Origin of the sequence: Streptomyces sp. NPDC048420, assembly GCF_040651535.1 — a bacterium.
Taxonomy (GTDB): Bacteria; Actinomycetota; Actinomycetes; order Streptomycetales; family Streptomycetaceae; genus Streptomyces.
The window spans coordinates 1-55,150 of sequence record NZ_JBEZKG010000034.1 but is presented as its reverse complement, the minus strand read 5'-3'; the positions used below and the strand labels follow the sequence as shown (position 1 = coordinate 55,150).

Below are 55,150 nucleotides of genomic sequence, written 5' to 3'. Positions count from 1 at the left end.
CCGTCCGGTCTTCGCCTCCGAGGTCGTACGCCATCACGGCGAGCCCATCGCCGCCGTCGCCGCCGACCACCCCGACACCGCGCGCATGGCCGCGGCCGCCGTCATCGTCGAGTACGAGGTGCTCGACCCGGTCACCGACCCCGAGCAGTCCTTCGAGGCGGAGCCCCTGCACCCCGACGGCAACCTGGTGCGGCACATCCCGCTGCACCACGGCGACCCGGACGCGGTGGGCGAGATCATCGTCGAGGGCCAGTACCGCATCGGCCGCCAGGACCCCGCTCCCATCGGCGCCGAGGCCGGTCTCGCCGTGCCCCGCCCCGACGGCGGCGTCGAGCTCTACCTGGCCTCCACCGACCCGCACACCGACCGCGACACCGCCGCCGCCTGCTACGGCCTGGAGCCCGAGCGCGTCAAGGTCGTCGTCACCGGCGTCCCCGGGGCCACCGCCGACCGCGAGGACCAGGGCTTCCAGCTCCCGCTCGGCCTTCTGGCGCTCAAGACGGGCTGCCCGGTGAAACTGACGGCCACGCGCGAGGAGTCCTTCCTGGGCCATGTGCACCGTCATCCCACGCTCCTGAGATACCGCCACCACGCCGACGCCGAGGGCAAGCTGGTCAAGGTCGAGGCGCAGATCCTGCTCGACGGGGGCGCCTACGCCGACACCTCCGCGGAGGCCCTGGCGGCCGCCGTGGGCTTCGCCTGCGGGCCGTACGTCGTCCCGAACGCCTTCATCGAGGGCTGGGCCGTCCGCACCAACAACCCCCCGTCCGGCCATGTCCGCGGCGAGGGCGCGATGCAGGTCTGCGCCGCCTACGAGGCGCAGATGGACAAGCTGGCCAAGAAGCTGGGCATCGACCCGGCGGAGCTGCGGCTGCGCAACGTACTGGCCACGGGGGACGTTCTCCCGACGGGCCAGACGGTGACCTGCCCGGCGCCGGTGGCCGAACTGCTGCAGGCCGTACGCGACTTCCCCCTGCCGGCGCTCCCCAAGGACACCCCTGAGGACGAGTGGCTGCTGCCCGGCGGTCCCGAGGGCGCGGGCGAACCGGGCGCGATCCGCCGGGGCGTCGGCTACGGCCTCGGCATGGTGCACATGCTCGGCGCGGAGGGCGCGGACGAGGTCTCCACGGCGACCGTGCGCGTCCAGGACGGCGTCGCCACGGTGCTCTGCGCGGCCGTCGAGACCGGCCAGGGCTTCACCACGCTGGCCCGTCAGATCGTCCAGGAGACCCTCGGCATCGACGAGGTGCACGTCGCTCCCGTCGACACGGACCAGCCTCCCGCGGGCGCGGGCGCGCGTGGCCGTCACACCTGGGTGTCGGGCGGTGCGGTGGAACGCGCGGCCAAGATGGTCCGCACGCAACTCCTCCAGCCCCTGGCGCACAAGTTCGGCATGTCCACCGAGCTGCTCCAGATCACCGACGGCAAGATCACCTCGTACGACGGCGTCCTGTCGACGACCGTCACCGAGGCCATGGACGGCAAGGAGCTCTGGGCGACCGCCCAGTGCCGCCCGCACCCGACGGAGCCGTTGAACGAGGCCGGGCAGGGTGACGCGTTCGTCGGCATGGCCTTCTGCGCGATCCGCGCGGTGGTCGACGTCGACATCGAGCTCGGCTCGGTCCGCGTGGTCGAGCTGGCGCTCGCCCAGGACGTCGGCCGGATCCTCAACCCGGCCCAGCTGGAGGCCCGTATCGAAGCGGGCGTCACCCAGGGCGTCGGGATAGCGCTGACGGAGAACCTGCGCACCGCGCGCGGGCTGATCCGCCACCCCGACCTCACCGGGTACGCCCTGCCGACGGCCCTGGACGCGCCGGACATCCGGATCGTCAAGCTCGTCGAGGAGCGGGACGTGGTCGCGCCGTTCGGTGCGAAGGCGGCCAGCGCGGTGCCGGTGGTCACCTCACCGGCGGCCGTCGCCTCCGCCGTACGGGCCGCCACGGGCCGCCCGGTGAACCGGCTGCCGATCCGCCCGCAGGCCGCGGTGGTGGTGGACCGATGAGTACGCCCGGGCAGGAGCCCCGCGAGTACGAACCCCCGCCCGGACTGGGCAAGTTGGCACTGTGGATCCTGCTGTTCGTGGTGGCGGCGATCGTCGTCGTGGTGGGCGGGGTCTACTTCGCGTGACCGGGGTCGTCCTCGTCACCGGCGTGATGGCGGCCGGGAAGTCGACGGTCGCGCAGGCGCTGGCGGAGCGGTTGCCGCGGGCGGCCCATGTCCGCGGTGACGTCTTCCGGCGGATGATCGTGTCGGGGCGCGCGGAGTACGTACCCGGGGCCTCGGCGGACGCCTTCGCTCAACTGCGCCTGCGCCACCGGCTGTCGGCGGCGACCGCGGACGCGTACGCGGAGGCCGGCTTCACGGCCGTCGTACAGGACGTCGTGCTGGGCGAGGACCTGACGGCGTACGTCGCGATGGTCCGGACCCGGCCCCTGTACGTCGTGGTCCTGGCGCCGGACGCGGAGACGGTCGCAGCCCGGGAGGCGGGCCGGGCGAAGACGGGCTACGGCGACGCGGCCTGGACGGTCGCGGCGCTGGACGAGGCGCTGCGGGAGTCGACTCCGCGGATCGGCCTGTGGCTGGACACCTCCCGACTGACGCCCGCACAGACGGTGGAGGCGATTCTCGCGGGGCGGGAACGCGCGAGGGTGCTCTGACGTCTCCTTGGTACGGGGGCGTTGTCAGTGGTGGCGCGTAGTGTTTCGAGCAGTGGGGGACGAGCGCAGACCCGGCGGATTCGCCGTGCCGTGCCCGGCCAGGGGACTGCGAACGAAGCACACGGGGGAGCCATGAGCACGACCGAAACCGCCGTCACGGCGATCAGACTGACCGAGGACGAACTGCACCCGTACATCACGCATGCCTTGACCCGCCGCTGGCTCAGCGGCCCCGGACTGCCCGCCGCCGGCGACCTGTTCACCTTCGAGGAGCTGCGCCGTGCGGGTCTGCGGACGGTGGCGGACTCCACGGCCGACCCGGGCGGACGCCTCAGCGAGGAGCTGCGCGACCAGCTGGTGATAGGCGGACTCACGGACCTGCGGGGCAGGGAGCGGGAGTCGGTGCTGCTCGACGGGGCCACCGGCGAGGTCTCCACGACGGCGTTCTTCCACGCCCGCCCCGACCTGATGGACCGCACCCCGCTGGCCCCCTCCCTCCCCACCCTGGTGCGCTTCGCGACGGCCACGGACGAACTGACCGAGGTACGCGGCCAGTTCGCCGCCTACGCCGGCCGCTTCGGCCCTACGGCGGTGGAGGAGGCGACCCGCCAGCTGCTGACGGTGTTCGAGGAGGGCACGGGAGGCGATGTGCCGACGTTCTGGAAGATCGCGGCCCTGATCCGCCCCCTGGCCCTGGTCGCGGGCCCTGGCACGGACTCCGGCCTGGCCCTGGACCTGCCGCCGCGCCTGCTGGACCACGAGTTCGGCCGCAACCGGGTCGCCCGCTTCGAGGACATCGACTTCCCGTCCACCCTCACCCATGCCCCGACCCGCCGTTTCCTGGCCGAGACGGGACTGCCGGAGGACGGCGTCCTCTTCCACACCGACCCCGACGCACCGCTTCCCACCCTCACGGAGCACCAGACCGACCGGCTGGTCGCACTCCCGCCCCGGGCCGACCACTTGATCGTCCTGGGCCACCTGATCGAGGACAACACCCTGGTGGTCGACGGCGCGACGGGCGCGGTCCTGAACTGGAGCGAGCGCGAGGCGACGCTCCACCCCTTGAACACGGACATCTCCACGCTGGCCTTCACCCTCTGGCTCCTGCACCGGGAACGCAAGATCGACGAGTCCCTCGCCCACGAGCTGACCAACACCCTGTACGTCCAGGTCGCCAAGACGATGGTCCGCGCCCTCTCCACCATCGACCCGACGGGCACGACGACGGACGCCGACTGGCACTACTGGACGGAGCTGTTCCAGGACGAGGCGGGCGGGGTGCTCTGACCGGCTGCGCGTCGCAGGGTCGCGGAGAGGTGGTGCTGCAGGGGTTGGCCGACCGCCGCGAGGTCGTGGACGAAGGTCAGAGCGTCCTCACCGGCCAGGGTGTAGCGGCGGCGGGTGGCGGTCACTTCCTTGGCGGTGGGGGTCAGCGCCACAGCGTGCGTGGAGAGATCGACCGCACCCTCTCCGGCCTGCCCGACCAGGATCTCGGTGATGCCGGTGGGCTGAGTGACCAGCGCCTCCACCCGGCCGTCCGGCTGCAACCGCCACCACCCGCTCTCCCGCGCGGCGGGCCGCAACGGCGCCCCGTCACCGTCGAGCAGCCAGGCCCGCGCCTCGTACCGCAGGAAGGGGCGACCGTCGTGGCTGAACGTGACTTCCTGCGCGTACGAGAACTCGTCGTCGAGCGTCGGATACCCACCTCGGCCCCGACCCCGCCACACCCCCAGAAACCCGAGCACCGGCTCGAGCAACGCGTGCGGAGCGGGCACCTGATCGGCCCCGAGGACGTCAGGAAAGGGAGTTCCCGCCACACTGTCGACCACGCCCGCACTCCTCACTCACGGCCACTACCGCCGCCAGCCTAGGACCCCGCACAGCGAAAGGGGCGGCACCTCGAACGAGATGCCGCCCCTGCACTCCACTACGGAGGCCGTGGCGGGAATCGAACCCGCGTAACTCGCTTTGCAGGTTTGTCCGGGCTGGTCAGCGCATGATCCGGGCTCGTTCAGCAGTGTTCAGACCCGTACGGATGCCTGGCCCAAAGGGGCACGGCGAACGGCTTTGAACGGCCGCGAACGGCTACGAACGAGACGGAAACTGAGACGGAGCGGGCGCGGATCGTGCCTGCTCAGGGGCGGAGTGCAGGGCCGGAAGACTCAGCCCTCGGGGCGCTCCGTCCGGACGCTCAGCATGGCAGGCTAGACCCTGACGGCGGGAGACGCGGACAGGGAGGGTGAGTGTCGCAGCAAGCAAGCCCGCGCGGGACTTTTCAGAAGATCGCGCGTCTACTCAAGGCGCAGATCGACGCGGACCCAGAGATGGCAGAAGTGCCATCGGTCGCGGCGGTCATGAATGATCACGGAGTCTCGCGAGGGGTGGTTCTCCGGGCGTTCGCGGTGCTTCAGCAGGAAGGCGCTGCGGAGCCAGTGCCGGGCGGACGCTGGCGTGTGGTCAGGGAAGGACAGCGAACCGACCGCCGACCCCTCGCGGAACGGCTCACTGACGTTTTCGAGGATGACGGCCTTGAGGTCGGGGCAACCTTCCCCAGCGCTTCCGCACTGTGCGAGAGGTTCGACGTCTCGCGTCCGACGGTGACCAAGGCGCTGGAGAAGCTGGAAGCCGCAGGGTGGCTGTCCGGAGGGGGGCAGGGCAAGGCACGGACCGTGCGGGCCCTGCCGAATCGAGAGGAGAGTTCCGCACTGTGACGGGACTGACGGAGTGGGCCTACCCGCTCGCCGAATCGCTGCTTGCCGACCCGTTGCCGCGTCGTTGGAAGCACTCGGTCGGAGTCGCTGAGCGCGCACGCACGCTGGCGCCGATCCTTGGCGCGGACGCGGAGCTGTTGGAGGCGGCTGCGGTCCTGCACGACATCGGTTACGCACCGGACCTCGCCAAGACGGGATTCCACCCGCTTGACGGGGCCCGCTACCTCCGGGATGTCGCGGACGCTGATGCGCGGGTCGTGCACCTCGTCGCCCACCACTCCTGTTCGTGGATGGAAGCGGACGCCCGGGGGCTGCGCGAGGAACTTGAGGGCGAGTTCCCGAGAGAGAGCGCTGAACTCAATGACGCTCTCTGCTACTGCGACATGAACACGACTCCGGACGGGACGCCCACGAATCCCGTGGACCGCGTCAACGAGATCGCTGGCCGCTACGGGCCAGACAGCCTGATCGGTACGTTCATCCGTCGCGCCGAACCGGAGATCCTCGCGAGTACCTCGCGTGTGCTCGAACGAGTCGCCGCCGCGAAGCGTCAGCCGATGTAGGGAACGGGGCGGGTCCGGTCCATGGCGTGCTCGATCCTGAGGCGCATGGTGGGGTGGACGTCCAACTTCGACAGGTCCGCTGGGTCGACCCAGCGGACCTGCGTTGTTTCGCTGCTCGTACGCACCTCGCCGCCGATCGGTCGCGCGCGGAAACAGATGCTGAATTGCTGCCGGACCTCGCCGTCGTCGTACTTCATCACGTGGCCGGGGTCGGTGTAGATCCCGGACATGTCGACGACTTCCGCCTTGATGCCGGTCTCTTCCCACACCTCCCGCACCACCGTGTCACTGATCGACTCGCCCACGTCGTGGCCGCCACCAGGTAGTGCCCACCGACCGTTGTCGGAGCGCTGGATCATCAGCACCTGGCCCGCGTCGTTCTGCACGAACGCGACGACGGAGGGAACGACCGAGTTGGCCGGCGGGGCGTCCGGGTCGTGCAAGTAGTCGATGCGTCCCATGCTCAAGCTCCCATGATGTCGAGTTCGGTTACTGGCCTGGCACCTTCCCAGGTCTGTTGAACGCTGTTGGCGAAGGTGTCGAACAGACTGCCTCCGGGGAGTCGCCGCAGGTGGAGGACGGGCGCCATGTAGGCACCGATGCCGTACACGTGGGTGTTGGCCAACATCTCGTCATCGGCGCGGTAAATCGAGTTGTAGAGCACTGTGTCGTGCAGGCGAAAGGCTATTTCGGGGTGGCTCGTGAACAGCGGACGATAGTTGACCAGCGCATTCCGAATCTTGCCGCCCATGATGCGGTGCCCTTCGTCGATCCCGCGTCGGATGACGGCTTCGCACTCCGGATCGCCCATGAGTACTCGGATGCGGACTCCGCTCTTGGCCTTCTCCTTCAAGGTCGAGAAGAAGAGAGGGTCCTCCGCCAGGTAGATACCGGCGTACACAAGAATGTCGATGCGCTCGGTGGCCCGCTCGCACATCTCGCGCCAGAGGCTTGACGGCACGACGTGCCGATGCGGGTAGACAGCCGTGATCTCGGCTTTGCTCAGGTCAGCCGCTGACTCCTGAGTCCGGGAGTCCTCCCACAGCGTCGTGACGTCGACCTTGAGCGCTGCGGCCGTCGCGTACTGGTGTCGCCGGTACGGAACCTTCCCCTTGGTGATCCACCGTTCGACGGTCTTCGGGTTCACGTCGATCTCTTCGGCCAGCGCCTGAATCGTCATGCCGCTCGCCAACAAGGCAGACCGCAAACGCTCGTTGGACATCTGCACCCCCGGTGGGACGTCTTGGGACCTCTTGAAGGTATCCGGACGTCCTTGAGGTGTCCACGTAGGGGGTGACCAAGTCCCCTGACCTGGGGCGATTCTGATTGTGCGCCAAGAAGTCCCGGCGCGAAGCACAAGACGTTCCGTCGAGGTACTTGACGGATCCCTATGCAGTACCTGTAAAACAGGTACTGCAACGTCCGGAGGAAAGCCCGCAGGGGTGAGTACGAAGGCAGCGTCTGTTCTTTGAGAACTCAACAGCGTGCTTGAGATTGGCGGGGCTCGACCCCGCCCCCGTGACGGCCGGGTGAGGTCCGTCGGCCCCGGTATCCAGCCGTGAGGGCGCGAGATCGGATCTCGCCCGGGGTACTTGGCCCGCCGCTTCTTGCGGCGTTGGCCTGCTTACCGAGCACGGCGGCACTCCCGGACAGGACAGCCCGCCGTGCTCGGTCTCCTATCCCGACGCAGTCAGGAGCAGTAGCCCATGACCGAGCGCATCATCCCCGTGGACGTCGTCGGCCCGATCGCCCTGGATCTGACGATGAGCACCGGCAGTATCCGCGTCGTCGTCGACCCGACGCTGAAGCAGGCGCGCATGGTGCTGACGACGGAGGCGACCTCCGGCCCGTCCGCCGACGCGATCCGCGACACCACCGTCAGCCTCACCGGGCAGAACCTCAGGGTCCGCGTCCCCGACATGGCCGGTGGGATCGGCGGGAGCACCACGATCCGCATGGGCAACAGCACCATGACGTTCTCCGGCGGCAACGGCGTGCAGATCGTGAACGGCAACCTCCACATCACCGGCCACGGCGGCGGCAAGGTGTTCATCAACGGCCGCGAGGTCACCGCCACCGGCCCGGCCGGGGACGCGGTCACCCCGATCACCGCCACGATCCACCTGCCCGCCAAGTCGGTTGCCGCGATCAGCACCAACAGCGCGAAAACCGTCGTCACCGGCACGCTGGCCCGGCTGGAGTACGACGGCACCTCCGGCATGCTGACCGCTGACCGCGTCGGCGACCTGGAAGCCACGGTCACCAGCGGCAGCGTCATCGTCGGCGAGGTGAGCGGTCCGCTGGACCTCAACCTCACGTCCGGCAGCGTCAACGTCGGCGCCTACAGCGGTCACTGCGCCCGGTTGAACCTCACCTCCGGCAACGTCCGCATGGCCGCGACCTCGCAGGCCAGCGGCCGTCTGTCCGTGAACGCCACCTCCGGCAGCGTCCGCGTCACCGGCGCCGGTCACCTGAACGTCCGCCGCCGTGTGACCAGCGGCCACGTGCAGATCAGCTAGTCCCCTCACCCCCGTTCTTCGCGGGGCGGTCGCACTCCCGGACAGGACAGCCGACCGCCCCGCGCATCCCGACGTATCCAAGGAGAGACCCACCATGAGCATGCGCACTTTCGTCGCCGGTCAGAAGGCGTTCGGCGACCTGGAGTTCGCGGAACTGGCGCTCGGTATCGACATCGACCTGTTCCGGGGCCCGCTGGAGTTCGAGACGGACAGCGAGCGGGCCGCCCGTGAGGACGCGGCCCGTGACGTCCTCGCCGACCTGCGAGCGGAGGCGGAGGCCGGTGACGAGATCGCCGGTTGGGACGCCCTGTACGCCGACGCGCTCACCCGCACGGTGCCCTTCCTGCGTGCCGCTCGCGGCCTGCGGTCCGGGACGGGGGAAGCGGCATGAAGGCCAAGACCGTACTGCCCGCCGTCGCCATGACGGCGGTGTCCATGGTGCTCACCCTGGCCGTGGTCATGATGTGGCTGGGCACGGCCGTGCCGTGGCCGGTCGCCCTGGTCGTCGGACTCGGCATCGACGGGGGATGGCTGGCCACCCTCGCCTACGAACGCCGCCTCGCCGCGCAGGGCGACCACAGCCGCGTCGTCACCGGCGTCGGCTGGTTCTTCGGTCTGATCGCGGCCGGTGTCCTGGTCGCCCACGCCCTGACCGCCGAACAGTCGGCCGGCGCGTGGCTGGCCGTGGCGTGGCTGCCGATCGCGGCCAAAGCGCTGTGGCTGGTTCACGGGCTGTGGGAGCGCACCGCGCTGACCCCGGTCGCGTTGGACGCGATCCGGGGCATTCAGCAGGAAGCGCGGGATGAGGCGGCCGTGGCGCGTGCCCGGCTGCGGGCGGACGCGGCGACCGAGGAGACCCGGCTGACCGCTGTGACGGGGGCCGGTGCCCGCGTCGCACGCGTACAGGCCAAGACCGCAAAGACCCTCTCAAGGGCGTGGTCGACGCTGGAAGAGACGCGGCAGGGCGAGGACACCGGCAGGGCCCTGACCAGCGTGACGAGCCGCGTCACACCCGACGTCACACCCCGCTGGGAGCTCCCCGTGTGGGGCCCTGTCGAGCCCGTTGCCGCGCTCTCCTTGGAGCCGGGCCCGGCGCTCACCGACGCGGCGCTTGACGCACTGGTCGACGAGATCACGCACAGCGAGACGCCCGCCCTGTCGTATCGCGAGATGGCTGCCCGGTTTCGCCAGGCCGGTCATTCCGCCTCCGAGGTCCGGTTGCGGGCCGCGTGGAAGCGCGTGGCGTGAGCGTGCGGTTCTGGGACCCGGACGGCACCAAGTTCGGTATCCCCACCTACCCCTGGCGCCTGGCCCCGGACGGCCTGGCCACCCGCCGTCAACTCCGCATCCGTGGACTGCGCCCGGGTGGTCAGAACATCGCGGCGCAGATCCTGCGCCCGCGTCGCCGTCGGGGACCGCTGACCGCGTACCTGTACCGGGTCGACCTCGCGTTGCCGGTGCGGCCGATGACCCCGGCACGGTGGGCGGCCCTCGCCAAGGCCAATGCCGCCCGCCGCCGCTGCCCCGAGTGCCACCGGGACGCCGGATACGTCATCCCGCCCACGCTCGGCATGTGCGTGACCTGCGCCTACCCCGAGGAACAGCGCGCCGCGTGAACCACCTTGCATCCCGGGTCCGGCCGCCCACCTTCCACAGCAAGACGGCCGGACCCTTCGACTCCCGAAGGAGTGCGTACATCGTGACGGAAAACCCCGAGTTCCCGCCCTCGGACAACCCGGAGAGCACCGACGAACGGACGGCCGAAGTGCTGCCGTTCCCGCTGAAGAAGACCGCCCCCGCCGACTCGCCCACGTCCACCGGCGAGGGTGTGGTGAAGCCGGGGGAGTGGGAGGCCGAACTCCCCGACACCGACGACCCGGAGGCCGAAGGGCTGACCGACGGGGCGCCGGTGGACCCGCCGCGCGAGGTCTACCCGCCCTCGGTCGCGGAGTGGATGGAGGCCAAGGACAAGGCCCGTCTGCCGGTCCTGCCGGACTGGGTCAAGCTGCCTGACCAGCGAACGGCCGTGCGCAAGTGGGCGGTGCGGCACTACTCGGCTGTGGTCGGCTACCACGCCGTTCGCCTGCCCTGCATCTACACCCCGAAGATCCTGTGGTACTCGCCGCGCGGGGCGTGGCGCTGGTCGACGGCGGTCGGCCGGTGGGTGTTCGACGCGGAGGGCAAGTCGCTCCGGCTCGCGTCGGTGGCGAACGAGGACGCGGCGGAGTACCTGAAGCTGTCGCGGCAGCGTAACGACCGCGTACGCCTGCGGGGCATTGTGGCCGCGATCGCCTCCCTGGTCGGCCTCGCCGCCGCGCTGACCCTGTACGTCATGGCCCCGTCCTGGCTGCTGTTGCTGGCCATGGCCGCGCTGACCACCACGTTCGGGGCGGTCGGCGCGCCGGCCGATCGGCCGCTGATCGACATGGCCAAGGTGACGTTCCGCAAGCGGCGGCTGTCCAGTGACATCGTCATCCGCGCGCATGAGGCGTCCGGGCTGACCACCAAAGACCAGACCATCGCCTTCCCCCGGCCGATCGGCCGGGACGGTGACGGCTGGCGTGTGGTGGTGGATCTGCCGTACGGCAAGACGTTCGAGGACGCGGTGAAGGCTCACGCCCGGCTCGCTTCCGGTATGGACATCGCGCCGACCCAGCTCTTCCTGGACAAGGACGAGACGAGCGGGCGGCGAGTGTCGTACTGGATCGCCGACCGTGACCCTCTCGCCGTCCCGTCGGGCAAGTCCCCGCTGTTGGGCGCGACCAGGGTGGACTTCTGGAAGCCGTTCCCGTGGGGTGTCGACGAGCGCGGCAACCCGGTTATGGCCACGATGCTGTGGCTGTCGCTGCTGGTCGGCGCCGTGCCGCGTCAGGGCAAGACGTTCTCAGCCCGCACGATCGCGCTCGCCGCCGCGCTGGATCCGTACGTCAGGCTGTACGTGTTCGACGGCAAGGCGTCGCCGGACTGGCGCAAGTTCGCGCTGGTCGCGCACCGCATCGGGTTCGGCATCGTGCCCAAGAACGGGTTCGACCCGGTTCAGCACCTGCTCACCTCGCTGCGGGAACTCAAGGCGGACGTCGAGGACCGCTACCACCGGCTCTCCGAACTCCCCTTGCACGTCTGCCCGGAGGGCAAACTCACCCCGGAGATCAGCCGGGACAAGAAGCTGAACATGCCGCTCACCCTGTTCGTGGTGGATGAGGTGCAGGAGTACCTGACCCACCCCGAGCACGGCAAGGAGATCCTGTCGCTCATGGTCTACCTCGCCCGGGTCGCCCCCGCGGTGGGTGTCTCCGTGATGACGGCGACGCAGAAGCCGGACGACAAGGCATGCCCCTCCGAGCTGCGTGACCAGCATCAGGCCCGGTTCGCGCTGCGGGTCGGCGCCTACCAGGTGTCCGACACGATCCTCGGTGCGGGCTCGTACTCGGAGGGCTTGGACGCGTCCAAGCTGCTCAAGTCCCACAAAGGCGTCGGTCTGCTCAAGGGCATGTCCGACGATGCCGGGATCGTGCGCACCTACCTCGCCGACGGCCGCGACGCGGACCGCATCCTGACCCGCGCCGCCGCGCTGCGAGAGGCGGAAGGCACGCTGACCGGCGACGCGGCCGGTGAGGCCCCGGCGCCCGAGGTGTCCGCCACGATCCTTGACGACGTCGCGGCCGTGCTCGGCAAGGGCGAGGCCAAGGCGTGGTCCGAGACCATCGTCGACCGCCTCGCCGACCTGCGCCCCGACGTCTACGGCCCGTGGGCCGAACTGGAGCCCAAGCCCAAGGCCGAAGCGCTCACCGCCGCCCTCAAGCCGTTCGGCATCGGCACCATGCAGATCAGCCGACGCATCGACGGCGAACAGGTCAACAAGCGCGGCATCAAGCGCGACGACATCGCCACCGCGATTACGCAGCGCAACGAAAAGCGGGACGCCGGATAGGTCTCACAGCCTGCTACCGGTAGCGGCATGCGTCGCTACCGGTAGCAACCCTGCTAGCGACCAAAACCGCCCCTGATCAGGCCGCTAGCAGATAGCGGCCCACCTGCGGAAACCCCCGAAAACCCGCCTGAGAGGCCCCTGATGAGCCTTCCCCTCCTTGCTATCGCCTGCCTGCTCGCCGTCACGTTCGGTTACAGCGTCAAGTGCTGGCTGAGCCCGTTTGGCGACTGCCGCCGCTGCCACGGCATGGGCCACGGCTTCAAGACCGACCGCAAGGGCCGGACCAAGCGCGGCAAGGACTGCCGCCGCTGTGACGCCACCGGCAAGCGCATACGCGTCGGCCGCTGGATCTACAACCGCGCCGCGCGCACCTACCGCGCCGGCACCCGCTGACCCCTTCCCGGAGGACCCGTGGTCATCACCATCCCCCTCGTGCTGCTGCTCGCCGCCGCACTCGCCGCGTTGCTGCGCTTCCGCGCGCTCGGTGCCGGTGCGGCCGTCGTCGCCGCGCTCTTCGGCTTCTACCTCGCCGCCACCGACGCGAGCGACACCGTCAACCAGCTCGTCACGGCCGTCACCGGCGCCCTCGCCGACATCGGCCGCTAGAAGGGAGACCAGCACCGTGAACGAACCCACCGCGTACGGCCGTCCGGCCGGACACGAGCGGGCGGCTGTGGAAGTCCACCACCCCACACCGCTTGCCCCGGTACTGCCCGCCGCGCCGCTCGTTCCCGTACAACCCGGCACCATCCCGGCCGTGACGAGCATCGTTCTGCCCGACGGCCGCGTCGTCACCGGCTACGCCCTCGAACCCGCCAAGCCCGAACCGGTGGTCGCCAAGCCGGTCGTGTCGCGGGTGGCGGTGAACATCGCCCTCGGGGGCATCGGGTTCGGCGCCGTGTGCGGCGGTCTCGTGCTGCTGACCACGTTCATCGCCGCACTCGCCGCGCTCATTCACCAGCTCATCATCCTCGCCGCCGTCATCTTTGGCGGCTGGGTCGCCGTGCAGGTGTTCAGCGCGAGCGGCCACCGGGGCGGGACCACGGTCAACATTCGCAAGGCCGTGATCAAGCGGAACAAGTTCTACGGCTGACCGAAGGAGATCAACACCCGTGATCCGACTGCGCATTCAGGTCGCCCACTGGCCTCGCCGGGCCCTGATCCTGACCGACACACCCCGCCCCGACTGCCGCGACTGCGAGGGCGAGGGCGGCTTCGAGTACGACTACGGCGACCACACCGGCGAGTACGCCGGTACCGACTGGGAGCCCTGCGGGTGCTGGAACGAGTCCCGGCGTTGGGCCTTGCTCCCCCTGCCGCGTCGGCCCCAGTGGCTGCGTCGCCGCGACGGCGGCCGTGACCCGTGGGCGCGGGACGGCTACAGCAACGAACCGCCCTTCTAGCTCTGCCCGTGGGCGGCGGCACTCCCGGACAGGACAGCCCGCCGCCCACGGTCTCCGTATCCCGACGTAGCAGAACAGGAGACCAACAGCATGACACCTGACGGCACGACCCGGCGCCCCGTCGACGGGAATCACCCGGACGGGAGTCACCTGCACACCGCCCTCGCCCTCGCGGCGGCCGGGGTCCCGGTCCTGCCCCTGCGGGCAGGGAAGGTCCCGTTCGGCAACTGCCGCACCTGCAAGGACAACGCGTGCGGCGGACGCCCCCACATGAAGGCGGCCGGGCCCTGCCGGTGCCCCGCGCCATGCCACGCGTGGGCCGCCGCCACCACCGACCCGCACGTGATCACCTCGCCCGCGTGGGCGACGGTGTGGCGTGAGGCGGTCGCGATCGCCTACCACCCCGGAGGGGCCGGGCTGACGGTTGTGGACCTGGACAACACGGGAGCCGTCGACTGGGCCCGCGAGACCCTGCCTGCCACCCGGATCGTGCCGACCACGCGCGGCGAGCACTGGCTCTACCTGGGCACCATGCCGTCATCGAACGCGGTCCGCCCGGGCGTTGACGTCAAGTCGCTTGCCCAGTACGCCCGTTGGCTCGGACCCGGGACCGGCCGTATGGTGCCCCTCGCGGAGGCCGTGCGCACCCTGGTCGTGAAGGAAGACACCACCCCCGCCCGGCGCGGGGTGGCCTCTTCTCTCCCCTCCCGCGCCCCCTGGTCGCGAGAGGTTGCCACCGGGTGCCGCCACACCGGCGCCTATGTCCGCACCGGACTGGAACGCGGCCTCGCCCTCGTACGGGCCCGCACCGAATCCGGCGCCGGATCGCAGGCGTTCGGTGTCGCCCGGTTCCTTGCCGCACAGCACACCGCATGCCCGGGACCGTGCGGCCTCGCGGCGATCGGCGAGGAGATCGTGACCGCCGCCGTCTCCGTCGGCGTCCCCGAGGCATACGCGCGCCGCGCGGTCGCCAACGGCCTTGAGACGGCTGTGGAGCGCGCAGCATGAACAAAGCATCCCGAACCCCCACGAACGGCCCTCAGGGCGCCATACAGCCCCCGCCACGGCCGCGCGTGGGCGAACCGAAGGTCGCCGCCCGCAAGGGCGTCCTTTCTGCCGTTGGTTCTGACCCGCACAGGGTCACCGTCACCGGCATCACCCCAGGGCTCCAAGTCCAGTGCGAGGGCATCCCCGTTGCGGACTGGTTGTGCGCCTGCGGACACCACGAACGCACCCGGGGCCGTGCCGCTGTCACCCGGCTGACCGCTCGCGTCATCGTCGGCATTTGCCCCCACACCACCACCGCCGAAGGGAGGGCCGTCTCATGACTCCACAGCCTGTGGACAGCCCCGACCTATGGGGCGGACTGCCCACCCTGGAAGACCCGCCCGGCGAGGACGACACGGCACCGGAGGTGTGGGAGGACCCCATTCCCCTCACCGGCCGCCGCGAGCGTCCCCCGTTCCCAGCCCGTGTCTTCCCTACCTGGCTGGGGGAGTTCGTGACGGCCGTCGCGGAAGAGACGCAGACCCCCGTGGACCTCGCAGGATCGATTGCGCTGGCCGTGCTCGCCACGGCGGCCGGTGGCCGGTCGGTGGTCCACGTACGCGGGAACTGGCGCGAGCCGACCAACCTCTACACGGTGGTCGCGCTCCCGCCCGGCAACCGCAAGTCCGCCGTCTTCTCCCTGCTGACCAACCCGCTCTATGAGGCGGAAAAGCAGCTCAAAGCCGCTATGAAGCCGGTCATCGTCGAGGCGGAGCTGACGGCGCGGTTGGCGAAAGAGGCGGCGGACAAGGCGACCGCCAAGGCCGCGTCCGCCGACGGCGACAAGCGCGACGAGATGGTGAAGACCGCCATAGGTCTTGCGCAGACCGCCGACACGCTCACCGTGCCGGCCGAACCCCTGTTGCTCGCCGACGACTCCACACCGGAGACGGTCACCTCGCTGATCGCGGAACAAGGCGGGCGGCTGTCGGTGATGAGCGATGAGGGCGGCATCTTCGACATCATCGCGGGCCGCTACTCGGGAGCTCCCAACATGGAGGTCTTCCTCAAGGGTCACGCCGGGGGCCGGTTGAGGGTGAACCGGCAGACCCGCCGCGAGTACGTGGACGCCCCCGCCCTGACCATGGGACTGGCCGTTCAGCCCGATGTGCTGGTCGACATGGGGAAGATCAAGGGCGGGAAGGGGCGCGGCCTGTTGGGCCGCTTCCTGTACTCGCTGCCGGTGTCGACGGTCGGTGAACGGAAGGTCATCACCGACCCGGTCCCTGAGCAGACGGCCGCCACCTACGCCGCGAGGGTCATCGACCTCACCCTGTCCCTCGCGGACTGGACGGACCCGGCCGTCATCCAGCTCACCCCCGAGGCGGACGCGGCCCTGATCGCCTATCAGCAACGGGTCGAACCGCGGCTCAAGGAGCGCGGCGGGACGCTGGGCCACATCAACGACTGGGCCGGGAAGCTCGTAGGAGCGACCGCCCGCATGGCCGCGTTGCTGCACCTCGCCGAACACGGCGGCAACGGCTACGCCCACCCGGTGACCGAGGCGACCATGAACGCGGCAATCGAGCTGGGGGAGTACTACACCGCCCATGCCCTCGCCGTGTTCGACGCCATGGGCGCCGACCCGGTACAGGGCCGGGCCCGCAGCGTCCTGGAAGCGCTCAGGGACAACCGGTGGGAGGACGTCAGCCGACGGGACCTCTTCACCGTCCTGTCCCGCAGCGAGGTCCCCACCGTCGCTGACCTGGAACCCGCCCTCGCCCTGTTGGAAGACCACGGCTATCTGCGGTCCTACCAGCCCGAACGCACCGGCAAGCGCGGACGTCCCCCGGCGCCCCGCATCCTGGTCCACCCCGCCCTACGACAGAGCGGTCGCTGACCCTGTCGGCGCGCACAGCCCCTCTCGCACAAACCGCAAAATCCGCAGAAAAGCCCGGACACCCCGCTGACCTGCAACGGGACTCCCGCCCGCACCGGCGAGGGGGCCCGTCGCACAATCCCGCGATATTCCGCAAAAAACCGAGCACCACCCCACCCCGGGGACCGGCCTGACGGACGCCCCTGATTTTTGCGGAATATCGCGGGTTTCTGCGGAGCACCACCCACCGCCACCCACACACCACAACACCGCAGGTCAACGGCCATCCCCGGTATTTCTGCGGATTTTGCGGTTTGTGCGGCGGCACCTGTCCCTGAAACCAGCCTCACAGGAGTGAGCCGTGGACGAACACGAGACCCCCGAGATCCCCGCCGACGACGACCAGACCCTCGTCTTCCTCACCGTCAAAGAGGCCGCCCGTCGCCTCCGCATCGGCCGGACCACGTGCTTCGGGCTCATCCGCACCGGCGAACTGGAGTCCGTCATGGTCGGTGGACTTCGCCGGGTTCCGGTCGACGCGCCGGCCGCGTACGCGGCCCGTCTCCGTACCGCCCAACGCGCCGCTTGACGACGCCCGGGGCGGCGGCACTCCCGGACAGGACAGCCCGCCGTCCCGGTCTTCAATCCCGACACCAAGAAGCAGGAGCCTGCCTGTGGCAGAGGACAAGAAGAAGCGCACTCGACAGCCCAACGGCCGAAGCTCGATCTACCTCGGCAAGGACGGCAAATGGCACGGCCGCGTCACCGTGGGTGTCCGCGACGACGGCACGCCGGACCGCCGCCACGTCGAACGCAAGACCAAGACCGAGGTAGCCGAGGCCGTCCGGGAGCTGGAGAAGCAGCGAGACGCCAAGACCGTACGGAAGCCCGGCAAGGCATGGACGGTCAAGGCGTGGCTGACGCACTGGATTGAGAACGTCGCGCCCCTCGCCGTGAACGACAACACGATGGTCGGGTACGGCGTGGCGGTGCGGAAGCACCTGATTCCCGGCTTGGGCGCTCACCGTCTCGACAGGCTGAAGCCCGAGCACATCGAGGTGTTCTACGCCAAGATGCAGGCCAACGGCAGCAAGCCCGCGACCGCTCACCAGGTACACCGCACCTTCCGCGCGGCGCTCAACGAGGCTGTACGGCGGGGGCATCTCGGCAAGAACCCGGTGCTGTTGGCCAAGGCGCCTAAGACGGGGGACCACGAGGTAGAGCCCTACACCGTCCAAGAGGTACAGCGGCTGTTGAAGGCCGCTGACCAGCACCGCAACTCGGCACGATGGGCTGTCGCCCTCGCGCTCGGTCTGCGTCAAGGGGAGGTGCTGGGGTTGCAGTGGGCGGACGTGGACCTTGACGGCGGGTTCCTCATGGTCCGCCGTAGTCGCCACCGACCGCAGTACGCCCACGGGTGCTCTGAGCCCTGCGGACGCAAAGCCGCTGGGTACTGCCCGCAGAAGCGGCGGACCAACCCGGAGTTGACCGTCACCAAGTCGCGCGCCGGCCGCCGCGCGGTCGGTCTCCCCGAACAGCTCGTTGACCTGCTCCGTGCGCACCTCAAGGCGCAGGAAGCGGAGAGGGAGGCGGCCGGGAAACGCTGGGAGGACAACGGCCTGGTCTTCCCGGATGAGCACGGCCGGAGCCCGTCCCACCGCCGCGACTGGACTGAGTGGAAGGACCTCTTGGCTGAGGCGAAGGTGCGGGACGGTCGGCTGCACGACGCGCGCCACACGGCCGCCACGGTCCTACTCATCCTCGGGGTTCCCGAGCGGGCCGTCATGGGCCTCATGGGGTGGTCCACCACAGCCATGGCCGCGAGGTATCAGCACATGGTCGATGCCGTGCGGACGGACGTCGCGAAGCAGGTGGACGGCCTGATCTGGAAGCCCGAGACGGCCCGGCCGGACGATGGCGACGACGGGGCCGCTGGCGCCCTCGTACCGGCCAACTGAGACGGCAACTGAGACGGAGGACCAAAAGGGCGGCACCCTTCCGGGGCGCCGCCCTTTCCTTTTGCCTGGTCAGGCAGTGGAGGCCGTGGCGGGAATCGAACCCGCGTAACTCGCTTTGCAGGCGAGTCCCTGAACCACTCGGGCACACGGCCGGGTAACTCGGTGACTTGAACGTACGGGCGGGGTGGGAGGGGGAGCAAGGGGATCGGTGGGGCTGCAACGGGACTGCCATACGGCGTTCATGAACGGGTGGGGACCGGCTGGGGGCGTACGTCCAAGGTCTCAGGGCGGGGAGGACCTCGGACAGGGGTCAAAGTGGGTTGTGGGCCTTACGCTGGCGGGCATGGCTGCCCTGGAACCGCGTGACGCCGGTGTCACCGGCCAACTTGGAGTCCCGTCCGTCAGCGATGCCGAGGAAGGGGTGCTGGGGCGTTCCTACCGGGCGTTGAGCGTCGGGATCGTGTCCGTCGTGGTGCTGATCGCCTTTGAGGCGACCGCAGTGGGGACGGCCATGCCTGTCGCCGCGCGGGAGTTGGACGGGGTCGCCCTCTACGCGTTCGCCTTCTCCGGGTACTTCACCACCAGTCTGTTCGGGATGGTGCTGTCCGGGCAGTGGGCGGACCGGCGGGGGCCGCTCGGGGCGTTGACGGCCGGGATCGGGGCGTTCGCCGCCGGGTTGGTGGTGTCGGGGACCGCCGGTGCGATGTGGCTGTTCATTCTCGGGCGGGCCGTGCAGGGGCTCGGGGGCGGACTCGTCATCGTTGCCCTGTATGTCGTGGTCGGGCGGGCCTACCCGGAGCGGTTGCGGCCCGCGATCATGGCGGCGTTCGCGGCGGGGTGGGTGGTGCCGTCCATCGTGGGACCGCTCGCGGCCGGCGCGGTGACCGAGCACCTCGGGTGGCGCTGGGTGTTCGTCGGGATTCCGGTGCTGGTCGTGTTCCCGCTGGCGCTCGCACTGCCGCAGATACGGCGGCGGGCCGGAGGGCCGGTCGACGGCAGCCGTGGGGGTGCGAATTTCGACCGGCGGCGCATCCGGCTCGCCCTCGCGGTCTCCCTCGGCGCGGGGCTCGTCCAGTACGCCGCTCAGGATCTGCGGCCCCTCTCCCTGCTGCCCGGCACGGCCGGCGCCGCGCTGCTCGTGCCGGCCGTGCTCGGGCTGCTGCCGCGCGGCACGTACCGGGCGGCGCGCGGGCTGCCCTCCGTCGTGCTGCTGCGCGGAGTCGCCGCGGGGTCCTTCATCGCCGCTGAGTCCTTCGTGCCGTTGATGCTGGTCACCCAGCGGGGGCTGTCGCCGACGCTCGCCGGGTTCTCGCTGGCCGCTGGCGGGGGTACGTGGGCGCTGGGGTCGTGGGTGCAGTCGCGGGCGCGGGTGGAGCCGTACCGGGAACGGCTGATGACCGCGGGGATGGTGCTGGTCGCCGCCGCGATCGCCGGTGCGCCGAGTGTGCTGATCGACTCCGTGCCGGTGTGGATCGTCGCCGTCGCCTGGGCGTTCGGCTGCTTCGGGATGGGGCTGGTGATCTCCTCCACCAGTGTGCTGCTGCTCCATCTCTCCGCCCCCGAGGAGGCCGGGACCAACTCCGCCGCCCTCCAGATCTCCGACGGCCTCTCGAACGTTGTTCTGCTGGCGGCGGGTGGGGCGGCCTTCGCGGCGTTGGGTGGGGGTGCGGTGAGTCATGCGGCGACGGGGGTGTCCGGCAGCGGGCATCCGGGTGCGTTCGCCGTGGTGTTTCTGCCTATGGCGGGGGTGGCGTTGGTGGGGGCGTGGGTGACGACCCGACTGCACGGAAAAACTGCGGTGACACCGAGTGGTACCACGTAGTACCGTCGAGTCATGGCTGGACTGAACCTGCGTTTCACGGACGAAGAGCTCGACGCCCTGCGGGAGCGTGCAGCCGCGGAAGGGCGGAGCATGCAGGCGTTCGCACACGATGCGGTGATCGCGGCCATAAACGAGCACTCGCGTCTGTTCAACGAGGCCGCCGACCACGTGCTGAAGGCCAGCGCCGAGTTGAATCGGAGGCTCGCCTGATGCACTACCTCACGCTCCCCGAGCTGCTGAACCTCGCGCAGCGGCTCGGGGCGGACGAGGTACGCGATTACGGACTCCTGGACTCGGCGCTGGCACGGCCCCAGTCGAGCGTGTTCGGGCAGGACGCCTATCCGGACGTATGGCAGAAGGCCGCGGCGCTGATGGAGTCCCTCGCCCGAAACCATGCCCTCGTCGACGGCAACAAGCGCATCGCCTGGTACGCGACCTGGGTCTTCCTGCACATGAACGGCCACCCGCTGGACGCGGACTTCGACGTCGACGAGGCCGAGCAGTTCGTGCTGGACGTCTGCCAGGGCCGCCTGGACGTACCCAAGCTCGCCGCCCATCTGCCGCGCTTCGCACGGTGACTGTGACCTCGGTCCCACCCACCCTCCCCCCGGCCCCGTCCGCGCATTGACACGACCGGCCCGCCGGTAAGGTGACCCGGTCGTCATACCCAGCCGAAGAGACCGCCGAGCCGCTCGACCCTGTACGGAGACCGTGACTACCACCGCCGCCTCCTCCCATCACCTTTCCCCCGCCTTCCCCGGCCGGGCCCCCTGGGGTACCGCCAGCAAGCTGCGTGCCTGGCAGCAAGGGGCGTTGGACAAGTACGTTCAGGAGCAGCCGCGTGACTTCCTGGCCGTCGCGACGCCGGGGGCCGGTAAGACGACCTTCGCGCTCACGCTCGCGTCCTGGCTGCTGCACCACCATGTCGTCCAGCAGGTGACCGTCGTCGCGCCGACCGAGCATCTGAAGAAGCAGTGGGCCGAGGCGGCCGCGCGGATAGGGATCAAGCTGGATCCCGAGTACAGCGCCGGGCCGCTCGGCAAGGACTACCACGGGGTCGCCGTCACCTACGCGGGTGTCGGCGTACGGCCCATGCTGCACCGCAACCGCGTCGAGCAGCGCAAGACCCTCGTCATCCTCGACGAGATCCACCACGCCGGTGACTCCAAGTCCTGGGGCGAGGCGTGCCTGGAGGCCTTCGAGCCCGCAACCCGCCGGCTGGCGCTCACCGGTACGCCCTTCCGGTCCGACACCAACCCCATCCCCTTCGTGACGTACGAGGAGGGCAACGACGGGATCCGCAGGTCGGCCGCCGACTACACCTACGGCTACGGCAACGCGCTCGCCGACCACGTCGTCCGGCCCGTCATCTTCCTGTCGTACAGCGGGCAGATGCGGTGGCGGACCAAAGCGGGGGATGAAATCGCCGCGCGGCTCGGCGAGCCCATGACCAAGGACGCGATCAGCCAGGCCTGGCGTACGGCGCTGGATCCGCGCGGTGAGTGGATGCCGAGCGTGCTGCGCGCCGCCGACCAGCGGCTGACCGAGGTCAGGAAGGCCATCCCGGACGCCGGTGCCCTCGTCATCGCCTCCGACCAGGACTCCGCGCGCGCCTACGCCAAGCTGATCCGCGAGATCACCGGCAACAAGGCGACCCTGGTCCTGTCCGACGACGCCGGGGCCTCGAAGAGGATCGACGACTTCAGCGAGAGCAACGACCGGTGGATGGTCGCCGTGCGGATGGTGTCCGAGGGCGTCGACGTGCCCCGGCTGGCGGTGGGCGTGTACGCCACCACCATCTCCACGCCCCTCTTCTTCGCCCAGGCCGTCGGCCGTTTCGTACGGTCCCGGCGGCGCGGTGAGACCGCCTCCGTGTTCCTGCCGACCGTGCCCGACCTCCTCACCTTCGCCAACGAGATGGAGGTGGAACGGGACCACGCCCTCGACAAGCCGAAGAAGGAGGGCGAGGAGGACCCGTACGCCGAGTCCGAGAAGGAGATGGAGGAGGCGAACAAGGAGGAGGACGAGGACACCGGCGAGCAGGAGCAGTTCGCCTTCGAGGCGCTGGAGTCCGACGCCGTCTTCGACCGCGTCCTCTACGACGGTGCCGAGTTCGGTATGCAGGCGCACCCGGGGAGCGAGGAGGAGCAGGACTACCTCGGCATCCCGGGCCTTCTCGAACCGGACCAGGTGCAGCTGCTGCTCCAGAAGCGGCAGGCCCGGCAGATCGCGCACAGCCGCAAGAAGCCGGACGCCGAGGCGGACCTCCTCGAGATGCCCGCCGAGCGGCGGCCCGTCGTCTCGCACAAGGAGATGATGGAGCTGCGCAAGCAGCTGAACACCATGGTCAGCGCGTACGTCCACCAGAGCGGCAAGCCCCACGGAGTGATCCATACCGAGCTGCGCCGGGTGTGCGGCGGGCCACCGAGCGCCGAGGCCACGGCCGGGCAGCTGCGGCAGCGGATCGCCAAGGTGCAGGAGTGGGCCACCCGGATGAAGTGAGTCCGGGCGTGCGGGCGTGCGGGGGTGCGGGGGTTCGCCCCGCGCCGTGGAAACGCGCTTCACGCTCCCCAAACACCTACATATCGGAGCGGTCCGTACCGGCTGGTGCCCGGATTCTGGACGGAGGCTTCCGCTGAGCGAACCCGCTTCGCTACTGTCCCGCTACGCACACGCCCCGTGGCAGCGCCGCCGCGGAGCGCAGCCGTGAAGCGACGCGGCCCGGAAAGAGACCGGGCCGCCGGCCGATCGGCGACCTCTGAAGCGCGTTGCCGACGGGACTCGGTGACGCATCGCCGCTCGGAGGTTGCCGACCTCACCACTTGGAGGAGTGGGCGTCGTGACCGCGGAGACCTCTCAGACGCTTGATCGGGGACTGCGTGTCCTCAAGCTCCTGGCCGACACGGACCACGGGCTCACCGTCACCGAGCTATCCAACAAACTGGGCGTGAACCGGACCGTCGTGTACCGATTGCTGGCCACACTGGAGCAGCACGCGCTCGTACGGCGTGACCTGGGCGGACGTGCCCGGGTGGGCCTCGGTGTGCTGCAGCTGGGGCGGCAGGTGCACCCGCTGGTGCGGGAGGCCGCGTTGCCCGCGCTGCGGTCGCTCGCGGAGGACATCGGGGCGACGGCTCATCTGACGCTGGTGGACGGCGCGGACGCGCTGGCCGTGGCCGTCGTGGAGCCCACCTGGACGGAGTACCACGTGGCGTACCGGGCCGGGTTCCGGCACCCCCTGGACCGGGGAGCTGCGGGGCGGGCGATCCTCGCGGCCCGGCAGCAGGGGTTCGGGGAGCCCGGGTACATGCTGACGCACGGGGAGCTCGAGGCGGGGGCGAGCGGGGCGGCCGCGCCTCTGCTGGGGGTCACCGGGGTAGAGGGCAGCGTCGGGGTCGTGATGCTGGCCGACGCGGTGCCGGAGCGGGTGGGGCCGCGGGTGGTGGACGCGGCGAGGGAGGTCGCGGAAGCGTTGCGCTGAGCGGTGCGGTGGGTGGGGCTCGGCGGGGGGGATTTCGCTCGCCCGCGCCGGCGGGGTGCCGCTCTGTGTGGGTCGGGAGCCGCCCCAGCGGCACGACTGCCCGCAGCTACGACGGCAGCCCCACCAGCACCCTCAACTGCAGCCACAACACCAGCCGTTCATCGGGGTCGTCCAGATCGATCCCGATGTGCTGCCGCACCTGCTTCAGCCGGTAGCGGCAGGTGTTCGGATGCACGGCGAGCAGCTTCGCCGCGCCCGCCACATCGGACCCCGAGTCCAACCAGCACACCAGCGTGCGCGCGTAGTCGGTGCCGTGAGCAGCGTCGTACGCCACCACCCTCCGCCACGAACCCGCACTCAACTCCCGCCGCTCACCGAGCACTTCGGCCAGCCGCAGCAGCGTCACCCGCGGCCGCACCTCGTCGATCGTGGCGACCGGCAGCGAGGGCCCGAGCACCCGCAGCACCAGATCGGCGTCCGCCCGCGACCCGGCCACCTCCCCGAGCCCCGCGACCACCTCACCCAGCCCCGCCCGCACCGGCACCCGCAGCGACTGCCCCGCCCGCGCGACGATGTCCTCCGCCAGCCGCCTGTGGCGAGCCCCGGGCGCCGGCAGCAGCGCGTACACCACCCCGCCGACCAGCACACACGCGTGCCGCCCGTAACGGGCCTCGCACCGCAGCCGTACGACGTCAAGGAGCCGCAGCCCGGTCTGCTCGGCGTCCGGGAGGCCGGCCGCCTCCGGGACGAAGGCCGCCACCCGCACCGGGCCCTCCATCCCCAGCCGACCGGCAGCAGCAACGTCCGCCGTGCCGTCCAGCACCCGGCGCAGCAGATCGCTGTTCTGGTGCCGGGCCAACTCCTGGGCCGCACGCGCCCGCAGGAGCAGCAGCGCCGCCGTCGACGCGCCCTGCACGAGGGTGTCCTCCGCGTCCGTCGCGAGCGTGCCGTCGTCCACGACCCACACCGAGCCGAGGGTCTCCCCGCCGGCCCGCACGGCGACCGCGAGGCGCGGCAGGGCGTCGTCCCGGAGCGCGGGCAGCCGTACCGGACCGTCGGCCGCGAACAGCGTCCGGTACTGCTCGGAGTTCTTGACGCCGACCGGCACCTGGAGGCCGAGGATGCCCTGGCGGCGGTCGTCGTCGACGGGCTGACCGTGGACCGTGGAGTAGGCGAGGATCCGCTGCCGCGGGTCCTCCACGGCGGTGGCCCCGCCGGTCGCCGCCGCGATGGCGTCGGCGAGCGCGAAGAGGTCGCCGTGCCCGCCCGCGGACGCCACCGGGCGGGCCCCGATCGCCGAGGCCAGCAGCAGATGCGCCTGGTGCCAGGCGGTGCCCTCGGGGAGGGACAGCAGCGCCACGCCGTACGCCTCCGCCTCGGCCACCGGCCCGTCCGGACCGCGTACGACCACCCCGCTCATGCCGGCCTCCGCGGCCGCCCGCACCAGCGGTCCGGCCGCAGCCGCCCGCACCCCGACCGCGAGCAGCAGCGCGCCCGGCAGCCGGGGGAGCGGGGCATGGGCGTCGTACAGCAGCACCTCGGTGACGGGGACGCCGAGCCCGGCGGGCGCGGTGTGCAGGTGTACGGAGGTGTCGCCGACGACGTCCAAGAGGTCGCCGAGGGTGCAGGCGTCCACGGGCGCCCCCTCAGGTGCTTTGGCCGATCCGCAAAGCAACGTACGCAGATGTTGTACGGCCGCACAACCCGGGGCGACCGGCAGGATCCGAGACTCGGCACATGACCGGAGTGAGCATCCGCACCGTCCACGACGTCGCCGGCCTCGGTGCCGTCAGCGCGTACTTCGGCGAGGTGTGGCGGACCCCGCCCGCGGCCCCGCCCTTCCCGGCAGAGGTACTCCGCAGCCTGGTCCACACGGGCGGCGCGGTGCATGCCGCGTACGAGGGGGAGCGCCTGGTCGGAGCCGCCGTCGCGGTGTTCGGGCCGCCCGCCTCGAAGGCGACGTACTCCCTGGTCGCCGCCGCCGAACCCGGGCTCGGCCAGGTGGTGAAGCAGGCCCAGCGGGCCTGGGCGCTCGGGCTCGGCGCCCGCACCATGCGCTGGACCTTCGACCCGCTGGTCGCCCGCAACGCCCGTTTCAACCTGGCCAAGCTGGGCGCGGTCGGCACCGAGTACGTCATCGACTTCTACGGCCCCATGACGGACGGGGTGAACGGCGGCGACGAGAGCGACCGGCTGACCGTGACGTGGGATCTGGCGGCGCCGGGACCGTCGTACGACCCGGGTGACCGCGAGGCCGCGCCCGCCACGCACCGCGCGCCCGACGGGGCGACCCTCGCCCGCCGTGACCTCGCCGACCTGCGGGTCTGGTGCCGCGTCCCGGACGACGTCGTCAACCTGCGCAGCGCCGATCCGGTGCTCGCGCTGCGCTGGCGGCGGGCCGTGCGCGAGGTGTTCACGGACGCGTTCGAGCAGGGGTTCAGGGCGACCGGGATGTCCCGGGACGGCTGGTACACACTCACCCGGGAGGCCGCTGTATGAAGCTGGAGCGCGTCGAGGTCGTCCAGGTGGCGATCCCGCTGGTCAGCCCGTTCCGTACGTCCTTCGGCACGATGACGACGAAGGACACCTTCCTGCTGCACGTCGTCACGGACACCGCCGAGGGCTGGTCGGAGTTCGCCGCCGACCCGCAGCCGCGCTACTGCTCGGAGTTCGTGGCGGGCGCGGAGATCGTGCTGCGGGACTTCCTGGTGCCGAGGGTGGCCGCGCTGCCCTCGCTCACCGCGGCGCTCGTCGCCCCCGCGGTCGCCGGGACCAAGGGGCACGAGCTGGCGAAGGCGGCCCTGGAGACGGCGGTCCTCGACGCGGAGCTGCGGTCGTACGGCATGCCGCTGGCGGTGTACCTGGGCGCGGTGCGCGACCGGGTGCCGGCGGGGGTGTCGGTCGGCATCAAGGAGTCGGTCGCCGAGCTGCTGGACGACGTCGAGCGGTATCTCGCCGAGGGGTACGTCCGGATCAAGCTGAAGATCGAACCCGGCTGGGACCTCGAACCGGTACGGGCCGTGCGCGAGCGCTTCGGCGCCGCACTGCCCCTCCAGGTCGACGCCAACACCGCGTACACCCTCGCGGACGCCGAACACCTGCGGCGGCTCGACGAGTTCGGGCTGCTGCTGATCGAGGAGCCGCTGGACGAGAACAACCTGTACGGCCACGCGCGCCTCCAGAGCCGTATCGCCACCCCCGTCTGCCTCGACGAGTCCCTGCACAACGCCCGGGACACCGCCTCCGCGATCGCGATGGACGCGTGCCGGGTCGTGAACATCAAGCCCGCGCGCGTGGGCGGCTATCTGGAGGCCCGTCGTATCCACGACGTGGCCCGCGCGCACGGTGTGCCGGTGTGGTGCGGCGGGATGCTGGAGACGGGAATCGGCCGCGCCCCGAACCTCGCGCTGGCCGCCCTGCCCGGCTTCACGCTCCCCGGTGACACCTCGGCCTCCGCCCGCTACTTCGCCGAGGACATCACGGAGCCGTTCGTCCTGGAGGACGGTCACCTGCGGGTCCCGCGCGGGCCGGGCATCGGGGTCGAGCCGCTGCCGGAGACGCTACGGCGATTCACTGTGCGTCGGCAGGATCTGTACGGGGGCTGACCGGCTCGTGGCCGGAAGTGACCGCCGCGTTAGATTGATCCCGTGCTCTCTCGCCTCACGCGCCCCCAGGCCGTCGCCGTCTGTGCCCTGCCCGTCGTGGCACTGGTCGCCACGGCCCTCTTCGCGCCGCTGCCGTTCGCGCTGGCGCAGCCGGGGATGACGGCGAACGTCCTCGGCGACAACAAGGGCACACCGGTGATCACGATCTCCGGCGCGGACGTCCGTCCGACCAGCGGCCAGCTGCGGATGACGACCATCGAGGCGACCGGGCCCGACACCCACGTCTCCCTCGGTGACGTCTTCGACAGCTGGTTCCGCACGGACCGTGCCGTGATGCCCCATGACGCGGTCTATCCGAGCGGGCAGAGCGACAAGGAGATCGAGCAGCACAACGTCGAGCAGATGCGGGAGTCCCAGGACGCGGCGAGCGAGGCCGCGCTCGGCTATCTGAAACTGAGCGACAAGACGGTCAAGGTCACGCTGAAGCTGGCGGACGTGGGCGGGCCGAGCGCCGGCCTGCTGTTCTCGCTGGGGGTCGTCGACAAGCTCGACGGCGACGGCAACGGGGGTGACCTCACGGGCGGTCGCACCATCGCCGGGACCGGCACGATCGACGCGGACGGGACGGTCGGCGCGGTGGGGGGCGTGGCCCTGAAGACACAGGCCGCGAAGCGGGACGGGGCGACGGTGTTCCTGGTGCCCAAGGCGGAGTGCTCCGACGCGAAGGCGGAACTCCCGAAGGGGCTGCGGCTGATTCCGGTGACCTCGCTGAACGGGGCGGTGAGTGCGCTGCGGGCGCTGGAGAGCGGTAAGGGGACTGTGCCCAGCTGCTAGCTAGTGCACGAGGGCCGGCTTCGGGGTGGTCAGGCGCAGGCCCACCTCTATGAGGGTCCAGCCGAGCCGGTTCCGGATGTCGTACGGCCGCTTCGCCTCGGCCGCGAGCCGGTAGGCGTCGGCCTCGGCACGGAGGTCGGCGGCGCGGGCGTGGTGCAGGGCGAGGTGGGTATCGGGGTGCATGGCGGGGCCTCTCAGTCGGTGGAGACGGGGAAGGCGTGTGTGTGGATGCGTACCTGGGCCGCGTCGTCGCCGGTGGTGGCGCGGTCGCGGTAGGTGTCGACCAGGGCGTGCATCTTCTCGATGAGCTCCTTGGTGAGCTCCGGGGTCAGCCGTAGCGTCGCGCTGCTCATGTCCCAGACGCGGTTCCACTCCTCCGGCCAGGTGGCGCGGTCGCCCAGCCAGGCGGAGAGGTTCTGGATCTGCGCGGTGGCGACCTCGTGGAGGTACAGGTCGGCGGCGCCGCGGACGGCGGGATCGCTGTCGGTGAGCAGGGAGTCGTCGAAGCGCAGCCCCTTGTGGACCGCCTTCCACCAGCGCTCCCGGCCCTTGCCCCGCTCCGGGGCGTCCTCCACGAAGCCGTGGGCGGCGAGCTGGCGCAGGTGATAGCTGGTGGCTCCGCTCGACTCGCCTAGTTTCCCGGCGAGTTGGGAGGCGGTGGCGGGACCGCCGAAGCGGAGAGCGTCCAGCAGCTGCATCCGCAGGGGGTGGGCCAGCCCGCGGAGTGAACGGGCGTCGAGTTTCCGTACGTTGGGCTCTTCCGGCATGCGTACAAAGATAGCTATGCAAAGAGTCCTTTGCAACAGGTTCTTTGTAACTCAGGAGGGGCTACTTCACGAACCCCTCCGCCTTCATCCAGTCCAGCGCCACCTGATGCGGATCCTCGCCGGCGACATCCACCTTCGCGTTCAGTTCCTGCGCCACCGTGTTGGTCAGCCGCTTCGTGACCGGGTTCAGGACCTCGGCGATGGCCGGCCACTTCTTCAGGGACTTGCTGTTGATCTCGGGGGCCGCGTTGTAGTTGGGGAAGAACTTCCGGTCGTCGCGCATCACCGCCAGGTTCATGGACTTGATGCGGCCGTCGGTGGTGAAGACCTCCCCGTACCGGCAACTGCCCTTCGCCACCTGGGTGTAGATGATCCCGGTGTCCATCTGGGTGATGTTCCTCGCCGGGATGCTCATCCCGTACGCCTTCTCCATGCCGGGCAGCCCGTCCGCCCGGTTGGCGAACTCGCTCTCGACGCAGAGGGTCACCGCACCGGGGTCCTTCCTGGCCAGCGCCGCCACGTCCGACAGATTCCTGGTCCCGTACTTCCTGAAGTCGGACTGGTTCATGGCCAGCGCGTACGTGTTGTTGAGAGGCGCCTTCGGCAGCCACGTCAGCCCGTTGCCGAGGTCCGCCTTCCGCACCGCCTCCCACTGCTTCTGCGGATCCGCGATCGGCTCACCGTTGCCCTGGTACGTGATCCACGCCGTGCCCGTGTACTCGTACATCCCGTCCGCGTCCCCGGACTTGACCGCTTCCCGCGCCCCGACCGACCCCTGGATCCCCGTACGGTCGAGCACATCCGCCCCCGCCGCCTCGAACGCGATCCCCATGATCGCCCCGAGGATCAGCTGCTCGGTGAACTCCTTGGACGTCACGGTGAGATCGGCCCCCTCGAGAGGCTCACCGCGGCCGATCGAACCGGGCTTCACGTCGTCCACCATGGGGGATCCGCTGGTCAGCCCGCAGCCGCCGGAGAGCAGGGCCAGCGACAGGGCCGGCGCCAGCCATCTGTGCCTCACGTTGCCACCTCCCTGGAGGGGGATCGGCTGGTCAGGCCGCGGCCGCTGGCGAGCAGGGTCGGCGACTGGGCTGCCGCGAGCCATCTGTGCCTCACGTTGCCACCTCCCTGGAGGGGGATCGGCTGGTCAGGCCGCGGCCGCTGGCGAGCAGGGTCGGCGACTGGGTTGCCGCGAGCCATCTGTGCCTCACGTTGCCACCTCCCTGCCCGCAGCCGCCGGACAGCAGGGCCGGCGAAACGGCCGGTGCCAGCCAGCTCCGCCTCATGTGCCCACCTCCAACCCCCGTGGCTTGATCAGCAGTTCGGCGAGGGAGGCCAGCCAGTCGACCAGCAGGGCCAGTGACACCGTGAGGATCGAGCCCAGCATCAGCACCGGCATCCGCTGGGTGGTGATCCCGGTCGTGATCAGGACGCCCAGGCCTCCGCCTCCGCCGAAGGTCGCCAGGGTTGCCGTACCGACGTTCAGGACCAGGGCCGTACGGACGCCCGCGAGGATCAGCGGGACGGCCAGCGGGAGTTCGACGCGGGCCAGTGCCCCCAGCGGGGACATGCCGATCCCGCGCGCCGCCTCCAGCAGGATCGGGTCGTTCGCCTTCAGGCCGGCGATCGTGTTCGACAGGACCGGCAGGACGGCGTAGACGACGATGCCGATCAGGGCCGTCTTCGTGCCCGTGCCCAGCCAGATCACCAGCAGGGCCAGCAGACCGATCGCCGGGGTCGCCTGGCCCATGTTGGCGACCGCCATCGCGACCGGACTCACCCTGCGGAAGGCCCTGCGCGTCAGCACGATCCCCAGCGGGATCGCGATGATCAGCACGAAGAACGTCGAGATCACCGTCAGCTTCACGTGCTGCCACAGCGCCTGGGACACCTGCCCGTTCGACAGCGCGTTCTCGGAGATCGGGTCCAGGTCGGCCTGCGCGAACCACAGCCAGGTCGCGAGCAGGACGGCGATGAGGAACACCGGCAGGAAGGTCAGCTTCTGCCAGGTCACGTGTCCCCGCGGCGGGGCCGGTGCGGGAGGGGCCGCGGTCTCCTCCGTCTCCGGAGTCCCGGAAATCGTCATGCCTTCCGCTCCCCTCCGTCGGCACCCTCCTGCTCGGCGTGCGTCTGGGCGGCCCGGATGATCTCCAGGTCGTGCTGGTGCTCGATGGCCTCCAGACGGTCGGCCTCCAGGAGCTCGTGCACGGAGTTCGTGAGCGTCTCCATGTCGACGACCCCCGTGTACTCCCCGTGCCGCCCGGTCACCGCGACCCGCCCCGCGTTGTCCGTCAGTACCGCCTCCAGCGCGTCCCGCAGGGTCGCGTCCCTGGTCACGGTGTCGCTCACCAGGGTCCCGGCCTGCGCCAGCGACCCCTTCGCGCGCATCATGTCGCCGCGCCTGAGCCACTTGTACGGCCGTCCCCGCCTGTCGAGCAGCAGGACCTCGTTCGTCCCGCTGCCCCGGAGCTTGTTGAAGATCTCCTGGAGCGGGTCGTCGATGGTCACCGCCGGATAGTCGGTGATCTCCACATCCCGTACGCGGGTGAGGTTCAGCCGCTTCAGCGCCGCCCCGGCCCCGACGAACCCGGACACGAAGTCGTCGGCCGGGTTGGTCAGGATCGCCTCGGGGGTGTCGAACTGGGCGATGTGCGAGCGCTCGCGCAGCACGGCGATCCGGTCGCCGAGCTTGATCGCCTCGTCGAAGTCGTGGGTGACGAAGACGATCGTCTTGTGCAGTTCCTGCTGAAGCCGGATCAGCTCGTCCTGGAGATGGTCCCGGGTGATCGGGTCGACCGCGCCGAACGGCTCGTCCATCAGGAGCACAGGGGGATCGGCGGCCAACGCCCTTGCCACCCCCACCCGTTGCTGCTGGCCCCCCGACAGCTGACGTGGATAACGGCCGTGGAACTCCCCGGGGTCCAGACCGACGAGGTCGAGCAGCTCCTCCACCCGGTCCCGGATCCGGGTCTTCCCCCAGCCGATCATCTTCGGTACCAGCGCGATGTTCTGCGCGACCGTCATGTGCGGGAAGAGCCCGGCCGACTGGATCGCATAGCCCACCTTGCGGCGCAGCTTGACCGGATCAATGTCGGTCACGTCCTCACCGTTGATCCGGATCCGTCCCCCTGTCGGCTCGATCAACCTGTTGATCATCTTGAGTGTTGTTGACTTACCGCATCCAGATGGACCGACGAAGATGACGATCTCGCCCGCCTTGATCTCCATGTTGACGTTGTCGACGGCGGGTTGCGGATTGCCGGGATACCGCTTGGTCAGGTTCTCCAACTCGATGGAAGCCCCGGAAGCACCGGACTCAGACACGGATCCCCCTCGGAATGGTCAGCCGTCCGAGCAGGACGTACGCGGCGTCGAACAGCAGGGCGAGGACGATGATCCCGAGCGTGCCCGCGAGTACCTGGTTGAGCGCGTTCTTGCTGCCCAGCGAGGCGATCCCCCGGAAGATCTCGTTTCCGAGGCCGGGCCCGGAGGCGTAGGCGGCGATCGCCGCGATGCCCATCAGCATCTGGGTCGAGACCCGGATGCCGGTCAGGATCGGCGGCCACGCGAGCGGCAGCTCGACCCGTACCAGCCGGGCCGTCCGGGACATCCCGATCCCGCGCGCCGCGTCCACCAGGGACGGGTCGACCCCGCGCAGGCCCACGATCGCGTTACGCACGATCGGCAGCAGTCCGTACAGCGTCAGCGCGATCACCGTGGGCGGCACCCCGAGCCCCACGACGGGGATGAGCAGACCGATCATGGCCAGCGAGGGGATGGTCAGGATGGTCGAGGTGGCCGTCGTCGCGAGGTTGCCCGCCCACTCGCTCCGGTAGGTCACGACCCCGATCAGCACCCCGATCAGCGTCGCCACGACCATGCACTGGAAGACGACGCTCGCGTGTTGACCGGCGTCCGTGAGCAGCTGCTGGTGGCGGTTGCCGAGGTACTCCCAGAAGCTCACGCGCGCTCACCCCAGGCTCGGATCGGTCAGGTCTGCCGGTCTCCCGCCGCCTGCTCCACCAGCGGGATGATCCGCAGCGGAACGGGGTTCTCCATGACGATCGCGGTGGCGGCCCGGACGATCCCATCGAAACCGACAACCCGGTCGATCACACGTTGGAGATCGGCGTTGGAGCGGGCCACCAGACGGCACAGCATGTCCCCGCTGCCGGTAGTGGTGTGCAGCTCCAGGACCTCCGGCACGGTCGCCAAGTGCGCCCGTACGTCCGGCCCTTGCCCCTGCCGGATCTGCAGCGTGGCGAAGGCGGTCACCGGGTAGCCGAGCGCCGCCGGATCGACCTGCGGACCGAATCCCCGGATGACTCCGTTCGACTGAAGCCGGTCGAGCCGCGCCTGCACGGTCCCCCGGGCCACCCCCAGCCGCCGGGACATCTCCAGCACCCCGATCCGCGGCTCCCGCGCCAGCAGCACGATGATCCGCCCGTCCAGCTCGTCGATCCCCACGGCAGCCTCCCGAACCGATGGTCATCCTGTACAGAAAGGCCGCCGAGACGGCCGTACGACTGAACACATTGTCCAGCGATTATGCGAACTATTGCGCACCTTGCGAGGCGGAGTCAGGCTTCGGACATGACGCAGACCACACACCACACTCCCGACACCGCCCGGCAGGCCGACCCCTTCCCGGTCAAGGGAATGGACGCGGTCGTCTTCGCCGTCGGCAACGCCAAGCAGGCGGCGCACTACTACTCGACCGCCTTCGGCATGCGGCTGGTGGCCTACTCCGGCCCGGAGAACGGCAGCCGCGAGACCGCCGCCTACGTGCTCACCAACGGCTCCGCCCGTTTCGTGTTCACCTCCGTCATCAAGCCCGCCACCCCGTGGGGCCACTTCCTCGCCCAGCACGTGGCCGAACACGGCGACGGGGTGATCGACCTCGCCATCGAGGTCCCGGACGCCCGCCGCGCGTACGCCTACGCCGTCGAGCACGGCGCCCGCTCGGTGGCCGAGCCGTACGAGCTGAAGGACGAGCACGGCACGGTCGTCCTCGCGGCGATCGCCACCTACGGCGAGACCCGCCACACCCTGGTCGAGCGCACCGGCTACGACGGTCCCTACCTGCCCGGCTTCGCCGCGGCCGCCCCGATCGTCGAGCCGCCAGCCCACCGCACCTTCCAGGCCGTCGACCACTGCGTCGGCAACGTCGAGCTCGGCCGGATGAACGAGTGGGTCGGCTTCTACAACAAGGTCATGGGCTTCACGAACATGAAGGAGTTCGTGGGCGACGACATCGCCACCGAGTACAGCGCGCTGATGTCGAAGGTCGTGGCCGACGGCACGCTCAAGGTGAAGTTCCCGATCAACGAGCCCGCCATCGCCAAGAAGAAGTCCCAGATCGACGAGTACCTGGAGTTCTACGGCGGCGCGGGCGTCCAGCACATCGCGCTGAACACCATCGACATCGTGCAGACCGTACGGACCATGCGCGCGGCCGGAGTCCAGTTCCTCGACACCCCCGACTCCTACTACGACACCCTCGGCGAGTGGGTCGGCGACACCCGCGTACCGGTCGACACGCTCAGGGAGTTGAAGATCCTCGCCGACCGCGACGAGGACGGCTATCTGCTGCAGATCTTCACCAAGCCGGTCCAGGACAAGCCGACCGTGTTCTTCGAACTCATCGAGCGGCACGGCTCGATGGGCTTCGGCAAGGGCAACTTCAAGGCACTGTTCGAGGCCATCGAGCGAGAGCAGGAGAAGCGGGGCAACCTCTAGGCCCTGTGGCACACCGCGGCCGTCCACTCATCGGTACGGCCGCGGTGTGACCCCCTTCGCGTCCATCGACGGCAGTTCCTCGTCCGGCACCTCGCCCAGCGCGGCCAACGCCTCCCACGCCGACCGCGCCCGCAGGGGTGAGAACCAGGGATTGATCCGCAGCGCCTCCTGGAGATGCCGTCGCGCGGGGGCGGTCTGCTCCAACTCCCGCTCGATCATGGCCAGGTGATACGTGTACAGGGCGCTGCGCACCCCGCCCCCGTGCACCTTGTCCGTCGCGATCCGGGCGTATCCCAGGGCTTCCTTGTCCTCGCCGGCCCGGTGCAGCGCCCACCCCAGCGCGTCGGCCACCGGGATGCCCGGTTGCCGTCGCCACTCGGCCCGCAGTCGTCGTACGGCGGACTCCGGATCGCCGTGGTCCGCCTCGAACTGGCCGAGGACCAGCTCCTCGTCGGCCCCGGACGCCGCCGCGCTGCGTACTCTCGCCCGCAGCAGGTCGTACTGCACCCGGGCCGCCTGCTGCAGCCCCAGCGACTCGTACAACTCGCCCAGCTCCAGGGCGTATTGGGGGAGCGGCTGTTTGGCGAGGGCGATCCGGTACGCGCTCAGGGCCTCGGTCGTACGGCCAAGGGCCGCGAGGACCCGCCCCTGCCCGGCCTGCGCGGCCCGCTGGTCGGGGTCGACGCGGACCGCCGCCTGGAAGTGCCGCAGGGCGTCCTCGCGCTCGCCGCGCTCCCAGGCCAGCTGCCCGGCCCGCTCCAGATACGCGGCCCGCTCGGCAGGAGCCTGGGCCCTCGCCGCCGCGTCGGCCAGCTGGGCCGCCGCGTCCTCGCGCCGGCCCCGGTCCCGGTACACGGCGGCGGCCCGGGCCATCACCGCGGGACCCGACCGCAGCTCCAACAGCCGCTCCAGCGCCCGGTCGGCCGCCTTGTAGTCGCCGAGCCCGGTGTACGCGTCGATGAGCGCCGGATACGTCGTCCACCGCTTCGGTTCCAGCTTCCGGGCCGCCTCGCCCCAGGCTCGCGCGGCCCGGAAGTCCCGGCGCGCGTTCGCGAGGGCGGCCAGACCGCCGAGCGCCTCCGCGTTCCCGCGCACCTTCAGGGACCTGCGCAGCGCGGTGTCGGCCTTCGGATAGAACGCCGTCTCCGCCGTCCGCCGCCCCTGTTCGACATACGCCGTCCCGAGCACCGCCCACGACTGGGCGTCCTCGGGATGCCTGCGCAGATGGCTCTCCCGCTCACCGATCAGCACCGCCAGGTCGGGCAGCGCGGCCGGCACCCCGGCGGCGACCGCCGTCAGTGCCTGGGCTCCCGGTGCCGGGGCGGGGGCGTGGGCCGCCGGCCGCTGTGCGGGCAGCAGCATCAGCGCCGTGCCGAGCAGCGCGCAGCCCGCGACCGCAGCGAGCACCAGACGCCCCTGCAGCCGCGCCCGCCGCCGCCCCGGCGGCTGCTCCGCGGGCCCCTCCACAGGCTGCTCCGGCCGGTTCTCCGTGGCTTGGTTCTCCATGGCGCTCACTGTGCGTCAGTACGACGAGCACACCCCGGCACCCGGCAGCTGCCGCAGACGGGGTTCACACCGATGGCCCCCGGTGCGACGCTGTGATCATGAGCCGTATCGAAGCGCCCCGCGACGAGGTCACCGGCAACCTCGTCGACCGTCTGCTGAGCGGTCTGCCCGCGGAGGCCGTCCTCGTCGACCCGGACGTCACGGCCTCCTACGCCAACGACATGGCGAGCTTCTGCCCGGCCGGCACCCCCGCCGTGGTCGTCCTGCCGCGCAGCGTCGAGCAGGTCCAGCACGTCATGCGCATCGCCACCGAACTGCGCGTCCCGGTCGTCCCGCAGGGCGCCCGCACCGGCCTGTCGGGCGGCGCCAACGCCTCCGACGGCTGCATCGTGCTGTCCCTGACGAAGATGGACCGCATCCTGGAGATCAACCCGGTCGACCGCATCGCCGTCGTCGAACCGGGCGTCGTCAACGCGACCCTGTCCCGCGCGGTGAACGAACTCGGCCTCTACTACCCGCCGGACCCCTCCAGCTGGGAGATGTGCACGATCGGCGGCAACATCGGCACCGCCTCCGGCGGGCTGTGCTGTGTGAAGTACGGGGTGACGGCGGAGTACGTCCTCGGCCTCGACGTCGTCCTCGCCGACGGCCGGCTCATGTCCACGGGCCGCCGTACGGCCAAGGGGGTCGCGGGATACGACATGACCCGCCTCTTCGTCGGCTCCGAGGGCTCGCTCGGGATCGTCGTACAGGCGACCCTGGCGCTCAAACCGCAGCCGCCCGAGCAGCTGGTGCTGGCCGCCGAGTTCGCGTCCGGGGCCGCCGCCTGCGACGCGGTGTGCCGGATCATGGAGGGCGGGCACGTGCCGTCCCTCCTCGAACTGATGGACCGTACGACGGTCAAGGCCGTCAACGACCTCGCGCACATGGGCCTCCCGGAGTCGACGGAAGCCCTCCTGCTGGCCGCCTTCGACACCACGGACCCGGCCGCCGACCTCGCGGCGCTCGGCGCGCTGTGCGAGGCGGCGGGCGCCACGCAGGTCGTCCCGGCCGAGGACTTCGCCGAGTCCGAACTCCTGCTCCAGGCCCGCAGGCTGTCCCTCACCGCCCTCGAAGCCGTCAAGGGCACCACGATGATCGACGACGTGTGCGTGCCCCGCTCACGGCTCGGCGAGATGCTGGAGGGCACCGAGCGGATCGCCGAGAAGTACCAGCTCACCATCGGTGTCGTCGCCCACGCGGGCGACGGCAACACCCACCCGACGGTCTGCTTCGACGCGGCCGACCCGGACGAGTCCCGGCGCGCCCGCGAGTCCTTCGACGAGATCATGGCCCTCGGCCTGGAGCTCGGCGGCACGATCACCGGGGAACACGGCGTGGGCGTACTGAAGAAGGAGTGGCTGGCGCGCGAGATCGGGCCGGTGGGGGTGGAGATGCAGCGGGCGGTGAAGGGCGTCTTCGACCCGCTCGGCATTCTGAACCCCGGCAAGCTCTTCTGAGGCTTCGCGGTACGGCTCACTCCCCGTCCGTCGACTCGTCGCGCAGCCAGAGATCGTCGGCCGGGGTGGAGGCCAGCAGCTCGGCGAGGCCGTCGTCGATGCCGAGCTGCTCCGCCTCAGAGCCCGGGGGGACCGCCCTCAGCGTGCGCTCCAGCCAGGCCGAGACCCGCGCGGCCGGGGCCTCCAGGAGGGCGTCGCCGTCGGGGGAGCTCAGCGCCATCAGCACGACGCCGCGGCCCGCGACCTTCGTCGGCCACACCCGTACGTCCCCGTGCCCGCAGGGCCGGAACACCCCCTCCACGAGGAGTTCGCGGGCGAAGGTCCAGTGGACGGGGTGGTCCGAGCCGATGTGGAAGGTGACGTGGATGGCGAAGGGGTCGTCGCTGCGGTAGCCCAGCCGGGCCGGGACCGGGATGCTGCGCTCGGGCGACAGGATGAGTTTGAGCTCCAGTTCGCGCTCTACCACCGTGTGGTGCATGGCGTTCGTTCCTCTCTCGGCTCTCGTACGGGTCCTGCGGTGGGCCCGTACGAGTGGAGAGGGCGGAGGGGCCGGGATCATTACGCGGGTTCGGCGAACTTTTTTCCGGCGGTATCACGGTCGTGCCCAAAAGGGGTGGGTCCGGTGGGACTGTCGGTGGGTCTTGCGCCGGTCTGATAGATGTGGACCCCCCTCTATTGACCCCCGAGCAGATACGGGACGACGGACATGAGCGCCCCAACCCCGGCACCCGGTGACGACAGGCCCCGCGAGGGCTACTACCCGGACCCGTCCATTCCTGGATATGTCCGTTACTGGAACGGCGCTTCCTGGGTGCCGGGCACCAGCCGCCCCGCCCCGGCGGACGGCGAACCGCTCGCCCCGCCGGCGGGCGGAGGTACGGCGCCCTCTCCCGTGGAGGAGACGGGCCCGCACTTCTTCGACGAGGACCCGGCCGAGGAGGCCGCCCGCGCCGACGCCCAGCACGGCAGCCGCCCGGAACCCGCGTCCGCGTGGACCGCCGACCGGGCCCACCAGGCGGGCTTCGGCGGCGACCAGGACCGCAGGGTCTCGTGGGGTTCCCCGGGTTCCCCGGATTCCCCGCAGGGGGCTGCGCAGGCTCAGCAGGGGCCGCCGCAGGGGGCTCAGCAAGGTGCGCCTCAGGGCGGGTCTCAGGGTGCCCAGCACGGCGTACCGCAGCAGGGTGGGCCGCAGGGCGCCGTCGACCCGAGGGTGGCCGGCTCCCGGCCTGCGGACGTTCCCTCCCCGGCCCAGCCGGACGGCCACGCCGCCCGTACCGACGGCACCGCGACGATCCCTCCCGCCGAGCCGGACGAGGACGGCGGCACCCGTGTCTTCCGCAGGCAGACGGGAGCCGCTCAGCAGCCGGGCGGCCCCGGCTCGGACGACGGCACCATGAAGTTCCGCGCGCTCTCCCCGCGCACGGCGCAGCAGAACGGGGGTCCCGGGGCGCAGAACGGAAGCACGCCAGGGCCCGCGTATTCCGGGCCCACCGCGCAGGGCGGACAGGCCGTGTCCGGTCCGGCCGGCGGCGCGGGAGCCCAGCCCCCGACCGGCCCCCAGGGGCCCGGCTTCGGGGCCGGCAAGGCCGCCGCCGAGCGGGCCGCGACGGCCGGTGCGGCGGGCCCCCAGGGCCCCGCCGCCGCTGCCCCCGCCCCCTCCGGACCGCAGGCGGGGGTTTCAGGCGTCCCGCAGCAGATCAGCCCCCCACAGGGTGTAGGCGCCCTGCCCCCCGCCACCCCCCTGAGCGCGGGCCCCGGTGGCGGTCAGCCCTCCTGGGCGCAGCAGGTGCACCGGCTCGCCGGGCCCGACGAGGAGCAGCCCGCTCCCTGGAAGCCGCCGGTCGAGGACATCTTCCAGGCGGCCGCCCGCCGCCAGGCGTCCGCGCGCCCCGCGAGCCTGGGCAAGCGCCTGGCCGCCCGTCTCCTCGACACCCTCGTCGTCGGCGCGGTGACCGCCGTGGCCGCCGTCGCCCTCGGCACCAAGGCGGCCGACCACGTCAACGAGAAGATCGACGCGGCCAAGCTCTCCGGCGAGACCGTGACGGTCTGGCTCCTGGACGGCACCACGTCGGTGTACCTCGGCATCGTGGTCGCCGTACTCCTCGTCGCCGGCGTTCTGTACGAGGCGCTGCCCACCGCCAAGTGGGGCCGCACCCTCGGCAAGAAGCTGCTCGGCCTGGAGGTGCGGGACATCGAGGGCCACGAGCCGCCGTCCTTCGCCGGTGCCCTGCGCCGCTGGCTGGTCTACAGCGTCCCGGGCCTGCTCGGCATCGGTGTCGTGGGCGTCGCGTGGTGCCTGTTCGACAAGCCGTGGCACCAGTGCTGGCACGACAAGGCGGCGCATACGTTCGTGGCGGGCTGAGCGGGTACCACGAACGGCGTACATGATTCGGTACTCCGGACGGCCGCTCGCCGGATGCGGAGTCGGGGGGTTCGCGGTCGACTCGGGCCATGAGCAGTGAACCGCCCCCCGGCTCCGGCCAGCAGCCGCCGGATGACGACCCGTTCAGGAAGCAGCCCCCGCCTAGCGAGGGCTCGGGATCGCCGTACAACGCACCGCCGCCGCCGCCGCCACCGTCGTACGGCGGCGGTGACCCGTACGGCGGTGGCCCCACCGACCCCCTGGCCGGCATGCCCCCGCTGGCATCCAGCGGCAGGCGCACGCTCGCCCGGATCATCGACCTGATCCTGGTGGGCATCGTCGTCTGGCTGATCACCTGGGGCTTCGGGGTGAGCGAGTACGACGTCGACAGCGACGACATGCAGTACGGCAAGTCGCTCGCCCAGTCGGCGCTCGCCGCGGTGCTCTACATCGCCTACGACACCGTCCTGATCACCCGGTCCGGGCAGACACTCGGCAAGAAGTGGCTCGGCATGCGGGTGGCGAACCTCGACAACGGCTCCACGCCCTCCGTACAGACCACGCTGATCCGCTCGGCGGTCCTGTGGATCCCGTTCGCGTTCTGCTGCGCCTGCATCTGGACCGCCATCTCGGGCGGCTGGAGCTACTTCGACAAGCCCTACAAACAGGGCCTGCACGACAAGGCGGCGAAGACGGTCGTGGTCAACACGACGTGACCCGGACGGGCCCGGTTGTCACCCGGGGGGACGGGGGCGGCAGGGCCCGAGCCGTGGGTTTTGGGCAGACGCGGCCCGGCGCGATGGGCGTCGGGGTGCTGGCTGGGCGAGGAGCGTCGGCCGGCCGGAGCGGCGGGCCCGGAGGGCTTGTCGGCGTCCGAGGTTGGCGCGCCCGGCTCGCCCCGACGAACTCCGGCGGGACGAACGCGGTGCCCAGGCCGCGGTCTTGGGAGGGTGTGGCCCCAGAGGGCTGGTGCGGCCTGGAGCGTCGGCCGTCCGGCGGTGGCGCGGCCAGGACCGTAGGCAACCGGGTGACAACGCGACCGCGCGCCCGCCCCGCCTCGACGAACCCCGGGGTCTGATCGGCGTGCCCGGTTCAGCGAACGCAGTGTTCAGGCTGAGGTCTTGGGAGCGTCGGGCGGCAGGGGTGTGGGCGCGGCCCGGAGTGTTTGTGCATGGCGGGGTGAGCGCGGCCAGGAGCGGGGGCGTCCGGGGTTGACGAGGCCGGGGCCGTCGGCAGCCGATGGCGACGCGACCGCACGCCCATCCCTCCATGACGACCCCGAGGGGTGATCCTGAGGACGTGGTCCAGCGAACGCAGGCCGCAGTCGTGGGAGCGTCGGGCGTCAGAGGGGGGTCGGTGGGGCCTGGAGCGTTGGGCGGCCGGGGTTGTTGAGGGCAGGGCCGTCGGCAGTTGGTGACGATACGACCGTGCGCCCGGCTTGCCTTGACGAACCGAGACTCGGTGCGCGGTTCGGCGGACGCGGTGCTCGGGCCGCAGTCGTGGGAGCGTCGGGCGTCGGAGGGGCGGTAGGGCCTGGAGCGTTGGGCGGCCGGGGTTGTTGAGGCCAGGCCGTCGGCAGCTAGTGACCACACGACCGTGCGCCCGGCTTGCCTCGATGAACCCGAGGGGCGAACCTCAGCGCGTGGTTCGGCGAACGCGCGGCCCGGGGTTGGCGCGGCGAGGAGTGTCGGTCGGCCGGAGCGACGAGGCCGGGGGCGGGCGACCGCGGCGGCGACGCGAAGAGCGGCGGGCGTCCGGGGTTGGCGAGGCCAGGGCCGTCGGCGACCCGTGACGACACGACCGCGCGCCCGGCTCGGTCCGAGGAACCCGAGGAACCCGAGGAACCCGGGGTCGAACCGGGGCGCACACTTCAGCGAACGCAGTGTTCAGGCTGCGGTCTTGGAGCTCGTGGCCGCGGCCGGTACGGGCTCTTGCGCTGGGTGCTGGGCGGGCTTGCGCAGGGCTACCACGCGGGGCTTGGGCTGGGGCACCGTCATGGCGACCAGCAGGCCGAGCGCGAGCGCCGAGACGGCGATGATCGCGATCCCCACGGTCGAACTCGTCTGTGACAGCAGCAGCATGGCTAGCGTCGAGAAAATGACGGTGATCGAACCGTAGGCGAGCTGTGCGGCGGTCGGACGAGGCATGGCAATCGTGTCCTCGGAATTGGGGATCCACGGGGGGTGTCGGCCTGGCATTCCGCCGACATCCGGGCGTTCCGCCAATCGACTCTAATCGCCTGTGTGCCCGAGTGGAACGAACAGTAAGCGTGACCTAACCAACAGTGCCGGAGCACAGGGGGCGCACGGAGTCATGACGTCCACCAAGTGGACCATCGTGCGCGCCTGTTCCTTTGCGGTCACGTGTCCGCAATGCGAACACCGACTCCCAATAATGCACTTGTCGGGTCCAAGTCAAGGTCTGTCTTTTCTCACCGAACTTTAGTCAAATACCGGTCACTTGCCTGATAGGGGAGAGGCACAAGTGACAGACAGAACCTGGAAGTTCAGAACGGCGGCGACGATCGTCGCCCTCGCGGCCGCCTCGGCCACGTTCTCGACCTTCGCCGTGGCACAGGCCGCGGACACCACGTCCACGAAGGCCTCCGAGGTCGACCGGCAGGACCCGCAGCCGGCGAAGGCCAGGGAGCACGACTTCGACGGCCCGCTGACCAAGACCCAGGAGGCGCAGCGCCAGGAGGCGCTCGACCAGGTCATATCCGGCGCCGCCTCGGTGAAGAACCGGGACGGCTCCAAGGTCGTCGAGCTCAAGAGCCGCAAGGGCGACAGCAAGTACGTCGAACTCGGCCGCGAGAAGACCGACAAGATCTTCACCATCCTGGTCGAGTTCGGCGACCAGATCGACCCGCGCTACGGCGGCACGGTCGGCCCGCTGCACAACCGGATAGCCCAGCCGGACCGCGCCCAGGACAACAGCACGGCCTGGCAGGCGGACTACAACCAGGCGCACTTCCAGGACCTGTACTTCGGCGACGGCAACGCCTCGGTCAAGTCCTACTACGAGAAGCAGTCCTCGGGCCGCTACTCGGTCGAGGGCGAGGTGACCGACTGGGTCAAGGTCCCCTACAACGAAGCCCGTTACGGCTCCAACGACGCCGCCACCGGCGCCTGGTACGCGGTGCAGGACGGCGTCAACGCCTGGGTCGCCGAGCGCGAGGCCGCGGGGGCCACCGCCGCCGAAATCGCCGCGGAACTCGCCGAGTTCGACCAGTGGGACCGCTACGACTTCGACGGTGACGGCGACTTCAACGAGTCCGACGGCTACATCGACCACTTCCAGATCGTGCACGCCGGCGAGGACGAGTCCGCGGGCGGCGGCGCGCAGGGCGAGGACGCCATCTGGGCCCACCGCTGGTACGCCTTCGGCACCGACGCCGGCGCCACCGGCCCCGACGACAACAAGCTCGGCGGCACCCAGATCGGCGACACCGGCATCTGGGTCGGCGACTACACCATCCAGCCGGAGAACGGCGGACTCGGCGTCTTCGCCCACGAGTACGGCCACGACCTCGGCCTGCCCGACGAGTACGACACCTCCGGCGGCGGCGAGAACTCCACCGGCTTCTGGACGTTGATGTCCTCCGGCTCCTGGCTCGGCACCGGCAAGGACTCCATCGGCGACCTGCCCGGTGACATGAACGCCTGGGACAAGCTCCAACTGGGCTGGCTCGACTACGACGTCGCCAAGGCGGGCACGAAGTCCACCCACAAGCTGGGCGTCGCGGAGTACAACACCAAGAACCCGCAGGCGCTCGTGGTCCAGCTGCCGGAGAAGACGGTCACCACCGAGGTGGTCCCCCCGGCACAGGGCGCCACGCAGTGGTGGAGCGGCAGCGGTGACGACCTGCGCAACACCCTGACCCGCCCGGTCGACCTGACCGGCAGGTCCTCGGCGGCGCTGACCCTCGACGGCTGGTGGGACATCGAGAAGGACTTCGACTACCTCTACATCGAGGTCTCCACCGACGGCGCCAACTGGACGCCGGTCGACGGCACTCTGGCCGACGGCACCGCCGTCCCGCGCGACGGCAGCGGCAAGCCCGCACTCACCGGCTCGGTCACCGCCTACCAGAAGCTGACCTTCCCGCTGGACGCCTACGCGGGCCAGAAGATCCAGCTGCGCTTCCGCTACGCCACCGACGGCGGAGTGGCCCAGAAGGGCTTCGCGGCCGACGAGATCACGGTGACCGCCGACGGCGCGACCCTGTTCTCCGACAACGCCGAGGCGGCGGACGCCACTTGGACCGCGAACGGCTTCTCCCGCATCGGGGCGTCGATCACGGACGACTACGCGCAGTACTACATCGCCGAGAACCGCCAATACGTGTCGTACGACAAGGTGTTGAAGGTCGGCCCGTACAACTACGGCTTCTCGACGACCCGTCCGGACTGGGTGGAGCACTACGCCTACCAGAACGGCCTGTTGATCTGGAAGTGGGACACCTCCCAGGCCGACGACAACACCAGCCAGCACGAGGGCGAGGGTCTGATCCTTCCGGTCGACTCGCACCCGACCGCGCTGAAGTGGTCCGACGGCACGCTGATGCGCAACCGCATCCAGGCCTACGACTCCACCTTCAGCTGGTACCCGACGGACTCGATCACGCTCCACAAGGCGGACGTGCCGACGAGGATCAAGTCCAAGCCGGGCGTCCCGGTCTTCGACGACGGACGGTCGACGTACTACGACGAGACCAACCCGCTCGCGGGGGTCAAGATCACTGACACCAACACCCGGATCGCGATCGTCAACGAGCCGCTGAACGGCTCGACGATCACGCTCAAGGTCGGACCTTCGGTCAAGTAAAAGTAAAATCGCAGGTCAGAAGCGTATCGGCGGCAACCCCTGGCGGGTTGCCGCCGATCGTGTTTAGGTGCGTCCTGTGGCTTCCTTATTGACACCGACATCGACACCGACGCACACGGGGGTGTGACTGCATGGCCGCAGGAGGTTTCTGCAAGCTGCCGAACGGCACGGTGGTGGTGGCGCTGAACCTGCCCCGCCCGCCCGCCGACGGCTGCGGCAGCGTGCGGGTACTCGTCCACGCCCAGAACCGGGCGCGCGCCCTGACCAGGCTGCGCAACCTGGGCCTGCGCGCGGTCTACCTGCGGGGCAACGCCGCGCCCCCGAACCCGGACGAGATCACGGCCGTACTCCACCACCCGGACGGGCTGATATGGCGTACAGCCCCTGACAACGCTGTCGTGGGCGGCCCGGAACTGGTCCAGGAGCTGTGGCACCCGATCAGGTCGCTGCTCAGACGCCCGGCGGCGCCGGCCTGAGCCCCGGGCCCCAGGGCCTGTCCGGCGGATCATGCCGGCGGCGCGGGGCCCAGGCACGCACTCCCCCGACAGGCGTGGTCGTCACTCGGTTTCGCTCGCGCGGGGCCCCATGGCCCCGCTCACCTGCGCTGACAAGGCGCCGTTCCTTGGAGCCGGCCTGATCCGCCGGACAGGCCCTAGACCACCGGCTTGCCCGACAGCTCCACGCCCGCCTCGCGCAGCTCCTCGATCGCGCGTTCCGTGGTGGCCTCGGCCACTCCGGCGGTCAGGTCGAGGAGGACCTGCGTACGGAAGCCCTCCCTGGCCGCGTCCAGCGCGGTGGCCCGGACGCAGTGGTCCGTGGCGATCCCGACCACGTCCACCTCCGACACGTCCCGCGCCCGCAGCCAGTCGGCCAGCGTCACGCCGTTCTCGTCGGCACCCTCGAACCCGCTGTAGGCGGCCGCGTACGCCCCCTTGTCGAAGACGGCGTCCACCGCCCCCGAGGCCACGGCGGGCGCGAAGTTCGGGTGGAAGCCCACACCCTCGGTCCCGGCGACGCAGTGCGCGGGCCAGGAGTGCACGAAGTCGGGGTTGTCGGCGAAGTGCCCGCCGGGCGCGATGTGGTGATCGCGGGTGGCCACCACATGCTGGTAGCCGGAGCCGGCCGCCTGTCCGATCAGCTCGGTGACGGCGGCGGCCACATCGGCACCCCCAGCCACCGCGAGGCTGCCCCCTTCGCAGAAGTCGTTCTGCACGTCAACGACGATCAAGGCGCGGCGCATGTGGGTGTCCTTCGACTATGAGGTGAACTTACGAGCCTAGAGACTTCGACGGCACTGCGGGAGGGCGCACCCGCATTAGCTACCCGAGCGCCCCTGTACATACTCCGTCGGAATGACCGGCTCCCCGCGCGACAGCTGCGTCGCCGACAACGGCAGGTTGGCCCGCGCGGCCGCATGCCGGTCCCGTACGACGTCCAGCGGCTCGCGTGCGACGACCTCGCCGCTCTTCACCAGCTCGACAAGGAGCTGACGGTCCGCGAGCGCCGGCGGCACCGCCCCCGTGCCCACGACCTCGGCCTCAGCGACCCCCTCCGCGTCCAGCCGCCGCGCCGCCCACTTGCGGCCGCCGACCGAGCTCTTGCCCCCGGACGACTTCTTCGCGACCGGGATCAGCGGCGCCTTCGGGTCGTCGGACTCGGCGCGCGCGACCAGCTTGTAGACCATCGAGGCGGTCGGATGCCCGGACCCGGTCACCAGCTGGGTGCCGACGCCGTACGCGTCCACCGGGGCCACGGCCAGGGAGGCGATGGCGTACTCGTCGAGGTCGGAGGTGACGATGATCCGGGTCCGCTTCGCACCCAGCTCGTCCAGCTGCTGCCGTACCCGATGGGCGACGAGCAGCAGGTCGCCGGAGTCGATGCGCACGGCCCCCAGCTCGGGCCCGGCGACCTCCACGGCCGTACGGACGGCCTCGGTGACGTCGTAGGTGTCCACGAGCAGTGTGGTGTTGCTGCCCAGCGAGTCGACCTGGGCCCGGAAGGCGTCCCGCTCCTGGTCGTGCAGGAGGGTGAAGGCGTGGGCGGAGGTGCCCACCGTGGGGATGCCGTAGCGGAAGCCGGCGGCGAGGTCGGAGGTGGTGGCGAAGCCACCGACGTAGGCGGCACGGGCGGCGGCCACCGCGGAGAGCTCGTGGGTGCGGCGGGCGCCCATCTCGATCAGCGGGCGGTCCCCGGCGGCCGAGGACATCCGGGAGGCCGCCGCGGCTATCGCGGAGTCGTGGTTGAGGATCGAGAGGATCACGGTCTCCAGAAGCACGCACTCGGCGAAGGAGCCCTCCACCCGCAGGATCGGCGAGCCCGGGAAGTACACCTCGCCCTCCGGATAGCCCCAGATGTCACCGCTGAAGCGGTAGGAGGCGAGCCAGTCCAGGGTCTCCTCGTCCACGATGTTCCGCTCGCGCAGGAAGCCGAGGACGTCCCCGTCGAAACGGAAGTTCTCCACCGCGTCCAGCACTCGGCCGGTGCCCGCGACGACGCCGTAGCGCCGCCCCTCCGGCAGCCGTCGGGTGAAGACCTCGAACACGCTCCGCCGTTCGGCGGTACCCGCCTTCAGGGCCGCCTGCAACATGGTGAGCTCGTACTGGTCCGTGAAGAGCGCCGTCGAGGGAACGTCCACCGGCAGCCCAAGGTCCGCTGTGTTCATAGCAACGGATGCTACCCCACTTCGCGTCAGTGTGACGATTTATGCTGCCCGTGGCAGCATGGGCCGTGTGACGTCACCCGCTCCCGTAGAGATCGAACGCACCGAGTCGGCGGAAGAGGTCTTCGCCGTCCCCGAGCCGGACGTCCCCTGGGTCACGATCGTCCACAACGACCCGGTCAACCTCATGAGCTACGTGACCTACGTCTTTCAGACGTACTTCGGCTACTCGAAGGACAAGGCCACCAAACTGATGCTCGACGTCCACCACAAGGGCCGGGCGGTCGTCTCCAGCGGATCCCGCGAGGAGATGGAACGCGATGTGCAGGCCATGCACGGCTACGGTCTGTGGGCCACCCTCCAGCAGGACCGGAAGTAGCGATAACCCCTGATGCCAGGAACCTTCGAACCGCTCCCCGGCGGCGGCGCGGCCGTCGCCCTCGACGACGTCGAGATCTCCATCATCCGGTCGCTGGCCGTCCAGCTCCTCGAGCTCATCGGGCCGGGGCCCGCCGAGGACGCCCCCGACGACCCGCTCGCCGAGCTCTTCGCGGAGGGGCCGAGCGAGCCGCCCTCCGACCCGGTGCTGAAGCGGCTGTTCCCGGACGCCTACAGCGACCCCGAGGGCACCCCGCAGGCCAAGGAGGCCGAGGAGCAGCGGGCGTACTCCTCGGAGTTCCGCCGCTACACCGAGAACGATCTGCGGGCCGGCAAGCGCGAGAACGCCCTCGCGGTGGTCCGTTCCCTGGACGCCCTTCATGTCGAGGGGGACGGCGGGGCGGTCCTCAAGCTGTCGGCCGGTGAGTCCCAGCAGTGGCTCGGCGCCCTCAACGACCTGCGGCTCGCGATCGGCTCCCGCCTCGACATCACCGACGAGGAGGACACCGACCTCCTCTACCGGCTCCCGGACGAGGACCCGCGCAAGCCGATGGTGATGGCGTATCTGTGGCTGGGCGGCCTCCAGGAGACCCTCGTGACGACCCTTATGCCGTGAATGTGACGGTTCTGTGTTCGCTCAGAGGACGCTCAAATCCGGATAACGATCACGTCACCGTGATGGCCGTGTATGCCCGTCATGGGTCTTCTTTGTCCGCCTCTCCCTGTGTTCTGCGTCACGAAGCGCACAGTTGATCAACATTGCGGCCGTGATAAATCTTCACGACCGCCCGGCGAACACCACCCGCATGTTCGCTCGGGTGCGCCACCGAGCCGGTAGATCGCCGGCCAGGCACCACTCCATCAATCCGGGGGGATCGAGATCCGATCCGAGGCCGACGAAAGGCCCGGTTCGGTATGGAGAAAGGCGCACGACACATGACCTCCGCTCAGGTCGACAACGCACCCGAAGAGGGCTACGAACGCGGACTCGGCAGCCGTCAGGTCCAGATGATCGCGATCGGCGGCGCCATCGGCGTCGGCCTCTTCCTCAACGCCGGGGCGAACATCGCCAAGGCCGGTCCGAGCCTCATCCTCATGTACGCCGTCGCCGGCGTCATCATCTTCTTCATCATGCGGGCCCTCGGTGAGCTGCTGCTCTACCGCCCGGTCTCGGGCTCCTTCGCGGAGTACTCCCGCGAGTTCCTCGGCCCGTTCTTCGGCTACTTCACCGGCTGGACGTACTGGCTGCTGTGGGTCGTCACCGGAATGGCGGAACTCACCGCCGCCGCGATCTACGTCAACTACTGGTTCCCACAGGTCCCGCAGTGGGTGACGGCCCTGGTCTTCCTGGTCGTCCTGTTCGTGGCGAACCTGATCTCGGTGAAGCTGTTCGGCGAGATCGAGTTCTGGTTCTCGATGATCAAGGTCACCGCCCTCATCGGCATGATCGTGATCGGCCTCGGCGTCCTCACCTTCGGCTTCAGCGCGGCCGGCGACACCGCCGCGGTCTCCAACCTCTGGGCCTTCGACGGCTTCTTCCCCAAGGGCGTCGGCTCGTCCCTGATGACCCTCCAGGGCGTGATGTTCGCCTACCTCGCCGTCGAGCTGGTCGGCGTCACCGCCGGTGAGTCCGAGAACCCCGAGAAGACCCTCCCCAAGGCGATCAACACCCTGCCCTGGCGGATCGGCCTCTTCTACGTCGGCGCCCTCACCGTCATCCTGTGCGTGGTCAAGTGGACCGAGTTCGCGGCCGGCGTCAGCCCCTTCGTGAAGGCCTTCGCCGTGATCGGCATCCCGGCCGGCGCCGGCATCGTGAACTTCGTCGTCCTCACCGCGGCCCTGTCCTCCTGCAACTCCGGCATGTACTCCACGGGCCGCATGCTGCGCACCCTGGCCGACAGCGGCGAGGCCCCGCAGGCCTTCAACAAGCTCTCCGTCACCCGCACCCCGGCGCTGGCCATCACGGTCTCCGTGCTCTTCATGGGCATCGGCGTGGTGCTGAACTACGTCGTGCCGGAGAAGGCCTTCGGATACGTCGTCTCGGTCGCGACCGCGGCAGGCATCTGGACCTGGCTGATGATCCTGGTCAGCCATGTGCGCTACCGCCGCGAGGTCGCCGCGGGACGCCTGCCCGCCTCGTCCTTCCCGGCACCGGGCGGCTCGGTCGGCAGCTGGATCGCCATCGTGTTCCTGCTCTTCGTGACCTGCCTGATCGCGTACGACTCGGAATCGCGGGTGTGTCTGTACGTGATGGCGGGATGGGCCGCGGCGCTCGGCGTGGGCTGGGCCGTGCTGAAGTCCCGTAACCCGGGGATCTCGGACCGGCGGGAGCCGGAGTTCGAGAAGGTGGGCTAGAAAGTCCGGCATACGGGCTTGTCCGGCATATGGGCTGCTCCGTACCACTCCTCGGTACGGAGCAGCCCTTCTGCTTATCCTGACCACCATGCTGACCATCACCCAGGCCCTCGTCGACCAGATCGTCGCGCACGCGCGCAAGGACCACCCCGACGAGGCGTGCGGAGTCGTCGCGGGGGCGGCCGGGGCGGACCGCCCCGAGCGCTTCATCCCGATGCTGAACGCGGCCATGTCGCCCACGTTCTACGAGTTCGACTCCGGCGACCTGCTCAAGCTCTACCGCGAGATGGACGACCGCGACGAGGAACCGGTGGTCATCTACCACTCCCACACCGCGACCGAGGCCTACCCGTCCCGCACGGACATCTCCTACGCCAACGAGCCCGGCGCCCACTACGTCCTCGTCTCCACCGCCGACACCGACGGCCTCGGCGAGTTCCAGTTCCGCTCCTACCGCATCGTCGACGGCGAGGTCACCGAGGAGGACGTGGAGATCGTCGCGGCGTACTAGGCTCGCGGGGACGACCAACTTCCCGTACTGGAGAAGGTGTTGACCCCGCACGCGCACGGACGACGGCCCACCCTGGAGGATGTCGCACGCCGCTCGGGGGTGTCGAAGTCGACGGTGTCCCGGGTGATCAACGGCGAGCCGAAGGTGCGCGCGGAGGTCGTCGAGCAGGTCCGCCAGGTCATCGCCGAACTCGGCTACGTCCCCAACCAGGCCGCCCGCCAGCTCGTCACCCGCCGCACCGGCGCCGTCGCCGTGGTCGCCGGCCAGCCGCAGAACCGGCTCTTCCTGGACCCGTTCTTCGACTGCCTGCTGCGCGCGGTCCGGCGTGAACTCGCCGAGCACGGCTCCCAGGCCGTCCTGCTGTTCCTGGACGAACCGGACGACTACCCCCGCGTCGCCGACTACCCCCGCGTCGCCGACTACCTCGGCGGCGGCCACGTCGACGGCGCCGTCCTGTTCTCCCTGCGCCCCGGCGACCGGCTGCACGAGATGACCGACCCCCTCGACATCCCGGTCGTCTTCGGCGGCCGCCCCCTCCTGCGCGACGGCGACACCGTGCGCGCCCACGCCTACGTCGACGGCGACAACCGCGGGGGAGCCCGGCAGGCCGTCCGTCACCTCGTCTCCCAGGGCCGCACGGAGATCGCGACCGTCACCGGGCCCCACGACCAGGAGCACTCCGCCGCCGAACGCCTCGCCGGCTACCGGGACGTCCTCCCGGACGCCCCGCCCGAGCTGACCGAACGCGCCGACTACACCGAGCAGGGCGGCGCCGACGCCATGGCCGCACTCCTCGACCGCCGCCCCGGCCTGGACGCCGTCTTCGTCGCCTCCGACCTCATGGCCGCCGGCGCGCTGCGGACCCTTCGGGAGCGCGGCCGCCGGGTCCCGGACGACGTGGCCGTCGTCGGCTTCGACGATCTGACCGAGATCAGCGAGTCGACGGACCCGCCGCTGACCACGGTCCACCAGGACGTGGAGCGGATGGGCCGCCTCATGGCCCGCCTGCTCTTCGACCGGCCCGCGCAGCCGCCCTCGGTGGTCGTGCCGACCCGACTGGTGGTCAGGGACTCCGCCTGAGCTGCCGTATCTCAGCCAGCGGCCGGATTTCGTCCGCATGGTGGGATCACATTCCGGGACCCGGATGGGGAATCGATACGATGACCCCATGGTTTCTTACGACGTGAGCGAGAAGACGCCGGGCACCCTGCTCGTGGCGCGGCTGCACGTCGACCTGTGCAGGCTCGCCAGCGCCATCTGTTGACGCTGCCCCTGCCGCCGTACGGCCGTGAGCCGCGGCGCCTCACACACGCACGACCTGCTGTTGTACCAGCGCTGCCGCGCGCCCACCGACCAGACACCATCCGACAGGAGCCCTGAGCCATGGCCATCGAGGTCCGCATCCCGACCATCCTCCGCACCTACACCGACGGCCAGAAGGCGGTGGAGGGCAACGGGAACACCCTCGCCGAGCTCTTCACTGACCTGGAGACCCGGCATACGGGCATCCAGGCCCGCATCGTGGACGGCGGTGAGCTGCGCCGGTTCGTCAACGTCTACCTGAACGACGAGGACGTCCGCTTCCTCGACGGCATCAACACCAAGCTCACCGACGGCGACAACGTCACGATCCTGCCGGCCGTGGCCGGCGGCATGGCCTGATCGTCGATGCGTTACGACTCCCCGCTGGCCGCGGTGGGCAACACCCCTCTGGTGCGCCTGCCGCGGCTCTCGCCGTCCGCCGACGTAAGCATCTGGGCCAAGCTCGAGGACCGCAACCCGACCGGCTCGGTCAAGGACCGCCCCGCCCTGCACATGATCGAGCAGGCGGAGAAGGACGGCCGTCTCACCCCGGGCTGCACGATCCTGGAGCCGACCTCCGGCAATACCGGCATCTCCCTCGCGATGGCGGCCAAGCTCAAGGGCTACCGCATGGTCTGCGTGATGCCCGAGAACACCTCCCAGGAGCGCCGCGAGCTGCTCGGCATGTGGGGTGCCGAGATCATCCCGTCCCCCGCAGCGGGCGGCTCCAACACCGCCGTACGGGTCGCCAAGGAGCTGTCCGCCGAGCACCCCGACTGGGTGATGCTCTACCAGTACGGCAACCCGGACAACGCGGGCGCCCACTACGCGACCACCGGCCCGGAGATCCTCGCCGACCTCCCCTCGATCACCCACTTCGTCGCGGGCCTCGGCACCACCGGCACCCTGATGGGCGTCGGCCGCTACCTGCGCGAGCAGAGGCCGGACGTGAAAATCGTCGCCGCCGAGCCGCGCTACGACGACCTGGTGTACGGGCTCAGGAACCTGGACGAGGGCTTCGTACCCGAGCTCTACGACGCGTCGGTGCTGACGACCCGTTTCTCTGTCGGTTCCGCCGACGCGGTCACCCGCACCCGTGAGCTCCTCCAGCAGGAGGGCATCTTCGCGGGCGTCTCCACCGGCGCCGCCCTGCACGCGGCGATCGGCGTCAGCAACAAGGCGCTGAAGGCGGGGGAGTCCGCCGACATCGTGTTCGTCGTGGCCGACGGCGGCTGGAAGTACCTGTCGACGGGCGTCTACACGGCGGCGACGACAGAGGAAGCGATCGAGACCCTGCATGGCCAGCTCTGGGCGTGACGCACTACGTCGCCAGGTGACGGACCTGGTCCCACAGGACCGGGTCCACCACCCCCGCCTTCCGCCGGAAGTCCCACACCGGCACCTCGCGCAGCTCGTCCGTCTCCAGGAAGCTCGCGCGCCCCTGCGCGTCGCCCACCGAACCCGGCGGCAACGGGATCACCCCGGCCCGCTCGTCGTGGTACTTGCTGGTGATCTTCGCGACGGTGGCCCGCTTGCCGCGCACCGCGAGCACGAGACACGGCCGGTCCTTGGTCCCCGGGCCGTCCTCGTACGGCACCTCCGCCCACCAGATCTCCGCGGGCCGCGGCCGCACCCCCGTCGCACGTCCCGCCGGCCGGGTCGTACGGTCCGCACGACCCCGGGGCCGATGCCCCCGACCCCACCCGTCCACGAGCGTGGCGACCAGCGCGAGCAGTACGACTGCCGCGAGCGCGAGCCACCAGGACGTGTCCATGAGGACGACGTTACCGGCGCACGATCAGCCCCGCGCGCCCTCTGTGCAAGCCGTAAGCGCGGTCACACTTCCCACGCGCCCCCGGTCCAGCCGAACCGGTGACAGCACAGGTGAGTTCGCCCACAACAGCCCTTGGCGGAGGAGCGACCGGAGGTTTTGCGCCTTACGCTCGACGGACCGCACGACCCCCGTTTCCTTCCCAGAAAAGTTTCCCGCCAGCGGAGGTTTCTGTTTTATGAAGCTCACCGTCGTCGGCTGCTCGGGGTCGTTCCCGTCCGCGGAATCGGCCTGCTCGAGCTACCTCGTCGAGGCCGACGGCTTCCGGCTGCTTCTCGACATGGGCAACGGTGCCCTTGGCGAGCTGCAGCGCCACTGCGGTCTCTACGACCTCGACGCGATCTTCCTCAGCCATCTGCACGCCGACCACTGCATCGACATGTGCGCGTACTTCGTCGCGCGCTACTACCGCCACGACGGCGGCCGCTGCGACCCCCTCCCGGTCTACGGCCCCGAAGGCACCGAACACCGTCTGACCACGGCCTACGCCGACACTCCCACCGCCTCCTCCATGAGCGAGGTCTTCGACTTCCACACGGTCAAGCCGTCCACCTTCGAGGTCGGCCCGTTCACGGTGCACACGGAACGCGTGGCGCACCCGGTGGAGGCGTACGGCATCCGCGTCGAACACGGCGGCAAGTCGCTGACGTACTCCGGCGACACGGGGGTGAGCGGGGCGTTGACCGAACTCGCCCGCGACACCGACCTGTTCCTGTGCGAGGCCGCCTTCACACACGGCAAGGAGAACATCCCCGACCTGCACCTCAACGGCCGCGAGGCGGGTGAGACGGCGACCCGGGCAGGCGCCCGCCGCCTGGTCCTCACCCACATCCCCCCGTGGACCGACCCTCAGGTCAACCTCGCCGACGCGCGCGCGGTGTACGACGGTCCGGTGTCCCTGGCGACGCCGAGGGAGTCGTACGACATCTAGCCCCTACGCACGACACGACGAAGGCCCCCGGAGAGCTTGGGTTCTAACGGTCCTCGCAACACCCGCGATCTGTGGGAGTTGCGAGGACCGTGGGCGTTGAGCGTGATGATCTTGCGGGATTGAGGGATCG

At 70.4% G+C, this 55,150-nt stretch carries 59 protein-coding genes and 1 tRNA gene (1 of these 60 cut by a window edge); 42 read left to right on the top strand and 18 right to left on the bottom strand.

The window, feature by feature from the left end:
• From AB0D34_RS41215 to AB0D34_RS41200, 4 genes are all read left to right on the top strand, one after another.
• Window positions 1-2,002: the 3' portion of a molybdopterin cofactor-binding domain-containing protein gene (locus AB0D34_RS41215; protein ID WP_362671831.1), read on the top strand. 308 nt of this gene lie to the left of the window's left edge; the window shows 2,002 of its 2,310 coding nt (coding positions 309-2,310); its start codon lies off the left edge, out of view; its stop codon occupies window positions 2,000-2,002.
• Entirely contained in the window at window positions 1,999-2,127 is a 129-nt protein-coding gene (locus AB0D34_RS41210) for a hypothetical protein (RefSeq protein ID WP_260470535.1), read from the top strand. Before AB0D34_RS41215 ends, AB0D34_RS41210 begins: the two co-directional genes overlap by 4 nt.
• Window positions 2,124-2,657, top strand: a complete 534-nt coding sequence (locus AB0D34_RS41205; protein WP_362671828.1) for an AAA family ATPase — start codon at window positions 2,124-2,126, stop codon at window positions 2,655-2,657. Before AB0D34_RS41210 ends, AB0D34_RS41205 begins: the two co-directional genes overlap by 4 nt.
• A 132-nt stretch (window positions 2,658-2,789) precedes the next feature.
• Entirely contained in the window at window positions 2,790-3,947 is a 1,158-nt protein-coding gene (locus AB0D34_RS41200; protein WP_362671825.1) for an SUKH-4 family immunity protein, read from the top strand.
• Here the strand turns inward: AB0D34_RS41200 and AB0D34_RS41195 are convergent.
• Window positions 3,902-4,489: an FABP family protein gene (locus AB0D34_RS41195; protein ID WP_362671824.1), complete on the bottom strand. Its 588-nt coding sequence runs from the start codon at window positions 4,487-4,489 to the stop codon at window positions 3,902-3,904. The genes AB0D34_RS41200 and AB0D34_RS41195 overlap by 46 nt on opposite strands.
• Window positions 4,490-4,903: 414 nt before the next feature.
• Between AB0D34_RS41195 and AB0D34_RS41190 the strand changes: the two genes are divergently transcribed.
• On the top strand, window positions 4,904-5,371 hold the full coding sequence (locus AB0D34_RS41190) for a GntR family transcriptional regulator (RefSeq protein WP_362671821.1): 468 nt from the start codon (window positions 4,904-4,906) through the stop codon (window positions 5,369-5,371).
• Window positions 5,368-5,934 carry an HD domain-containing protein gene (locus AB0D34_RS41185; RefSeq protein WP_362671819.1) on the top strand — a complete coding sequence of 189 codons (567 nt, stop codon included), beginning with the start codon at window positions 5,368-5,370 and terminating at the stop codon, window positions 5,932-5,934. Before AB0D34_RS41190 ends, AB0D34_RS41185 begins: the two co-directional genes overlap by 4 nt.
• On the opposite strand, the gene AB0D34_RS41180 is transcribed toward AB0D34_RS41185, so the two are convergent.
• Window positions 5,922-6,395, bottom strand: a complete 474-nt coding sequence (locus AB0D34_RS41180) for an NUDIX domain-containing protein (protein WP_362671817.1) — start codon at window positions 6,393-6,395, stop codon at window positions 5,922-5,924. The two genes, AB0D34_RS41185 and AB0D34_RS41180, sit on opposite strands and share 13 nt — an antisense overlap.
• A 2-nt stretch (window positions 6,396-6,397) precedes the next feature.
• Entirely contained in the window at window positions 6,398-7,156 is a 759-nt protein-coding gene (locus AB0D34_RS41175; RefSeq protein ID WP_362671816.1) for an XRE family transcriptional regulator, read from the bottom strand.
• Window positions 7,157-7,640: 484 nt separating this feature from the next.
• Here AB0D34_RS41175 and AB0D34_RS41170 point away from each other — a divergent pair, with 484 nt between their 5' ends.
• The 13 genes from AB0D34_RS41170 to AB0D34_RS41110 all read left to right on the top strand — a co-directional run bounded on the left by AB0D34_RS41170 (window position 7,641) and on the right by AB0D34_RS41110 (window position 18,611).
• Window positions 7,641-8,453 carry a DUF4097 family beta strand repeat-containing protein gene (locus AB0D34_RS41170; RefSeq protein ID WP_362671814.1) on the top strand — a complete coding sequence of 271 codons (813 nt, stop codon included), beginning with the start codon at window positions 7,641-7,643 and terminating at the stop codon, window positions 8,451-8,453.
• Between the two features lie 100 nt (window positions 8,454-8,553).
• Window positions 8,554-8,844 (top strand): hypothetical protein, encoded by a 291-nt coding sequence (locus AB0D34_RS41165; protein ID WP_362671876.1) that lies wholly within the window; start codon window positions 8,554-8,556, stop codon window positions 8,842-8,844.
• Complete coding sequence (locus AB0D34_RS41160) at window positions 8,841-9,701, top strand: protein spdB (RefSeq protein ID WP_362671812.1); 861 nt, start codon at window positions 8,841-8,843, stop codon at window positions 9,699-9,701. The genes AB0D34_RS41165 and AB0D34_RS41160 overlap by 4 nt, the downstream gene beginning before the upstream one ends.
• Window positions 9,698-10,069 (top strand): RRQRL motif-containing zinc-binding protein, encoded by a 372-nt coding sequence (locus tag AB0D34_RS41155; protein WP_362671809.1) that lies wholly within the window; start codon window positions 9,698-9,700, stop codon window positions 10,067-10,069. The genes AB0D34_RS41160 and AB0D34_RS41155 overlap by 4 nt, the downstream gene beginning before the upstream one ends.
• Before the next feature lie 83 nt (window positions 10,070-10,152).
• Window positions 10,153-12,384: a cell division protein FtsK gene (locus tag AB0D34_RS41150; protein ID WP_362671808.1), complete on the top strand. Its 2,232-nt coding sequence runs from the start codon at window positions 10,153-10,155 to the stop codon at window positions 12,382-12,384.
• Window positions 12,385-12,525: 141 nt separating this feature from the next.
• A complete protein-coding gene (locus AB0D34_RS41145) occupies window positions 12,526-12,777 on the top strand; it encodes a hypothetical protein (RefSeq protein WP_362671805.1) in 252 nt (83 codons plus the stop codon).
• 18 nt (window positions 12,778-12,795) lie between these two features.
• Window positions 12,796-12,990, top strand: a complete 195-nt coding sequence (locus AB0D34_RS41140) for a hypothetical protein (protein WP_037710702.1) — start codon at window positions 12,796-12,798, stop codon at window positions 12,988-12,990.
• 16 nt (window positions 12,991-13,006) lie between these two features.
• Window positions 13,007-13,477, top strand: a complete 471-nt coding sequence (locus tag AB0D34_RS41135; RefSeq protein ID WP_362671804.1) for a hypothetical protein — start codon at window positions 13,007-13,009, stop codon at window positions 13,475-13,477.
• Window positions 13,478-13,496: 19 nt separating this feature from the next.
• On the top strand, window positions 13,497-13,787 hold the full coding sequence (locus AB0D34_RS41130) for a hypothetical protein (RefSeq protein WP_362671802.1): 291 nt from the start codon (window positions 13,497-13,499) through the stop codon (window positions 13,785-13,787).
• A 90-nt stretch (window positions 13,788-13,877) separates the two neighbouring features.
• Window positions 13,878-14,795: a bifunctional DNA primase/polymerase gene (locus AB0D34_RS41125; RefSeq protein WP_362671800.1), complete on the top strand. Its 918-nt coding sequence runs from the start codon at window positions 13,878-13,880 to the stop codon at window positions 14,793-14,795.
• A 331-nt stretch (window positions 14,796-15,126) separates the two neighbouring features.
• Window positions 15,127-16,674, top strand: coding sequence for a YfjI family protein (locus AB0D34_RS41120; RefSeq protein WP_362671873.1), 1,548 nt, complete (start codon window positions 15,127-15,129; stop codon window positions 16,672-16,674).
• A 340-nt stretch (window positions 16,675-17,014) separates the two neighbouring features.
• Window positions 17,015-17,242, top strand: a complete 228-nt coding sequence (locus AB0D34_RS41115; protein WP_362671797.1) for an excisionase family DNA-binding protein — start codon at window positions 17,015-17,017, stop codon at window positions 17,240-17,242.
• An 85-nt stretch (window positions 17,243-17,327) separates the two neighbouring features.
• Window positions 17,328-18,611: a site-specific integrase gene (locus AB0D34_RS41110; RefSeq protein ID WP_362671795.1), complete on the top strand. Its 1,284-nt coding sequence runs from the start codon at window positions 17,328-17,330 to the stop codon at window positions 18,609-18,611.
• A 77-nt stretch (window positions 18,612-18,688) separates the two neighbouring features.
• Here the strand turns inward: AB0D34_RS41110 and AB0D34_RS41105 are convergent.
• A tRNA-Cys gene (locus tag AB0D34_RS41105) sits at window positions 18,689-18,763 on the bottom strand.
• Between the two features lie 191 nt (window positions 18,764-18,954).
• Here AB0D34_RS41105 and AB0D34_RS41100 point away from each other — a divergent pair.
• The 5 genes from AB0D34_RS41100 (at window position 18,955) to AB0D34_RS41080 (ending at window position 23,914) form a co-directional block, all read left to right on the top strand.
• A complete protein-coding gene (locus AB0D34_RS41100) occupies window positions 18,955-20,433 on the top strand; it encodes an MFS transporter (RefSeq protein ID WP_362671792.1) in 1,479 nt (492 codons plus the stop codon).
• A 12-nt stretch (window positions 20,434-20,445) separates the two neighbouring features.
• Complete coding sequence (locus AB0D34_RS41095; protein WP_123761049.1) at window positions 20,446-20,643, top strand: hypothetical protein; 198 nt, start codon at window positions 20,446-20,448, stop codon at window positions 20,641-20,643.
• Window positions 20,643-21,011 (top strand): type II toxin-antitoxin system death-on-curing family toxin, encoded by a 369-nt coding sequence (locus tag AB0D34_RS41090; protein ID WP_362671789.1) that lies wholly within the window; start codon window positions 20,643-20,645, stop codon window positions 21,009-21,011. Before AB0D34_RS41095 ends, AB0D34_RS41090 begins: the two co-directional genes overlap by 1 nt.
• 133 nt (window positions 21,012-21,144) lie before the next feature.
• A complete protein-coding gene (locus AB0D34_RS41085; RefSeq protein WP_362671786.1) occupies window positions 21,145-22,935 on the top strand; it encodes a DEAD/DEAH box helicase in 1,791 nt (596 codons plus the stop codon).
• A gap of 337 nt (window positions 22,936-23,272) precedes the next feature.
• Complete coding sequence (locus AB0D34_RS41080) at window positions 23,273-23,914, top strand: helix-turn-helix domain-containing protein (protein WP_362671784.1); 642 nt, start codon at window positions 23,273-23,275, stop codon at window positions 23,912-23,914.
• 106 nt (window positions 23,915-24,020) lie between these two features.
• Here the strand turns inward: AB0D34_RS41080 and AB0D34_RS41075 are convergent, their stop codons facing one another.
• Window positions 24,021-25,550, bottom strand: a complete 1,530-nt coding sequence (locus AB0D34_RS41075; RefSeq protein ID WP_362671782.1) for a helix-turn-helix domain-containing protein — start codon at window positions 25,548-25,550, stop codon at window positions 24,021-24,023.
• A gap of 101 nt (window positions 25,551-25,651) precedes the next feature.
• Here AB0D34_RS41075 and AB0D34_RS41070 point away from each other — a divergent pair, with 101 nt between their 5' ends.
• Genes AB0D34_RS41070 through AB0D34_RS41060 form a run of 3 tightly spaced genes read left to right on the top strand, consistent with a single transcriptional unit; the run spans window position 25,652 to window position 28,353 of the window.
• Entirely contained in the window at window positions 25,652-26,413 is a 762-nt protein-coding gene (locus AB0D34_RS41070; protein ID WP_362671780.1) for a chorismate synthase, read from the top strand.
• The gene (menC, locus tag AB0D34_RS41065; RefSeq protein WP_362671777.1) at window positions 26,410-27,519 is read left to right on the top strand and encodes an o-succinylbenzoate synthase; all 1,110 of its coding nucleotides are present in this window, start codon (window positions 26,410-26,412) and stop codon (window positions 27,517-27,519) included. Before AB0D34_RS41070 ends, menC begins: the two co-directional genes overlap by 4 nt.
• A 42-nt stretch (window positions 27,520-27,561) precedes the next feature.
• Window positions 27,562-28,353, top strand: a complete 792-nt coding sequence (locus AB0D34_RS41060; RefSeq protein ID WP_362671775.1) for a S16 family serine protease — start codon at window positions 27,562-27,564, stop codon at window positions 28,351-28,353.
• On the opposite strand, the gene AB0D34_RS41055 is transcribed toward AB0D34_RS41060, so the two are convergent.
• From AB0D34_RS41055 to AB0D34_RS41025, 7 genes are all read right to left on the bottom strand, one after another.
• Complete coding sequence (locus AB0D34_RS41055; RefSeq protein WP_362671773.1) at window positions 28,354-28,536, bottom strand: hypothetical protein; 183 nt, start codon at window positions 28,534-28,536, stop codon at window positions 28,354-28,356.
• An 11-nt stretch (window positions 28,537-28,547) separates the two neighbouring features.
• Window positions 28,548-29,120 carry a helix-turn-helix domain-containing protein gene (locus tag AB0D34_RS41050; RefSeq protein WP_362671770.1) on the bottom strand — a complete coding sequence of 191 codons (573 nt, stop codon included), beginning with the start codon at window positions 29,118-29,120 and terminating at the stop codon, window positions 28,548-28,550.
• 61 nt (window positions 29,121-29,181) lie between these two features.
• Window positions 29,182-30,063, bottom strand: a complete 882-nt coding sequence (locus AB0D34_RS41045; RefSeq protein WP_362671871.1) for a glycine betaine ABC transporter substrate-binding protein — start codon at window positions 30,061-30,063, stop codon at window positions 29,182-29,184.
• Between the two features lie 339 nt (window positions 30,064-30,402).
• The gene (locus tag AB0D34_RS41040; RefSeq protein ID WP_362671768.1) at window positions 30,403-31,206 is read right to left on the bottom strand and encodes an ABC transporter permease; all 804 of its coding nucleotides are present in this window, start codon (window positions 31,204-31,206) and stop codon (window positions 30,403-30,405) included.
• On the bottom strand, window positions 31,203-32,444 hold the full coding sequence (locus AB0D34_RS41035) for a betaine/proline/choline family ABC transporter ATP-binding protein (RefSeq protein ID WP_362671765.1): 1,242 nt from the start codon (window positions 32,442-32,444) through the stop codon (window positions 31,203-31,205). The genes AB0D34_RS41040 and AB0D34_RS41035 overlap by 4 nt, the downstream gene beginning before the upstream one ends.
• Window positions 32,437-33,084 carry an ABC transporter permease gene (locus AB0D34_RS41030; protein WP_362671762.1) on the bottom strand — a complete coding sequence of 216 codons (648 nt, stop codon included), beginning with the start codon at window positions 33,082-33,084 and terminating at the stop codon, window positions 32,437-32,439. Before AB0D34_RS41030 ends, AB0D34_RS41035 begins: the two co-directional genes overlap by 8 nt.
• A gap of 26 nt (window positions 33,085-33,110) precedes the next feature.
• Complete coding sequence (locus tag AB0D34_RS41025) at window positions 33,111-33,587, bottom strand: Lrp/AsnC family transcriptional regulator (RefSeq protein ID WP_362671760.1); 477 nt, start codon at window positions 33,585-33,587, stop codon at window positions 33,111-33,113.
• 126 nt (window positions 33,588-33,713) lie between these two features.
• Here AB0D34_RS41025 and hppD point away from each other — a divergent pair, with 126 nt between their 5' ends.
• Complete coding sequence (gene hppD / locus AB0D34_RS41020) at window positions 33,714-34,859, top strand: 4-hydroxyphenylpyruvate dioxygenase (protein WP_362671758.1); 1,146 nt, start codon at window positions 33,714-33,716, stop codon at window positions 34,857-34,859.
• A gap of 27 nt (window positions 34,860-34,886) precedes the next feature.
• On the opposite strand, the gene AB0D34_RS41015 is transcribed toward hppD, so the two are convergent.
• Window positions 34,887-36,365 (bottom strand): tetratricopeptide repeat protein, encoded by a 1,479-nt coding sequence (locus tag AB0D34_RS41015; RefSeq protein ID WP_362671756.1) that lies wholly within the window; start codon window positions 36,363-36,365, stop codon window positions 34,887-34,889.
• A gap of 92 nt (window positions 36,366-36,457) precedes the next feature.
• Here AB0D34_RS41015 and AB0D34_RS41010 point away from each other — a divergent pair, with 92 nt between their 5' ends.
• Window positions 36,458-37,864 carry an FAD-linked oxidase C-terminal domain-containing protein gene (locus AB0D34_RS41010; RefSeq protein ID WP_362671753.1) on the top strand — a complete coding sequence of 469 codons (1,407 nt, stop codon included), beginning with the start codon at window positions 36,458-36,460 and terminating at the stop codon, window positions 37,862-37,864.
• Window positions 37,865-37,880: 16 nt separating this feature from the next.
• Here AB0D34_RS41010 and AB0D34_RS41005 read toward each other — a convergent pair whose 3' ends face one another.
• Window positions 37,881-38,342, bottom strand: coding sequence for an SsgA family sporulation/cell division regulator (locus AB0D34_RS41005; RefSeq protein WP_362671751.1), 462 nt, complete (start codon window positions 38,340-38,342; stop codon window positions 37,881-37,883).
• 228 nt (window positions 38,343-38,570) lie between these two features.
• Between AB0D34_RS41005 and AB0D34_RS41000 the strand changes: the two genes are divergently transcribed.
• Together AB0D34_RS41000 and AB0D34_RS40995 are read left to right on the top strand one after the other, a co-directional pair.
• Window positions 38,571-40,226 carry an RDD family protein gene (locus AB0D34_RS41000; RefSeq protein WP_362671748.1) on the top strand — a complete coding sequence of 552 codons (1,656 nt, stop codon included), beginning with the start codon at window positions 38,571-38,573 and terminating at the stop codon, window positions 40,224-40,226.
• Between the two features lie 89 nt (window positions 40,227-40,315).
• The gene (locus tag AB0D34_RS40995) at window positions 40,316-40,942 is read left to right on the top strand and encodes an RDD family protein (RefSeq protein WP_362671746.1); all 627 of its coding nucleotides are present in this window, start codon (window positions 40,316-40,318) and stop codon (window positions 40,940-40,942) included.
• A 1,170-nt stretch (window positions 40,943-42,112) separates the two neighbouring features.
• Here AB0D34_RS40995 and AB0D34_RS40990 read toward each other — a convergent pair.
• Window positions 42,113-42,373, bottom strand: coding sequence for a hypothetical protein (locus AB0D34_RS40990; protein WP_362671744.1), 261 nt, complete (start codon window positions 42,371-42,373; stop codon window positions 42,113-42,115).
• Window positions 42,374-42,710: 337 nt separating this feature from the next.
• Here AB0D34_RS40990 and AB0D34_RS40985 point away from each other — a divergent pair, with 337 nt between their 5' ends.
• A complete protein-coding gene (locus tag AB0D34_RS40985; protein WP_362671742.1) occupies window positions 42,711-45,053 on the top strand; it encodes an immune inhibitor A domain-containing protein in 2,343 nt (780 codons plus the stop codon).
• Between the two features lie 131 nt (window positions 45,054-45,184).
• Window positions 45,185-45,529 carry a hypothetical protein gene (locus tag AB0D34_RS40980; protein WP_362671740.1) on the top strand — a complete coding sequence of 115 codons (345 nt, stop codon included), beginning with the start codon at window positions 45,185-45,187 and terminating at the stop codon, window positions 45,527-45,529.
• Between the two features lie 176 nt (window positions 45,530-45,705).
• Here AB0D34_RS40980 and AB0D34_RS40975 read toward each other — a convergent pair whose 3' ends face one another.
• Both AB0D34_RS40975 and AB0D34_RS40970 read right to left on the bottom strand, forming a co-directional pair.
• The gene (locus AB0D34_RS40975) at window positions 45,706-46,293 is read right to left on the bottom strand and encodes an isochorismatase family protein (RefSeq protein ID WP_362671737.1); all 588 of its coding nucleotides are present in this window, start codon (window positions 46,291-46,293) and stop codon (window positions 45,706-45,708) included.
• Window positions 46,294-46,368: 75 nt separating this feature from the next.
• Window positions 46,369-47,715, bottom strand: a complete 1,347-nt coding sequence (locus tag AB0D34_RS40970; RefSeq protein ID WP_362671735.1) for a nicotinate phosphoribosyltransferase — start codon at window positions 47,713-47,715, stop codon at window positions 46,369-46,371.
• A gap of 58 nt (window positions 47,716-47,773) precedes the next feature.
• On the opposite strand from AB0D34_RS40970, the gene clpS reads away from it, so the two are divergent.
• The 8 genes from clpS (at window position 47,774) to AB0D34_RS40930 (ending at window position 53,575) form a co-directional block, all read left to right on the top strand.
• Window positions 47,774-48,091, top strand: a complete 318-nt coding sequence (gene clpS, locus AB0D34_RS40965; RefSeq protein ID WP_007382360.1) for an ATP-dependent Clp protease adapter ClpS — start codon at window positions 47,774-47,776, stop codon at window positions 48,089-48,091.
• A 12-nt stretch (window positions 48,092-48,103) separates the two neighbouring features.
• A complete protein-coding gene (locus tag AB0D34_RS40960) occupies window positions 48,104-48,706 on the top strand; it encodes a DUF2017 domain-containing protein (protein ID WP_362671733.1) in 603 nt (200 codons plus the stop codon).
• A 320-nt stretch (window positions 48,707-49,026) separates the two neighbouring features.
• Entirely contained in the window at window positions 49,027-50,445 is a 1,419-nt protein-coding gene (locus AB0D34_RS40955) for an amino acid permease (protein ID WP_362671730.1), read from the top strand.
• An 88-nt stretch (window positions 50,446-50,533) separates the two neighbouring features.
• Window positions 50,534-50,956 carry a M67 family metallopeptidase gene (locus tag AB0D34_RS40950; RefSeq protein ID WP_362671728.1) on the top strand — a complete coding sequence of 141 codons (423 nt, stop codon included), beginning with the start codon at window positions 50,534-50,536 and terminating at the stop codon, window positions 50,954-50,956.
• A gap of 39 nt (window positions 50,957-50,995) precedes the next feature.
• Window positions 50,996-52,036 carry a LacI family DNA-binding transcriptional regulator gene (locus AB0D34_RS40945; RefSeq protein WP_362671727.1) on the top strand — a complete coding sequence of 347 codons (1,041 nt, stop codon included), beginning with the start codon at window positions 50,996-50,998 and terminating at the stop codon, window positions 52,034-52,036.
• An 88-nt stretch (window positions 52,037-52,124) separates the two neighbouring features.
• Window positions 52,125-52,220, top strand: coding sequence for a putative leader peptide (locus AB0D34_RS40940; RefSeq protein ID WP_020121180.1), 96 nt, complete (start codon window positions 52,125-52,127; stop codon window positions 52,218-52,220).
• A 119-nt stretch (window positions 52,221-52,339) separates the two neighbouring features.
• Entirely contained in the window at window positions 52,340-52,618 is a 279-nt protein-coding gene (locus AB0D34_RS40935) for a MoaD/ThiS family protein (RefSeq protein WP_362671724.1), read from the top strand.
• A 6-nt stretch (window positions 52,619-52,624) separates the two neighbouring features.
• Window positions 52,625-53,575: a cysteine synthase gene (locus tag AB0D34_RS40930; RefSeq protein ID WP_362671722.1), complete on the top strand. Its 951-nt coding sequence runs from the start codon at window positions 52,625-52,627 to the stop codon at window positions 53,573-53,575.
• 4 nt (window positions 53,576-53,579) lie between these two features.
• Here the strand turns inward: AB0D34_RS40930 and AB0D34_RS40925 are convergent, their stop codons facing one another.
• Window positions 53,580-54,032, bottom strand: a complete 453-nt coding sequence (locus tag AB0D34_RS40925; protein WP_362671719.1) for a type II toxin-antitoxin system PemK/MazF family toxin — start codon at window positions 54,030-54,032, stop codon at window positions 53,580-53,582.
• A 235-nt stretch (window positions 54,033-54,267) separates the two neighbouring features.
• Between AB0D34_RS40925 and AB0D34_RS40920 the strand changes: the two genes are divergently transcribed.
• Entirely contained in the window at window positions 54,268-55,020 is a 753-nt protein-coding gene (locus AB0D34_RS40920) for an MBL fold metallo-hydrolase (protein WP_362671717.1), read from the top strand.
• The last annotated feature ends 130 nt before the right edge of the window (window positions 55,021-55,150 follow it).

Excerpts from the sequence above, each read along its gene's own strand:
- clpS (WP_007382360.1), top strand. The coding sequence starts at position 47,774 with ATGGGCCGTGTGACGTCACCCGCTCCCGTAGAGATCGAACGCACCGAG.
- AB0D34_RS41045 (WP_362671871.1), bottom strand. The coding sequence starts at position 30,063 with ATGGTGGACGACGTGAAGCCCGGTTCGATCGGCCGCGGTGAGCCTCTC.
- AB0D34_RS40940 (WP_020121180.1), top strand. The coding sequence starts at position 52,125 with ATGGTTTCTTACGACGTGAGCGAGAAGACGCCGGGCACCCTGCTCGTG.
- AB0D34_RS41210 (WP_260470535.1), top strand. The coding sequence starts at position 1,999 with ATGAGTACGCCCGGGCAGGAGCCCCGCGAGTACGAACCCCCGCCCGGA.
- AB0D34_RS40950 (WP_362671728.1), top strand. The coding sequence starts at position 50,534 with ATGCTGACCATCACCCAGGCCCTCGTCGACCAGATCGTCGCGCACGCG.
- AB0D34_RS41165 (WP_362671876.1), top strand. The coding sequence starts at position 8,554 with ATGCGCACTTTCGTCGCCGGTCAGAAGGCGTTCGGCGACCTGGAGTTC.
- AB0D34_RS41145 (WP_362671805.1), top strand. The coding sequence starts at position 12,526 with ATGAGCCTTCCCCTCCTTGCTATCGCCTGCCTGCTCGCCGTCACGTTC.
- AB0D34_RS41050 (WP_362671770.1), bottom strand. The coding sequence starts at position 29,120 with ATGCCGGAAGAGCCCAACGTACGGAAACTCGACGCCCGTTCACTCCGC.
- AB0D34_RS40955 (WP_362671730.1), top strand. The coding sequence starts at position 49,027 with ATGACCTCCGCTCAGGTCGACAACGCACCCGAAGAGGGCTACGAACGC.
- AB0D34_RS41125 (WP_362671800.1), top strand. The coding sequence starts at position 13,878 with ATGACACCTGACGGCACGACCCGGCGCCCCGTCGACGGGAATCACCCG.
- AB0D34_RS40925 (WP_362671719.1), bottom strand. The coding sequence starts at position 54,032 with ATGGACACGTCCTGGTGGCTCGCGCTCGCGGCAGTCGTACTGCTCGCG.
- AB0D34_RS41015 (WP_362671756.1), bottom strand. The coding sequence starts at position 36,365 with ATGGAGAACCAAGCCACGGAGAACCGGCCGGAGCAGCCTGTGGAGGGG.
- AB0D34_RS40930 (WP_362671722.1), top strand. The coding sequence starts at position 52,625 with ATGCGTTACGACTCCCCGCTGGCCGCGGTGGGCAACACCCCTCTGGTG.
- AB0D34_RS40975 (WP_362671737.1), bottom strand. The coding sequence starts at position 46,293 with ATGCGCCGCGCCTTGATCGTCGTTGACGTGCAGAACGACTTCTGCGAA.
- AB0D34_RS40995 (WP_362671746.1), top strand. The coding sequence starts at position 40,316 with ATGAGCAGTGAACCGCCCCCCGGCTCCGGCCAGCAGCCGCCGGATGAC.
- AB0D34_RS41095 (WP_123761049.1), top strand. The coding sequence starts at position 20,446 with ATGGCTGGACTGAACCTGCGTTTCACGGACGAAGAGCTCGACGCCCTG.
- AB0D34_RS41005 (WP_362671751.1), bottom strand. The coding sequence starts at position 38,342 with ATGCACCACACGGTGGTAGAGCGCGAACTGGAGCTCAAACTCATCCTG.
- AB0D34_RS41100 (WP_362671792.1), top strand. The coding sequence starts at position 18,955 with ATGGCTGCCCTGGAACCGCGTGACGCCGGTGTCACCGGCCAACTTGGA.
- AB0D34_RS41160 (WP_362671812.1), top strand. The coding sequence starts at position 8,841 with ATGAAGGCCAAGACCGTACTGCCCGCCGTCGCCATGACGGCGGTGTCC.
- AB0D34_RS41175 (WP_362671816.1), bottom strand. The coding sequence starts at position 7,156 with ATGTCCAACGAGCGTTTGCGGTCTGCCTTGTTGGCGAGCGGCATGACG.
- AB0D34_RS41055 (WP_362671773.1), bottom strand. The coding sequence starts at position 28,536 with ATGCACCCCGATACCCACCTCGCCCTGCACCACGCCCGCGCCGCCGAC.
- AB0D34_RS40920 (WP_362671717.1), top strand. The coding sequence starts at position 54,268 with ATGAAGCTCACCGTCGTCGGCTGCTCGGGGTCGTTCCCGTCCGCGGAA.
- AB0D34_RS40960 (WP_362671733.1), top strand. The coding sequence starts at position 48,104 with ATGCCAGGAACCTTCGAACCGCTCCCCGGCGGCGGCGCGGCCGTCGCC.
- AB0D34_RS41170 (WP_362671814.1), top strand. The coding sequence starts at position 7,641 with ATGACCGAGCGCATCATCCCCGTGGACGTCGTCGGCCCGATCGCCCTG.
- AB0D34_RS40935 (WP_362671724.1), top strand. The coding sequence starts at position 52,340 with ATGGCCATCGAGGTCCGCATCCCGACCATCCTCCGCACCTACACCGAC.
- AB0D34_RS40980 (WP_362671740.1), top strand. The coding sequence starts at position 45,185 with ATGGCCGCAGGAGGTTTCTGCAAGCTGCCGAACGGCACGGTGGTGGTG.
- AB0D34_RS40990 (WP_362671744.1), bottom strand. The coding sequence starts at position 42,373 with ATGCCTCGTCCGACCGCCGCACAGCTCGCCTACGGTTCGATCACCGTC.
- AB0D34_RS40970 (WP_362671735.1), bottom strand. The coding sequence starts at position 47,715 with ATGAACACAGCGGACCTTGGGCTGCCGGTGGACGTTCCCTCGACGGCG.
- AB0D34_RS41180 (WP_362671817.1), bottom strand. The coding sequence starts at position 6,395 with ATGGGACGCATCGACTACTTGCACGACCCGGACGCCCCGCCGGCCAAC.
- AB0D34_RS41040 (WP_362671768.1), bottom strand. The coding sequence starts at position 31,206 with ATGACGATTTCCGGGACTCCGGAGACGGAGGAGACCGCGGCCCCTCCC.
- AB0D34_RS41070 (WP_362671780.1), top strand. The coding sequence starts at position 25,652 with ATGACCGGAGTGAGCATCCGCACCGTCCACGACGTCGCCGGCCTCGGT.
- AB0D34_RS41200 (WP_362671825.1), top strand. The coding sequence starts at position 2,790 with ATGAGCACGACCGAAACCGCCGTCACGGCGATCAGACTGACCGAGGAC.
- menC (WP_362671777.1), top strand. The coding sequence starts at position 26,410 with ATGAAGCTGGAGCGCGTCGAGGTCGTCCAGGTGGCGATCCCGCTGGTC.
- AB0D34_RS41090 (WP_362671789.1), top strand. The coding sequence starts at position 20,643 with ATGCACTACCTCACGCTCCCCGAGCTGCTGAACCTCGCGCAGCGGCTC.
- AB0D34_RS41000 (WP_362671748.1), top strand. The coding sequence starts at position 38,571 with ATGAGCGCCCCAACCCCGGCACCCGGTGACGACAGGCCCCGCGAGGGC.
- hppD (WP_362671758.1), top strand. The coding sequence starts at position 33,714 with ATGACGCAGACCACACACCACACTCCCGACACCGCCCGGCAGGCCGAC.